Here is a 52,201-nt window from a genome sequence, read left to right on the forward strand (position 1 = left end):
CAGATAGAGCATTCCGCTCCTTACAGCTTGCCAAGTATTTACCGTCGCGCAGAGCCATCACCGCTACCAAATCTCTCGAAAATAGCCTTATCTTACCCTGTCAACACGGCAGTCAAGCAGCGCTTACTAAGCTGCCAGCTGAGCGGCAGAAGCGAAGGCTTTGTGGGCAACTTCGGTCAGGAGTCTGGCGGCGGTCCTGACGCCAACTCCCGGCATGCTGGTCAGGAGTTGGGTTAAAAGGACTTTGCAAGAAGCCGGTTGGCTCTACCGAAGGGGGCGGGTCAATTGATCGATAAGCGACATAGAGGCGAAACAATGGACATACACTCAGTCTGTTGCTGGGCGAGCTTCGCAAACCAAACAGGCTCGTGGGCACCAGCGCCACAATATAGCGCGGCTCAGAATTGCTTGCCGAGTGAGACTCCCACTATGTCTTTGGAAAGATGCACATTCGCGTTCCCTCCTCCGAAGGCGGCTGGAATCGAATTCTCCCCCCTCAGCGCCTTCTTAAACGCATGTCCATAGAAGAAACCGAATGATGTCTTCGTATCGGCCTTCCACGTTGCGCCGAGAGTTATCTGATCTTGGACAACGCCCGGTGCGAGGATGTTCAGGAATGTTTCCGTGCTTGCCACCATTTGGCTTGAATGACTATAACCGGCGCGGAGCGTCAGATGGCTCGTCACATCGAAGCTGCTGCCGATCTTGATTACATTGACATTGCGCCAGCCAAAACCAGGGCCATCAGAAGATCCGAGCGCGTTACCTGCAAGCAGATTAGCGAGGGGACTCGCGATCGACTTCACGTTGCCGTATAGAATGCGCTGAAAGTCTGCCGCTACCGTCCATGCTGGCGTGATCTTCCAGGAGAACCCGACACCGAAGTTCTCCGGAAAGTCGAATGAACCGCCGTCGGCGAAAAGGCCCTTGTATTTGTCAAAGCGGCCGTGAATCTTCGACGCCCATGTCGCGCCGACGGTCAGTGTTGGGGTGATCGCACCGGTGTAGCCGAGGTGGACGCCCGCCCCCACCGTGGTGTCTGCGCCCTGGTCGGTCCCGCTACGAGGTGCGGCCGAGAAATTCGTGAAGGGCTGCAGCCCGCTTGCAGTGACGCGTTGAAATGCGATGTTCAGGCCTATACCGAATGCATGTCGGTCGAAAAATTTATATGCAATTGTCGGCGTGAGGAACACCTGCTGAAGGTCCACTCCCGCTGACCCCGTAGCACCGAACGCTTGATAGGGATTATGCGCGTAGCCGCTATCGGACCCATTCGTATACAGTGCAAGTCCAGCATACCAGTTCGGAAGAAACTGATAAGAAATGCCAAATTCTGGAAGCAAAAAGATCGAACGATTATTGCCGATATAATTGCCGTCGACGCCATTGTTGTTGCCGGCCACGTTGGCACCACGTTTTGGCAGGAGGATACTAACTCCACCATCGATGCGGTTTCCAACAAAGGCAATGCCTGCGGGATTGGCTGCACCGGCCAGAGCATCCAGAGGCAAGCCGATTCCAACGCCGGCCATGCCCTGGGACGTAACTCCGTAGCCGTCAGGAAAATAGCCGTTTGCGGCGCATGCAATGGATGGCCCTGCCGCGACGACGGCAATAAATATGCGTGTGGTTCCCTGTAGCTTCATGCGTTAACCCGAACATATGGTTGTGCGCGATAAGGCGCGTGAGTCAGATACCACCAAAAAACCAGTGGCTTGAATTTGTGAGCATCTCAAAGGCGTTGTTGAATTAAATATCGATCAAGTAACACTGCAGTTATTGAGAACCGGTTCTGCAGGGTAGATGCGCAGGAAACTCGTCTGCGGATGGCAATTTGATGTACGCGATGTTGGTTCTGCCAGCGGGGACTACGACGACTTCGTGTGCAAGAGTCGAGGTGGGAATTTCCGCATTGAGCCGTAGCCGTAGAGTCGTTCCAATTTGTGGCTGAGGTGGCGACCGACATCCCAGCGGCCGGCCTTGAGGATCCCGTTGGGATCGAGGTTGACCGCCACGACGGAGTTGGTCAACCAGGCTTGGTGGTCCTCCGCCGATCGCCAGCTCGCGCGGTAGACCTCGTTAAGGTAGCCTTGCACATCGATCTCGCATACCCATTCGAAGTAAAGTGCCCGCGGCGCTTCACCAAGACTGCACTCAAGTCCAGCCATCAAGGACGACTGTTCAGTTTTCGGTGGGGTCTGTATCCCGAACTGACCGAGCACAGAGTCGGGCCAATGCGCGGGGAAAATGGTCGAGTACTCATCAGATGGCGGACGGAAAGTGTCAGGGCATGACCGGCGCTGCATAGCAATACTCCTCGGCTCTATTACTGCGTTTCAGAAGCGTGCGCACAATTTCACGTCACGCGTCCGCGGTTATGGCGCGCGATCTACAGGCCATTGTAGGAACTAGCCGTGATTGAAGCTTTGCCAGGACAATCCTAAAACTTGAATGGCAGTTGCATGCCAGATGCAGGCTTATCGCGAAGGGGATCTACTTCCGTTTAGCTACTCGAAGCGGCCGGCCGAGACGAGCGTGAGCTAGCGCAGCTAGAGCGCACCGGCCAGCGCGCCGAAGCGCTCTACCAGGACTAAGTTGCGAACATCGCTGGTCGATCTCAATCGTCGCGACGCAGGTATGCTCGTCCATCGGTTGGAAATTATTATTTAGTCGGAGTACGAAAGTTATGGGCCATGGTGATCGAGCTAAGCTGGTGCGATCAGCTCATCGGAACGGTCCACCACGAGTGTGAAAAATACGAGAAATGAGGCCCATCATCGGGACAAGCTCGCCAGAATTGGCGATGCTTCATTTCGACATCCGGAAATTTCGCGCCAGCGCCACCCGAAACCGCGCGCGATCGCATATTAGCCAGCGATTCCCTAACGCCGGAGATTTGCGAGCATGGCGATACTCTCGCTGCAGGCCGCGGTCAGGATGCCAAATGGGCCGCCTTAGCCGCACGCCAATCCCTCGGGGTCACCCCCACGTGCTCACGAAAGAAGCGGCTGAAATGGGTGACGTCGCTAAAGCCCCACGAGTACGCAATATCGCTTACGCTGCGCTCCGCTTGCCGCGGATCGGCTAGGTCGCGCTGGCAGCCCTCTAGGCGCCATTGCCACATCAGCTTGGCAACAGAGAGCGGTTCGTCCCGGAACAGCCTGTTCAGATGCGCTGGCGAGATGGAAAGAGCTTGCGCGATGCTACTTACTGTCATGCCGGACTCACGCAAATGTTCGCGGAGATACGCCTTGATGCGCGCGAGGTGGTAGGTCTGCAAATTTGAGGCCTTACGCAGATTGGCTCCCGGCAGTCCGTGCATTCCCGCTGCTATGATGCTAACGAGTCCCGCCGACACATTGTCGGCCGATGATGGGTGAAGATTGTCGAGCTCGACATGCAAGGTTTCCAGCATCGTGATTAGCAGGTTCGCGGCCACGCTCTGACGTGGGACTGTGACAGCTGTGAGTTCGTCCAGGCCGCTTACCATCGTTTCGAGGCATTTGCGTGGTAGGCGCAGCACGGTGACATCGTGATGGTCACCGTCGAAATGCAGCGCATAAGGGCGGGTACAGTCATACACTGCAAAGTCGCCGACACTGAGGATGGCCTGGCGGTCATCTTGGCAGACGACGCTATGCCCCGTGCGCTGCACATGAGCGAGATAATAGTCCTCCGTTTCTTTGCGAATGCAGGCGGGGGTCCTCAATACATGCTTAGCGTTCGAGGAGAGGCGAGTGAATCTCAATGGGCCGAGGGCGCTGAATTCGACGTCCCCAAAAAAGGGGATTTCCTCCGAAGATGCACTATCGAGATGCACGTAGGTCGTGCAGATCATGTCCAACCAGTACTCGAAGCGCTGACTAGCGGGCACTGCTGCGGTGGAAAGCCGTTGTCGAGTGCTTCCCCCGGCGCTTGAACCCAGTAAAGAATCTCGCGATGCATCGTGTTGTCTCATGTGCGACTCTTGGCTAAAGCATTCCAGATGCGAAGGGATATGCAATTTCCATGCCATGGCGGCTCTCGGAGCCCCGGAAGAATCCATTTGCGAAGCTAGGGGGCCGCTCACTTTCTCGCGAGCGGTCCAAAGGCACCGGCAAGGGAAGGGGAGATAGTTCCCTGCAAGTTCGTCATAGCGGTGGCGACACGACGAAAATGTTTGATACGACTGAAAAGGCGTTCGGCGATGTTCCGGGTCTGATACAGCACGCGACCGTAGAGACGCTTGATCTTCCGGCTCAAGTGCGACCGAATCACCGCCTCCGCACGCGCAGAGGTGACAAGGTAAGCGCTTGTACTAAACCGCTGACGCGGTATTTGGAGGGAAGCAGAGGTCCGTGGCTGACGTTCCATGAGGACGGTTCTCTGGCGCCGGGAGCCACTGCGAGGTGGTGAGGAGGCCACCCGGAGCAGTATGTGGATGCCCGACCGGGTATTCCACCCGCTGTTTCCAGGAGGCTCGCCATGACGCCACTGCGCCAACGCATGCATGCATGACATGCAGATCCGCAACCTCGCCGAGAACACCCAGAAGTCCTATCTGCTGCAGGTTTCGAGTTTCGCCCGGCACTTCGGCCGCTCGCCCGAACTGCTGGGCCCCGAGGAGATCCGGGCCTGGCTCGTCTATCTTCGCGAAGGACGCAAGCTCGCGCCCAGCAGCCTTTGTCCAGCCATCGGCGCACTGCGCTTCCTCTACCGCATCACGCTCAGGCGACCCTGGAGCGACGAGGACTTCCCGTTGCCGAAGAAGCCGGTCCGACTGCCGGTCGTCCTCAGCCTGGAAGAGATCACCACCTTCTTCGAGTCGATCGCCAGCCTTAAGCAGCGCACCATCCTGATGACCGCGTACGCGGCCGGTCTGCGTGTGTCGGAGGCCGTGCACCTGAAGGTCACCGATATCGACAGCCAGCGCATGGTCATCCGTGTGAACCAGGGCAAGAATCGCAAGGACCGCTACGTGATGCTCTCACCGCGACTGCTCGAGATTCTGAGACTCTACTGGCACGAGGCCCATCCCAGGGAGTGGCTGTTCCCGGGTGATATCCCGGGGCACCCCATCAGCCGGTCGGCAGTTGGGTTGGCATGTCGGATCGCGCGCCAGCGCAGCGGTATCCAGAAACCGATCACGCCACACTCGCTGCGCCACGCCTTCGCCACTCACCTGCTCGAGGCCGGCACCGACGTGCGCAGGATCCAGTTGCTGATGGGGCATCGCAGTCGCCACCACCTCGCGGTACCTGAAAGTGGCGACCAGCACGGTATGCGCCACCGTCAGTCCCTTCGACTTGCTGCCGCACCCCGAACCCATCGCGCCGGAGCCCACACCGCCCGCATACTTCTGAACGCGGCGATGCGCCCGGCGCTCGAAGTGGCGGACATCTTCCGCCGCTGCGGCCCGAAGTATCGGCAAACCCATGCCGAGGGGCTCACTCGTGTCCAGCGGCGCGTGATGAGCGCCATTGAGCTGTGTCGTACCTCTGCGCTCGGCGCCCATCTCGAGCAGTGCGACGCATGTGGGCATCAGCGCATTGCCTACGACTCGTGTCGCAATCGCCATTGCCCGAAGTGCCAGTCGCTCGCTCGTGCACACTGGCTCGAGCGCCGGCAGGCCGAACTCCTTCCCGACGTCGAGTACTTCCACGTGGTCTTCACGCTTCCCGAGCCCATTGCCGCGCTCGCGTACCAGAACAAGAAGACCCTCTACGATCTGCTGTTTCGCACGAGCGCGGAGACGCTGCGCACGATCGCCGCCGACCCGAAACACCTGGGCGCGGAGATCGGCTTCCTCTCGGTCCTGCACACGTGGGGGCAGAATCTGCTGCACCATCCGCACGTGCATTGCGTCGTACCGGGCGGTGGCATCGCCCCGGATGGTGAGCGCTGGATCGCTTGCCGGCCGGGCTTCTTCCTGCCGGTGCGGGTGCTCTCGCGCCTGTTTCGCCGCCTGTTCCTCGAGCAGCTGCGCCGCGCGTTCGACGCCGGCGCACTGCGCTTCCATGGCCAGCTCGAGCCGTTGCGTGATGCCCGCGCATTCGCCGCCTGGCTCGCGCCTGCCGCTCTCACGGAGTGGGTCGTCTACGCGAAGCCACCGTTTGGCTGCGCCGCACAGGTGCGCGATTGCCTGGGCCGCTACACGCATCGCGTCGCCATCTCCAATAACCGGCTGCTGCGCTTCGATGGCGATTCCGTGCTGTTCCGGTGGAAGGACTACCGGCACGAAGCCCGCCACAGGACCATGACGCTCACGGTCGACGAGTTCATCCGCCGCTTCCTCCTGCACGTGCTGCCCGACGGCTTCAAGCGCATCCGCAGCTACGGTTGGCTCGCCAACCGTCACCGGGCAGCGCGACTGGCCACCTGCCGGCAGCTGCTCGGCGTCGAGCCGCCCGCCGCTGCATCACCGGTCGCGGGCGAGGACTACCGTGACCGTTACCTCCGGCTCACAGGCAGGTCACTGCGCGACTGCCCCGTGTGCGGCAAGGGCCACATGGTCCGCATCGACAGCCCGCTGCATGACGACAGGCCGGGCATCCTGCCGCGGCCGCCACCTACACCTGAACCCCACCATGGACACTGACCGGCATCACACACCCCAAGCACGTTGGTCCCCCTCCATGCGGCCAACGCGAACCGATTCGTGCCCTGGCGTCTTTGCACCATCGCAATACCGCACAAGTGCGCATTGCCTGCCCGTTGACCAGCGTACTGCTGATGTCTTCGCGCGACCGGCTCCCTCGGATCGCCCGGTTCTGTCATGCAATGGCCAAGCGCCGAATCTCGCGACTCATCGCGGCGTGCATTCAATGCCCATAAAAGCGAGCACCTGCGGAGCGGTTTAGCACAAACGTTTTTTTAGTCACCGATCGCGGACCGGTCTCGGTCGGCCTGTTCATGCGTCCGTGGCCGCGATCGCCAACCAAAAAAACCTCTGCCTTACGGCGTGTGATAGACCGATGAAGCCGCTCGGTGAAGACATTTCCGAGCAACTCAAAGACGTCCCGGCCAGCTTCTGTGTGATCCGCCATGTGCACCCGAAACTGGTATGCACATCCTCAGACCGCATCGCACAAGCGGCCTTACCGAGTCGTCCCATCGAGCTTGGTCTGGTCGGCCCGCGCTTGTGGTCCCATGTACTGGCCGCGAAGTTCGCGGATCACGGACCGATCTACCGCCATTCGACAATTTACACGCGCGAAGTCGTTGAGTGGGATTGCTCACTGCTGGCGAAAGGGGGTAGGCACGCAGCAAACTCGCTGCAACCGCTAGTCGATGCCCTTCGCCGGCACGTCACTGCGGTTACGAAACTGCATGCCGACGATACCCGGTGCCGGTGCTTTTGCCGGGCAAGGGCAAGACGAAAACCGGACGGCTTTGGGTCTATGTGCGCTACGACCGGAAGTCGGGCGACGGAATCGATTCCTTAGTTCCGCATCGCTGGGCGCTGGCCACAACTTGATTGGCGGCAACTCACGATCTTGGGTGTCATAGGGGAAGTCCGGATCGGTGATTGTTGCGTGTAGGACAAACTCTATAATCCTATCCAAATACACTTAAAGTAAGAGAAAACAAGCGCGGATGGCGAATCTGATTGGTGTTGCAAACCGCGATGGTAGGTACATTTAGATGATTTGGTGGGTACGCTAATTTTTTGTTATGGTTATTTTAATGGGGAGAGGTCGCATCATTGATCAAGTTAATATTTTATCCATTTGCAGATCTGTATTTTAAGTTTCCAGTGCTTGCAATGCGCGCTGCGCGAGGGGGCGGCATCTCGATTTCCTGCGTCTATAAGCAAAATTCAACCTAGCAAGTTAATGCGTGCCACGGTATTCCGAAGGTTGGCTGCATCGTCAATCCGCTTAACTGATGCTGTCAGGCCAGGAGGATTCGCTTGCTATCTCAAATTGAAAAATGTCGGTTGTTTTTGGGGTGCCTGATCGGCCATGTGAAATTACGGTTCTACTCGGTCACTTCGGCTGATGAAGGCGGCGAGTCGGCGATCAATGGTTCATTAACAACTGGCCGGTGACTTGAACTGTGCCAGAGGTCACGAAATGGCATTCGACAGATACAGGTTTTTACACCCGGGAAACTTCGCTTACATGGATGGCGAGGGTTTCATCTTTTTTGTCGGACGCCTGGTGGACAGGATTATTGGGCGGGCATTGCTGTCCAGCCGTCCGGCAGGTTATTTCATCTACCGGTGAAGCCCTGGTGAAAGTGGAAGTGTGTAAATCGAAGGCATTATGTGCCTGATTTGGTCGAGAAAAGTAAATTATCAAAATCACGCTTAATTTGGAGACAAATGAAGATGGCCGGTAAATTGAAAAACTGCGCATTCACGTTGGGGATTGCCACACTTGGAGGCGCGATGTCGCAGGCTCACGCGCAGAACAACGTAACGCTCTACGGGATTGTCGACAGCGGTATCCTGTACACGAGCAAGACGCTCAACGTCGCGACCGGCGAAAACGCTGGCCATCAGTTCTCGCTGATTAGCGGCGGGATGACGCCGTCGCTGTTCGGGTTGAAAGGTGCCGAAGACTTGGGCGGGGGCGCGAAGGCAATCTTTGCGCTGGAGAGCGGTATAGACATAACAAAGGGGAGTTTCTCTGTTTCGAATGGAAATATGTTTGGCCGCCAAGCTTGGGTTGGGATTCAAAGCGACCTCGGTACGGTCAAGGCTGGTGTGCAATTTTCACCGTTCGCGCTTTCGCTGATTTCGACCGATGCCCGTTCCGCGTCGTATTTTGGCAGCGGCGTCCCGATTTATCTCGATAATGTTCTCATCACGGGCGTTTTCACAGCGAACGCTGTGTCGTATACTAGTCCGACAATCGCAGGCTTCCAGGGGAGTGCGATGCTCGCACTTGGCGGCATCGCTGGCAATTTCCAAGCGGGCCGCCAGTATTCGGCGGGCTTGAACTACACGAATGGCTCCCTCTTCATTAGCGCAGCAATGTTCAGTGGGAATGCGGGCGGCACAGCTGCGACCACACCCGTGCCGAGCACCGTCGCATTCTCAGGGCGAACGGTTGGCGCGAGCTACGGGTTCAGCGACCTGACCGTCAAGGCTTCGTTCACCAATTACAAGGTTGCCGGTGCGTTTGACAGCCGCGTGTACAGCGGCGGCGTGAACTACCGATTTACGCCTGCTATCAACGCTGACGCTGGCATCTGGTACACGAGCGATGGCAACGATACGCGGAACCATTCGATTCTTGCCGCGGCAGGGGTGACATACAGTCTGTCCAAGGCTACCTTGCTTTATGGCCAGTTTGGCTTCGTCAACAACCATGGAACGATGAACACCGGCCTGTCAGCCAACGGCGCGCTCTACGGTGGGGCGGGATCGACGTTCGGCACGGCGGTAGGCATTCGCCACCTTTTCTAGTGCGTAAGTTGGTCGGCCCTGAACAATCCTGGAAGGCTTATGCAGAAAGGCTGCGAGGCTGAAACGAGGTTCTGGGATTTGCAAGGTGCAGGCATATTGGCGCGAGAATCCTGCAAATCCTGACGAGGTGAGGATGGGTCCAAAGACGCCGGTGCCAGAGGGAGATTTCTTCCGCCAACCGCTGCGCGAGCAGATCAATTTGAAGCATCCGTTGATTCGCCTGGCCGATCTAATCGACTGGGAACGGTTGAGCACGGCGATGAGCGTGAGTTTTGTGTCGCAGCGGGGCCGACCGGCAACGTCGCCGCGTTTGATCGCAGGACTGCTGTACTTGCAGCACGCGTTCGACCTGTCGGACGAGGACGTCGTCTGGCAGTGGCTCGAGAACCCATATTGGCAGGTGTTCACGGGCGAGACGTACTTGCAGACGAAGCCTCCGATCGATCCGTCGAGCTTGACGCACTGGCGCAAGCGGCTGGGCGAAGCCGGCGTCGAAGAGCTGCTGGCCGAGACGATCGAAGCGGCCAAACGGGCCCAAGTCATCAAGAGCTCTAGCCTGAAGCGGGTGATCGTCGACACGACAGTGATGGAGAAGGCGATCGCCCATCCGACCGATTCGCGTCTGCTTGAGCGCTGCCGGGAGCATCTGGTGAAGACTTCAAAACCGCTACGCTGTCGCCGGGGTGAGCCAATCTGCACGACAAAACGAATTGTTCAGGGCCGACTAAGTTAGATGGCGGTTGAGATGATTATTTTCCGTGGCGACACCTGACAATTTACTAAATATAACAAAGTAAAATATGCGCGTTGTCTACGGTGTAGATCATGTTGTTGAGGGCGATAAGGCGCGTGGTACAGGGAAAAGCGGAAGAGGGTGCAACCGCGAAGCGAGGATAAGCCGACCGCATGCTGAGGAAAACATGGAAATCAAGGCTGCGGTCGCCAATGAGAAGTCAGGAGTCGACGTCGCCTTGAAGCTTGGCGCAACGCGCGCGATCAATGCGAAAGCCGGTAGCCCCGTCGACCATGTGAAGTCGTTAACTTGCGGCCGTGGCGTTGACTATTCACTGGAAACTACCGCAATCCCCCGCGCTCTCCGTCAGGCCGTCGAATGTCTTCACGCGCGGGCGGATTCAACCGGTCGATGCAACAGCTTGATGGAATCGTTCAGCTGCATGTCTTCACTTTTGAAGTGTGATCATGGCTATAGCCCGATGAGTGCGGTCTGACTAAATCTCGCGAGGGACTCCGACGAACTGGAGAGTAAGGAACACTGCGCCGGGTGATTCGCTATATTACCAAGGACGTCGGTTATTAACATCGTTACGACTCGATGGCCTTTGCCCCTCATGCAATGCAGGACAAAGTTAGTTGCTGACACCTGTAGTCGCCGGTGGACCAATATTTGATGCTAACCCATTTACCGAAACGTCTGTTTCATGGCGCCCAGGTGCGTGGGGCGCCACTACGCCACCTTGAATTTCTAACACGAGACGACTGTCAGTTGTGAGCTTTGCGATCATAGCCTCGGGTCGCGTTCAAACTGGTCGGCGCAGGATACCGTGGAGCCTAGATTGCAAAGTCGTCACGGAAGGAGTCACACACTTGCTTTGCCGTGTCGAGGCCTGAACCTCAGCCGATACGCGTTTGGCGATTCACCGGTCCAGTGCCGGAATGCGCGGGCGAACGTCTTTTCGCTCGAGAAACCGATAGACAGTGCAATTTGCTTGATTGCGTGAGAGGTCCGGCACAGCTGCTCGATGGCCCGCTCATATCGCACCGAATCCTTCAGCGCTTGCAGTGACGTCCCCTCTTCTTCTAGTTGACGATGAAGGGTGCGTACGGAGACGTTCAAGGCGTTGGCCAGCGCGGCAGCAGTGTGTTGCTCGCCCGGACGGGCCGTCATCAGCGAACGTGCGCGGCTGGTCAGCAGGCGATCGCGACGGTACTGCAGCACGGTCAGCGTCAGTGCGTGCTGCAGCATCGTACGGAGCGCCCGTTCGTCTCGACGGGGCGCCAGCGCAAGGTACTGGGCCGCGAAGCGCATATATGCTCGGTCCTGTGCGAAGTGCACCGGGCCCGGGAAGAGCAGCGAATGAACGTTACCATGCGGTGGCCGCTGAAACGGGAAGCCCGTTTCGATCAGTGGAATGCGGGAGTCGATAAGCCAGCACGCGTACCCATGCACGTTACGCAAGCTGGTCACAAGACAGAACTCGCGCAGCGCACCAAGACGGCGTTTTTCTTCTATCTCCAGCGTAGCGATGTCATCCGCGATCGTCAGTTTCATGAGGATGTCGTCGGTCAGTAACCGATGGTGCCGGCACCAACGTTTTAGGGCGACGTTGAGGTTCGGTGACGTCAGCGATGCTCGGCCCAGAAGCCCATAGCTGCCCCATGGCAGCCTGCGTGAGAACCAGCCGAGCGCCTCGTCGTCGAGTTGCTGCATCGCGACACGGCACAGCGCTTCGAATTGCGATGCGGTGACGCAGGCATTGGGTTTTTCTAACAGCGGGGGCGCAATTTGCGCCGCGCGTAGCGCATCGGACGGATCGACACCATATTTCTTGTAGCCAAGAAGCACCGCATTGACAAAGGCCATCGGAGTCGCGGCGCGATCGATCCGCGGGGAGCGTCGGGAAGGGGCGGCTGGCATGGCGAGGCGTGTCTTGCGCGGATTGGCACATTAGGCTACCACAACACCATCAGGGATGTGCCTGGCGATGACATTCAATATTTCTTGAAATTTTGAAACGCGCGCGAAGTGATTGTATCGATCTGGCCCCGCGGTACTTGTGACGTCGGACGGGATCGGCATGCAATGGGCGGTCGGAGCTCGCTACCCGGTGCCTCGGTGCAGGCGATCATCTGGTGAATGTGCTACGACTTAAATGGCGATGGATGCAACATCGAACCGGGCGATCGCGAAGCTTGATCGGTTCAGCAAGGACAGAACCGATGTCGGGAGTGTGTGGAAGCACTGGCGTAATCGGCGCCTCGCTGCGCGCGTGACTAATCAGCGTTGAGTCGGGCATGCTCGCAAACTCTTTCATTAGACAAGGCTATCAGCGATTGCGTTTCGCCACGATCCACGGACGATGTTCGGCGGAAGTAAGCGGAGGGTGAAAAGCGACAGGAATTCAATAGGCATGGTTTGCAACCATCGCGGCAACATATGTGCCGCACAGTCACCTATGCTGACGCCTTGGGTCACTCGAATTGAAAGTGACATTCAGGAGACAAGCCATGAACCAATTACGCGATTCGCCGGCGGGCATCAAGCCACGAGACGAGCTAGCATCCAGGAATACATCACTTTCTGGTCGACTATTTGCGCGAGTACTTCGGAGTCTCGGTGTCGAGGGGTACGCATGTCGAAATGCCCGCCCCGGGAAAGTGGCCGACGACTCGTATTGGTGGGAGCCGTGCGGAATGAAGAAAAAGGGCGAACTTGCGTTTCGTCGTGTCGGCAATCCAACCTGCTGAAGGTAGCCCCTAAGCACTTGTTTCGCTCAGGCGTGCTGGCTTCGCACCTGACGTCCGCGCGCATGCCGTGCCTCAATTTTCAGAAATAGGAAACTCTCATGGTTCATCGCGACAATCTGTTTCTGGCCGGCCTCCGGAAGCAATTAGTCAACCGGGGGATGCACAGCATGTCGGTCGGCGACGAGTACTGCAGTTGCGATCTCCGTTACCTCGGGCCCCTGGCAGTGGTCGCGGATGTGTCGCGGGCATCCGCGTGCGGCACACACTCGGCCTTTTGTGGCAATCAGTTGCATCGCAATGGCAGACCGGCGGAGAAGCAAAAGTACCTATCGAAGCAGGTGGTACACCTGGGCGAGATGGTGGTGCGCAAGCTCACCGCGGGATCCGTGGTCGGCATGGAGTTGAGCACAGACAAGCTCGGCTACCGCTATTTGATCGGGAGCGAGCCGTATGCCGAGACCATGTGAGGCACGCGATGTGCACGCTCGATACGTTGTTCGCGAAAAACCGCGCGTGGGCGAACCAGCGCGTGGCCGAAGACGTCGATTTCTTTACCCGGCTCGCGCGTCAGCAATCGCCGCGCTACCTATGGATCGGGTGTTCCGACAGTCGAATGCCGGCCAACGAGATCGTCGGACTTGCGCCAGGCGAGGTGTTTGTGCATCGGAACATCGCTAACCTAGTCGTGCATTCGCACCTGAACTGCCTGTCGGTGCTGCAATACGCGGTCGAAACGTTGAAGGTCGAGCACATCATGGTCGTCGGCCATTACGGCTGCGGCGGCGTGCAGGCGGTCGCCGAGCGCCGCTCAACTGGACTCGCCGATAACTGGTTGCGCCACATCGAGGACATCGCGAACAAGCACGACGTGCGGCTCGAGGGGCACGGCGACGAGGACCGTGGACGGCGGCTGGTCGAACTTAACGTGGTGGAGCAGGTTGCGAACGTTTGCCGCACGACGATCCTGCGGCGTGCGTGGTACCGCGGTCAGCGCGTCGAAGTGCACGGGCTGGTCTACGGCCTCGCCGACGGACTGCTACGACGGGTCGGGGTAAGCGTTAGCGGCGGGCAGCCGTGGGACGAGCGCTATTACGCCTCTCTACAGACGCTGAGTTGAAACTTCTATCGAAGGACCCAAGGAGCGAGACATGCAGGTTCTGAATACACAGGTCAACCCGCGATCGACCGAGTTCCGGGCCAATGCCGAAGCGATGCGCACATTGGTCGCGGATCTCCGAGCAAAGGTATCTGATGCGGAGCTGGGCGGTGGCTCTGCTGCCCGCGACAAGCACATCGCGAGAGGTAAGCTGCTGCCGCGCGATCGCGTCGCACAGCTGCTCGATCCGGGCACCCCATTCCTCGAGATCGGCCAACTCGCGGCGCACGCTATGTACGACGGTGATGCGCCGAGCGCCGGCGTGATCGCGGGCATCGGCCGCGTGCAGGGCGTCGATTGCGTGATCATTGCGAACGACGCAACGGTGAAGGGTGGCACCTACTATCCGATGACGGTCAAGAAGCATCTGCGGGCGCAGGAAATCGCGCAGCAGAACCATCTGCCGTGCATCTACCTCGTCGACTCGGGCGGCGCGTTCCTGCCGAAACAGGACGAAGTATTTCCGGACCGTGACCACTTCGGGCGGATCTTCTACAACCAGGCGAATCTGAGCGCGATGGGCATACCGCAGATCGCGGTAGTGATGGGCTCGTGTACCGCGGGCGGCGCGTACGTGCCGGCGATGAGCGACGAGACGGTGATCGTGCGCAACCAAGGCACGATCTTTCTCGGCGGCCCGCCGCTCGTGAAGGCGGCGACGGGTGAAATCGTTAGCGCCGAGGATCTTGGCGGTGGCGACGTGCATGCGCGCGCTTCCGGCGTGGCCGACCATCTGGCCGAGAACGACGCGCACGCGCTGTTCATCGCGCGCCGCATCGTCGCGAACTTCAACCGCAGCAAACCCTCGACGGTTGCGCTCGAAGCTAGCGAGGAGCCGTTATACGATCCAGAAGACATCTACGGCATCGTTCCGCAGGACACGCGCAAACCTTACGACGTGCGCGAGATCATCGCACGCGTCGTCGACGGCTCCCGTTTCGACGAGTTCAAGGCGCGCTACGGCACAACGCTGGTCACCGGCTTTGCGCGGCTTTACGGGATGCCGGTCGGGATCGTCGCGAACAATGGGATCCTGTTCGGCGAATCGGCGATCAAGGGCGCGCATTTCATCGAGCTCTGCTCGCAGCGCGGCATACCGCTCATGTTCCTGCAGAACATTACTGGCTTCATGGTCGGCCGCAAGTACGAGAACGAGGGCATCGCGAAGCACGGTGCGAAGATGGTGACAGCGGTCGCGACCACGCAGGTGCCGAAGATCACGATGCTGATCGGAGGCAGCTTCGGCGCGGGCAACTATGGGATGTGCGGGCGCGCGTACTCGCCGCGTTTTCTGTGGATGTGGCCGAACGCACGGATCAGCGTGATGGGCGGCGAGCAGGCCGCTGGCGTGCTCGCGACGGTGCGGCGGGAAGGCATCGAGGCGAAGGGTGCGCAGTGGAGTGCGGACGGCGAGGAAGCGTTCAAGGCGCCGATCCGCGCGCAATACGAAACGCAGGGCCACCCGTACTATGCGACCGCGCGGCTGTGGGACGACGGCGTGATCGACCCTGCGCAAGCCCGCCGCGTGTTGGGCCTCTCACTTTCAACGACACTGAATGCCCCGATTTTGCCGACAAAATTCGGCATCTTCCGGATGTGAAGCCGCAATGAGCTACGAGACTTTGAGGATTGAGCACTGCGGCGCTAGTGCGTGGTTATGGATGAGCCGCCCCGATCTCCATAACGCGCTCAACGAGACGCTGATCGCCGAACTGACCGATGCGTTCGTCGCGTTGGACCGCGACCCGGCGGTCAGCGTGATCGTGATAGCTGGCGTTGGTGAGAGTTTTTCAGTCGGTGTGGATCTCAATTGGGTGAAGCGCCAGGATGCCGCACCGCCGGAGGCGAACCTGTTAGATGCGCGTAAGCTCGCAACGCTGTTCAGCGCGGTCTCGATGTGCTCGACGCCGACTCTGGCTCGCGTGCAGGGCGCGACACTCGGTGTAGGCATCGGGCTGGCGTTGGCGTGCGATATCTGTATCGCGTCGACGAACGCGCAGTTCGAACGCATCGGCGCCGAGCGCGCGAGAGAGATCGGGCTGATACACGAAGTTACGGAGCCGGACGCGCTGGACGCGAAAGTTTGGGAAGTTATTGACGGGCTGTTCCGCATTGCTATGCAGTGCGCGACGCCTGAGGGCAGCGAGTGGTCGAGGACATTTCTCGATAAGGGTCAAGCATCGTGAGTGCTCGCGAATGCGGCTGACAACGCCTGAAGGAGACGATACATGTTCAACAAGATTCTGATTGCTAACCGTGGCGAGATCGCGTGCCGCGTGATCGAGACCGCACGCAGCATGGGCATCGCCACGGTGGCGGTGTACTCGGAGGCAGATGCGAACGCGCGGCACGTACGCATGGCCGATGAAGCCGTGTTGATCGGGCCGCCAGCGGCCGGGGAGTCCTATCTTGTCGTCGACCGCATCTTGGCTGCCGCGAAGCAAACCAGCGCCGAAGCCATCCATCCCGGCTATGGCTTTTTGTCGGAAAACGAGGATTTTGCCGAGGCCTGCGAGCGTGAAGGCATCGTCTTCATCGGACCGCCAGCGTCGGCTATACGCGCGATGGGATTGAAGGCGGCGTCAAAGGCGCTGATGGAGAAGGCCAACGTGCCGCTGACCCCCGGCTACCACGGTGACAATCAGGATCCGGCTTTTCTTGCCGAGCAGGCCGAGACGATCGGCTACCCGGTGCTGATAAAAGCCAGTGCGGGTGGTGGCGGCAAGGGGATGCGGCGCGTCGACGCTGCGGCCGATTTCGAGGTGGCGCTGGCGTCATGCAAGCGCGAGGCGCGCAGCGCGTTCGGTGACGATGACGTGCTCGTCGAAAAGTACATTCTACAGCCGCGCCATATCGAGATTCAGGTCTTCGGCGACACACACGGCAACTGCGTCTACTTGTTCGAGCGAGACTGCTCAGTACAGCGCCGTCACCAAAAAGTGCTTGAAGAGGCGCCCGCGCCTGGCATGACACCTGAGCGACGCGCAGCGATGGGCAGGGCTGCAGTCGATGCGGCGAAGGCGGTCGGTTATGTCGGTGCTGGGACGGTTGAGTTCATCGCGACGCAGGACGGTAATTTCTACTTCATGGAGATGAATACGCGGCTGCAGGTTGAGCATCCGGTGACCGAGATGATCACCGGGCTCGATCTCGTCGAATGGCAGTTGCGGGTGGCGAGTGGAGAGCCGCTCCCGCTTAGCCAGGAGCAATTGGAGATCACTGGACATGCAATGGAGGCCCGAATCTATGCGGAAGATCCGGATCGCGGCTTCCTGCCTTCCACAGGTCGGCTGGTGTATTTGTCGCCGCCGCCGGAGACTGATTTCGTGCGCGTGGACACTGGCGTCGAGCAGGGTGACGAGATATCGCCACACTACGACCCAATGATCGCGAAGTTGATCGTCCGCGGTGAGGATAGGCGGCAGGCACTCGACCGGATGCGGCAAGCGCTCGCGCAGTACCGAATCGTCGGTGTGTCGAACAACGTCGACTTCCTTGCGCGGCTTGTTGCAGTGCCGTCGTTCGCGAATGCGCAGCTTGACACCGGCCTGATCGAGCGCGAGCAGACGTTGCTGTTCCCGTCGGCCGCCGACGTGCCGACGGAGGTCTGGTTGCTCGCCGCAATCGCCGAGCTGCTGCGTGAGCAGCATCTGGTAGAGAAGACGGCCATGCGATCGGCCGATCCGGATTCGCCGTGGCGCACACTCGACGGCTGGCGCCTGAACGGTCGCGCCGGGCGCCGATTGGTCTTCCGTGCCGGCGAAACGATGCAGGAAGTTGGCATCGAGATCGTGTCCGGCGGCTATCGGTTGACGGTCGGTGCACAGCCGATTGTCGTGCGAGGTGCACTCGGCCCTGACAGCGAATTGCAGGCGCAGCTTGGCGAGCGCAGGGTGCGCGCAACGGTCGTCGTCAGCAGCGAACGTCGACACGTGTTTTTCGAAGGGCGTGCGTGGCCGCTGGCGGTCGTCGATACGCTGCACGTCGGCGGCGCTGGGGAGGAAGTCGCAGGCGGACTGCGCGCGCCGATGCCGGGCAAGGTCATCGCGCTGTCAGTCGAACCCGGCACGCACGTGGAGAAGGGCGCTCCGCTGCTCGTGCTCGAAGCGATGAAGATGGAACACACGATCCATGCACCGCGCAAGGGCATCGTCAATGCATTCCGGTTTGCACCCGGCGATCAGGTCGCCGACGGAGCCGAGCTGCTGGACTTCGAGGGGAGTGAGTGATGGAACAGGTACGCATCGTCGAAGTCGGGCCGCGCGACGGACTGCAGAACGAGAAACAGAACGTTCCGACCGCGATCAAGCTGGAACTGATTAAACGTCTGGCCGTGGCGGGGTTGCGGGATATCGAGATCACGTCGTTCGTATCGCCGAAGTGGGTTCCGCAAATGGCGGATCAGGACGAGGTTATGCGGGGGCTGCGCCGTCGAGCGGACGTGAACTATACGGTGCTGGCGCCGAACCTGAAGGGGTTCGAGGCAGCGGTGGCGAAGGGGGCGACCGAGGTCGCCGTGTTCGCAGCAGCGTCGGAAGGGTTCTCGCAGAAGAACATCAATTGCTCAATCGACGAATCGATCGATCGTTTCGCTCCCGTGCTAGATACGGCCAAGCGTCAGGGAATCAAGGTTCGGGGCTACGTGTCATGCGTGGTGGGCTGTCCGTACGACGGTGCGATCACGCCGCAGCAGGTTGCGCACGTGGCCTCGCGCCTTGACGAGCTCGGCTGCTACGAGGTGTCGCTCGGTGACACAATCGGCGTCGGCACGCCACGCTCGGTGCTGACCATGCTCGAAGCGGTCGCAACAAGGGTGCCAATCGACCGGTTGGCGGGGCATTACCACGATACCTACGGAATGGCGGTGGCTAACGTTCACGCGTCGTATGACTTCGGCCTTCGGGTGTTCGACAGCTCGGTTGCCGGGTTGGGAGGCTGCCCATACGCGAAGGGTGCGACCGGCAACGTCGCGACCGAAGACGTTGTGTATCTGCTGCACGGACTGGGCGTTAGCACTGGCGTCGATCTGGATGCACTGGTGGATTGCGGCGCATGGATCTCAGCTCAGCTCGGCCGCGACAACGGGTCGCGAGTGGGGCGAGCCAGCCTCGCCAAGCGTGCGTAAATCGAACTGCTGTTCAATCCCGTCGTTCGTGCCTGACGGTTGAGCATCGGTCTGGTTGGCCGAGCGCCTAGGAGTCACGCTGAACGTAGCGATTGAAACGGAACATTTTGATGCTGATCGATCACTTGAACCGACAATTGTGTGAGCGCGCCGCGCAGTCGCTGACGCGGCAACGGCGCACGGTCGTGTCGCCGTGCGGCCCTTACACACAGTTGATACAAGATGGCGAGCAGCGATCTGTGCTCGCGTTCTGCAGCAACGATTACCTCGGCTTGGCGAATCACCCGGCGCTGGTCGCTGCATTTGCCGAAGGGGCCTGTCGTTGGGGCGTCGGCAGTGGCGCGTCGCATCTGGTCAGCGGGCACAGCGAGATTCACGATGCGCTGGAGTCGGATCTTGCCGATTGGCTGTCTCCGTGCATTCCAGGTGCGACGGCACTTTTCTTCGGTACCGGGTACCTGGCCAACCTCGCGCTGCTGACGGCACTTGGCGATGCACAGGCCACATTGTTTGCCGACAAGCTCAATCACGCGTCGCTAATCGACGGAGGATTGCTCGCGCGCGCCGACATGCAGCGCTATCCGCATCGCCGGCTGGACGTGCTGGAAAGCCAGCTCGAGCGCTGCACGACCTCGGTCCGGCTGATTGTCACGGACGCCGTGTTCAGCATGGACGGCGATCTGGCCGACCTGCCGGCGCTCCTTGACCTGGCAGAGCGCTTCGATGCGTGGCTGATCGTCGACGATGCGCATGGCTTTGGCGTCCTCGGTCCGAAGGGCCGCGGCTCGCTCGCGCACTTTGGCGTGAGCAGCGAACGCTTAATTTACATGGGCACGCTCGGCAAGGCGGCAGGTGTGGCTGGCGCGTTCGTGGCCGCGCATCCGACGATCGCGGAGTGGTTGCGGCAGGTCGCGCGCAGCTACATCTACACAACGGCCGCGCCCGCCGCGATCGCCCATGCGTTGCGGGTGAGCCTCGAACTCATCGCCGGCGACGACGGTGCGCAGCGGCGCATGGAGCTGCAGCAGCGCCTCCGTCAACTGCGTGACGGACTGGCCGCGATGATTGCCCGACGTCCGTCGCTCGGGTGGCGCCTGACCGAGTCCGCGACCGCGATCCAGCCGTTGATTGTCGGTGACAACGCGCGCGCGATGTCGTTGTCCGCTGCGCTAGAAGCTCAAGGTCTGTGGGTGCCAGCGATTCGCCCGCCGACGGTCCCGCTTGGGACCGCGCGCTTGCGCATCACGCTCAGCGCGGCCCATTCTGCGGACGATGTCGAGCGCCTGCTCGCCGCGCTTCAGGCTGCGTCATGAGCCGCGCGTCCATCATTCTTGCTACGTGTGCCGCACACCTTGATGCCGTCGCATTGTTCGTCATTCCTTGCTGGCATTTCTTTACTGGAGTTGCATCATGATTGCCGTCGCGACCATTCCTTTGTCGACCTTGAAGAAGCCGGCTGCTCAATCGAATGCGCGATGGCGCGTCGAAGATGTCGAGTCGTTGTTGGCGTTGCCGCTGATGGATCTGCTTCATCGTGCGCATCAGGTGCACGTCGAGCATTTCGATCCGAATGAAATTCAGCTGTCGACGCTGTTGTCGATCAAGACGGGCGGTTGCGCGGAGGACTGCGGCTATTGCCCGCAGTCGGCGCATTTCGACACCGACGTGAAAGCCAATAAGATTTTGCCAGTGGCGGAGGTCGTCGAGGCCGCGCGTAGCGCGAAGGAACAGGGCGCGACGCGCTTCTGCATGGGAGCCGCGTGGCGCAGCCCAAAACCGCGGGACATGGCGACCGTGACCGAGATGGTCAGACAAGTAAAGGCGCTGGGACTGGAAACATGCATGACGCTAGGCATGCTCGATGCTAAGCAGGCCAATTCGTTGAAGGACGCAGGCCTCGACTACTACAACCACAATCTCGACACAGCACCTGAATACTACGGCCGCATAGTCAGTACCCGGACCTACCAGGATCGGCTGGATACGCTGACTCACGTGCGCGATGCGGGCATCCACGTGTGCTGCGGCGGTATCGTCGGGATGGGAGAGGGGCGTGTGCATCGGGCGGGCCTGATCGCGGAGCTCGCCAATCTCGACCCGTATCCGGAGTCAGTGCCGATCAATAATCTGGTGCAGGTCGAAGGAACGCCGCTAGCGGGTAGCGAGTCACTCGATCCGTTCGAGTTCGTGCGGACCGTCGCAGTGGCACGCATCACGATGCCGCGCGCAATAGTACGACTGTCAGCTGGGCGCGAGCAGATGGACGATGCGCTGCAGGCACTGTGCTTTCTGGCCGGTGCGAACTCTATCTTTTATGGCGATAGGCTGTTGACCACGCACAATCCGCAGGTGGTGCGAGATCGCGCGCTGTTAGCCCGACTGGGGCTGCGTGTTCAGGCGGGGGGGGCGATATGAGTGCGCTGCCGATGTCTACCGTGAGCGCGTTTCCGCTTGGACGACCGATGATCGACGAAGGTTTTCTGGATAATCCCTATCCGACGTATCAGGAGTTGCGAGAAGCCGGGCCGATTCACTGGAGCAGTGAGTTCTTCGACGGCGCATGGCTGCTCACCCAGCACGAGGACGTTGAGGCGATGTTGCGCGACCCGCGCTTCTCGGCGCGCCGCACTGGCGGCTGGGTAATGAACAGTGACGCAGGCGCGCGCAGCGAGTTGAAGGGATTCCAGCAACTATTTGGTCGAGCGATGCTGTTTCTAGATGCGCCGGATCACACGCGCATACGCGATGTTATGCAGGCAGGCTTTCGGCCTGACGCGCTGCTGGCGTTGCGGCCGTATATCGAAGCACTCGTCGACGAACTGTTAGACGGGGTGGACGCCACACGCGGCTTCGACTTCATGCAACAGCTCGCCCGGCCATTGCCAGCGCGGGTGATCGCGAAGCTGATGGGCGTGACTGTCGATCACGACAGCCGTTTCGTCGAATGGTCGGACGACCTCGCCGCGTTCATCGGCGCGCCACGGCCAACGCTGGAACAGGCGCGGCGTGCGCAGGAAAGTCTGCTCGGGATGAGTCGCTACTTCGAGAATTTCCTCGCGAACGGTGATGCACAAGACGGCCTGGTGGGCCGTCTGGCACGCGCCTCGCGCGACGGAACGATCGCCGTCGGCGCCGAGTTGCTTGTGCAGTGCGCGATGCTGTTTTTCGCCGGCCACGAAACGACACGGAATCTACTCGGCAATGGGCTGTATCACCTGCTGGCATGGCCGGAGCTCTGGCGCGAGATTCAGCACGACCCACACCGGCTGAAGAGTGCGGTGCGCGAACTGCTGCGCTTTGACAGCCCGGTTCAGTACACTGGGCGGCGCGTAGCGACCGATCTGATTCTGCACGGACAACCGCTGCGCAGAGGGGAACTGGTGCTTGGACTCATCGGCGCCGCCAATCGCGATCCACGGCGCTACGAACGCCCCGATGAGCTCGACATAGGGCGCCGTGCGTTTGCGCCGCTGTCGTTCGGCAGTGGTCCGCATGTTTGCATTGGTGCCGTGTTGACAATGATGGAAGCCGAGATCGTCTTCAGTGAGCTGATCCGTCGCTGGCCTGAATTGCAGCTTTCTCAGCTCCGTCCGCGATGGAACCGGAACCCGCTCTATCGCGGGCTGGAGATGCTCGAAGTCCACATCCCTACGCCTGCCTCGAAGCGGGCCGCTACGTGAGGCCGCTCCTTACTGAGAGAATCGAGAAGTAGTTCCTGATTCAGTGAGCTTTTTTATTTGTCAGTCACGCGGGCTGTCGAAGGAGCGTTGTTGCATAAATCTGGCCGCCGTGCGACGGCCAGATTTATGCAACAACGTCGATCAAGACCCGTTCGAGTTACACCGTACGAGACCATTCGCCAATTTCGGCACCGTGATTTAGTGCTGTCAGCACCAAATCTGTGAATTATTGCACCACGTTGCGTTAGCCCCCGATCTGACAGTCGCGGCGCTTGGAATTAGGTATTTTCTGGAAATGGCTCACGAATTGCTTGTATTAATTGTGGCGGATCATCGTCGATTCGGTCTGGATGCAACAAACGTCAGCTCCTCGTCAGCGAATTCTTTTGGGATAACGGCATCCCGTGAATCCGTTTTTTTTGACCTGATCCAGAGGGCGATTTTTTTACCTCGCAGCAATGATGTCGCGAACCGCACCCAAAACGCATGTCAAAATCTCGGCCGTTAGCCGTGGGCATCTTGGAAAAATGCGTCAATTAACTCATCGAATCTTTAGTGAAGATTGAAAAGTGGAAAAAAAGACATTCGGCGGAACACCGCGAACTCTCGCCCTCCACGGCTGCGTGACCGAAGGGGACGTGTGAAATTGCTGCGTCGGAGACATGATACTAATGAGCCTGCTGAACGCGGCGAGAAAGCATGTCGTCCGACTCCGTGTTTGAAGGTGTAAGTTTTCCTCACAGCAAGAACAACAAAGCTCTCTTGTGCGACTGCTCAAAAATGACAAGAACCATTTCGGAACCGAATGCGCTGGAAGACATCGATCGACCAGTGTGTCCGCGCGCCAACTTGTCGACGCGAGCTTTCCGCGGCAGGTGTCAGAGATACTGAATGCGACCGGTCTGGCCGCCGAGCGCTGCGTCTCGAAGTTACCGAAAGCACATTGATGCATCAGAACGTGGTTTTCGTGCTTGAACAGATTCGCGAACTCGGCATTGGTTTGTCGATTGATGATTTCGGCACCGGCTATTCTTCCCTCGCCTATCTGAAGCGTTTGCAACGACACGAACGACACGAACGACACGAACGACACCGCCATCGCCGGTGCCGTCATCGCGCTCGGACGCAATCTCAAACTGGCCGCTGTGGCCTTGGGAGTTGAGCAGGAAGAGCAATGCGAGTACCTGCGCGAGTTCGGTCGTGATGCTGTACAGGGTTATCTGATCAGCCTGCCGATGCCGGCGAACGAAGTAACGCAATGGCTGTCCATAGCGGAGGCCGCATGTCCGCAGTAGGCCACGTTCTGCGCGACGTCGTCTCCGATGAGCGATGGGCACCGCCTTGTCATGAGATCCATCGATCATCGGCGGGACGTGGATCGCGGGTGCGGCTGCATGCGCATGATAATAGGCCGCGATTGCAGAATAAATAATTTAATTAGAATCTAAATATTATGCTGAAAAAGTTTAAAAATTCAAAGATCGGTCTGCGCCTGAGCGCAAGCTTCGGGCTTGTCTTGATGATCATGATAATGTTGATTGTAGTCAGCATGAATCGAATGAACGGCATAGGCGAGATCAACGAAAGCATCATTCACAAAGAGTGGGTGAAGGCGGACGCAGCGCAGACTATCAATGCGATGACACGGGCCAATGCGCGCCGGACTATGGAGCTATTCATCACAAGCGACAAGGACAACGCGGCCACGATTTATCAGAATATCGAGGAGAACAAGAAGACCATCGGCAACGCGCTTGAAACGCTCGACCAACTGGTCGACCAACCCGAGGGGCGGGCGATGCTGGTTCAGATCAAGGAATCCCGCGCCGCGTACGTCGCGTCATTCAGCAAGGTTGCGCAGTTGCTGCGTGACGATAAGCGTGACGAGGCTGTCAGCACGACGCGCAGCGAAACGCTCCCCTTGTTGGACGTCCTCCAGGAACACATCAAGGCACTGGTGGAGTTCCAGAAAAAACGGGTGGACGAAGGCGGTATGCAAGCCAGACAAGACATCGAATCTGCACGTGACCTGATGGTCGGACTAGGTTTCGCCGCTCTCGTAAGCGGGATCAGCTTGGCGTACGCCGTCACGCGCTCGATAATCCGTCCATTGCGTGCCGCGGTGCGAGTCGCCCAGGCAGTTGCCTCTGGCGATTTGACGAGCCGTATTCTGATACGTTCCAATGACGAGACTGGCCAACTGCTGGAATCTCTTAAGGACATGAATGGACACCTGAAGCAGATTGTCGGGGAAGTGCGCCTGGGTACTGACACCATCGCCACGGCATCCAGCCAGATTGACCTGCCCCCGTCAGTAGGGCCAATGGGCTTCTAGCAAAGTCCCGTTAAACCAGCTCCTGGAAAGCGGCAGGAGCATCCGCTGTTGCCCGATGTTTCGCCGCAAACTCTGATGGCGAAAGGTAGTTCAGCGCGCTGTGAGGTCTTTGTTCGTTGTAGTCCTGGCGCCAGCCCGCGATGACCGCCCGAGCGTGGGCCAACGTCGTGAACCAGTGCTCGTTAAGGCATTCGTCGCGGAACTTGCCGTTGAACGATTCAATGTACGCATTCTGCGTTGGCTTTCCCGCCTGAATCAACTTCAAGGTGACGCCATTCGCATACGCCCATTGGTCGAGCGCGCGGCTCGTGAATTCGGGGCCCTGGTCGGTGCGCACCGCCTTGGGATAGCCACGGAAGCGAGCGGCACGGTCCAATGCCCGAGCGACGTACAAGCCGGAGATGCCTTGGTCGACGACGATGTCGACCGCCTCTTTCGTGAAATCATCGACGACGGTCAGGCACTTCAAGCGCCGGCCGTTGACAAGCGTATCCATCACGAAGTCGATTGACCAGACTTCGTTGGGTGCGCCGGGCAACGCCAGTTGCTCGCGCTCAATCATTACGCCGTGGCGTCTGCGGCGGCGCCGCACAGCCAGTCCTGCCTCACGGTACAGGCGATAGACGCGTTTGTGATTGGCGTATGTGCCTTCGCGCTCCACCAGGGCGTGCAACCGGCGGTAGCCGAACCGACGACGTTCGTGCGCCAGTTCCACCAGACGCGCCGCTAGCACCTCGTTCTCGTGGTCCGGCTTCGCGTCGTAATGCAACACGCTGCGAGAAAGCCCGACAAGCCGGCAGGCGCGGCGTTCAGAGATGTTGACCTTCTCCCGAATCGCCGCCACCGCTTCGCGCTTGGCTTGTGGGCTCAGGGCTTTCCCTTGACGACGACCTTCAACGCTTCCATATCGAGCATTGCTTCGGCCAGCAGTTTCTTCAGCCGGGCATTCTCCGCCTCGAGGTCCTTCAGCCGGCGGGCTTCCGACACGTCCATGCCGCCGAACTTCGCACGCCAGGTGTAGAACGACGCGTCACTGAACCCGTGCTTCCTGCACAGTTCCTTGACCGGCATACCGGCCTCGGCTTCCTTCAGAAATCCGATGATTTGCTGTTCCGTAAAGCGCTTCTTCATGTTCGCCTTCTTCTCCGAAAACGAACTTTACTAGACTCCGGCTGGCCCTGTTTGCAGGGGGCAGGAGACGTCATTCGAGGCGTATCTGGAACATTTGTGTGAAGCGCTTGGGCATAGCGACCGCGAGTCAGGATTGAGAGGCTATTGCCAAGGGCTGATGCTGCCAATTCGGCGCAAGAGCGTCGAGCCGCTGGCGGCACATCTGGAACCGGAGCATGTGAGCGCGCGGCACCAGTCACTGCATCATTTCGTGGCGAAGTCGGAATGGTCCGATACGGCGCTGCTCGAGCAGGTGCGGCGCTGGGTGCTGCCGCACATGGACCCGGCTGGCGGGTTGTACTGGATCATTGACGACACGGGATTTCCCAAGAAGGGTGAGCATTCGGTCGGCGTGGCACGGCAATACTGCGGTCAACTGGGCAAGCAGGACAACTGCCAGGTTGCGGTGAGCCTGTCGGTGGCGACGGAAGACGCGAGCCTACCGGTGTCGTATCGACTGTATCTGCCGCGTGAATGGAGCGACGATCCCGTGCGACGACAGAAAGCCGGCGTGCCCGAGGAAATCGAGTTTGCAACCAAACCAGAGATTGCGACCGGGCAGTTGCGCGAAGCACGGCAAAGCGGCGCGCCCGACGGTATCGTGTTGGCCGATGCGGGCTATGGAGACGACACCTCGTTTCGGGAGACCGTCAGCGAGCTCGGGCTGCAGTATGCGGTGGGCATTCGCTCGAACACGCGCGTATGGGCGCCGGGCACGGCTCCTCTACCGCCCGAGCCCGCCGCGGGGAAATCGGGCCGGCCACGCAGCTTGTTACGGCGCGCACCGGGACATGAGCCGATCGGAGTCAAGGATCTGGCCTCTACGCTCGATGCCTCGCGCTATCGCAACGTGATATGGCGCGAAGGTACGTGCGCCGCGCTCAGTTCGCGCTTTGCTGCCGTGCGCGTGCGTGCTTCACACCGAGATTACTGGCGCTCCACACTGCGCGATGAGGAATGGCTGCTGATCGAATGGCCCGAAGGTGATGCGGAGCCACTCAAGTACTGGCTTTCGACTTTGCCCCCAGACACGACGCTCGAACGACTGGTTCATGTCGCCAAGATGCGCTGGCGTATCGAGCGGGACTATCAGGATCTCAAGCAGGAGTTCGGCCTGGGACACTTCGAAGGACGTGGCTGGCGTGGATTCCATCACCATGCATCGTTGTGTATTGCTGCCTAAGGATTTCTTGTTGCTCAACGCCTCATTCAAGGTGACAGTAAAAAAAACTCCGCGATCCGCGACCCATTTGCCTTACCCTCGGATTACGTGCCACGCGGGTCCCCGGCGCGCACAGCGCCACGTGGCTGATTCCATCACCACGCTGCGCTGGCGTATCGCTGCATGCATCGCGCGCCGGCTCGAGCGATGTCCGTTTTGTTCAGCATCCAATGCTGATTTATTGACACAGTAAGATTAGTCAAAAACACAGTCTTATGATCGGGTAAGGCCACGGCGTTGCCGCCGCAGCCTCCCCTAAGAACCGTACGTGCAAGTTTCCCTGCATACGGCTCAAGCATCCCGAAATCGCTTCTATAAGTGACCGGCGTCGATTTACCGACGCCTGCACATTGCAGTGCCGAGGTTCTCCCGCCGAGACGGAGGGCGCAGACACCGCGAGCGGTGCTCTCTCATGCTTCCCTCTATGGAGTCTTTCGACCGGTTCGTGCCGGAACACCGAGCGGAAGTCTGCTTGTTTTCGCGCTCGATGATATTGCAACCGCTATCTGGACGATTACAGCCCAGCATTCGCTTTTTTCGCCTTCTCATACCGCACGGTCAACAACTTGCCTTACGGCCTGTTTGCCACGTGGGCAACCATGCGGGCTTCCCACGTTCCCGTTTCATCACACGACTGGGGAAGGGTTCGCCTCTCCGCCGGTGGTACTAATAGCGACGTGTCGTTTGGTAGGAGAACGACAACCGACCACACCCCGTTTTGGGGTGATGTCTGGCAGCAGCTTTGGCACCTCACTAATCCATTGAATCAGAAGAATTGGCGGTGATTCGGCGAGTGGGATCGTTGTAGGTCCACTGCAATGGTTTCGGATCCTTGTAGTGGGTAGCCCCGCTGCCTTACGGCAGCGGGGCCCCCGAAGAACGCAGCATGCGACTTTCACCGCACTGCGCTCGAGCACAGCATTAAGCGTCGCGCTGACGCCGGTCTCGCCAACTGCACGAGCCCTTCGCAAGCATCACATCGTTGATTCGCCTCGTCGCTGAGACGAAGGGCGCTGAACCGTAGTGATACCGGTCTCTCACAAGCTGACCGCTTATCCCGATGGCTCCAAGAAGTTCAGGGAAGGCTCGGTTGGCAAAAAGCCCTCGTGGCCCTCGCCAACAAACACGCACGCATTATCTGGGCCCTACTGACGCGAGACGAGTCGTTCAGGCCCGACCACGTGCCGGCATGCTTTACTCCTATGCAACCGCAAGAACAGTAAGCAGCAACAGCAGCGCCTTTCTCTGACAGATTGCAACGGACGAATCGACGACAGGTTGGACCGGCAGCAGGACAGCTCGATGAAACGCTCGGCATGCACAGCGCAATGCCGCTGTCCGGATGGAGCCCTGCTGAGCGGTTAGTATTCTGGCCCGAGCCGAGCGCGCTCGCAGGCCGATTGTAGGTGCGCAGTCCATCTCGTCGCCATCGTGCCGCAATGCAGAGATGTCAGAACGATATTGCTCGAACCCGAAGGTCCTTGTAGGTGTTTCAGGGGGCTACTCCAGTCGCCAGATTCGGGGGGGCGTTGGTGAGGCTCGGCAATGCTGCAGCAACGTCTCGATATAGGTTTGATCTATATCGGGAAGACCAAATCCATATTTCCTCCCGTGCTTCTTCGAGGCGTACATTCAGCCCAACTATTTGGAAAAGCTGTCGGGCGTGCGCGACACCAGATTGTGGCGCCCGCCTGGCATTAACGGAGACATGCAATGGGCACAATTTTCATCAACGGAAAGTGGGCCGATGCGGCGTCGGGTGAAACCATCGATGTGGTCAACCCGTCGAACGGTGTGAAATTTACCACCATCAGCCGCGGCAAAGCCGAAGATATCGACCGTGCAGTTCTGGCAGCCAACGAGGCACTCGAAGGCGAATGGGGACGGTTGACCGCGACAGAGCGAGGCAGACTCCTCTGCAAGCTCAGCCAGCTAATTCTCGACAACGCAGAAGACCTCGCCCAAATCGAAGCGAGCGACACAGGCAAGCCCCTGACCGTTGCTCGCAATGACGTAAGAGTTGTCGCTCGGTACTTTGAATTCTACGGTACCGCAGCAGACAAGATTCACGGCCAGACCATCCCGTATCTCGACGGTTTCAACGTCAGTGTTGTACGAGTTCCGCACGGCGTCACCGCTCACATCATTCCGTGGAATTACCCGGCTCAGATGCTCGGCCGCACGATTGCGCCGGCCCTCGCGATGGGCAATGCCGCAGTCCTCAAACCTTCGGAAGACGCATGCCTAAGCAGCATCCGCCTCGTGGAACTGGTAGAGCAGGCTGGTTTCCCGGCGGGTGCACTCAGCCTCGTGACGGGCTATGGCTACGAAGCTGGTGCCGCGCTGACCGCCCATCCGAAGATCAATTTCGCAACTTTCACTGGCTCTCCAGAAGTCGGCGTGATGGTGCAGGAAGCGACGGCACGTAATCACGTTCCCTGTGTGCTCGAACTGGGCGGCAAGTCTCCGCAGATCGTCTTCGAAGACGCGGACCTCGACAAGTCGGCGCCGCAAATCGTGCGCGCTATCGTCCAGAACGCCGGGCAAACGTGTTCGGCGGGCAGCCGACTCCTGATCCAGGAAAGCATCTATGACAAGTTTATCGCGAAGGTTGCTCGCCTCTTCGCAGAAGTCCGCGTCGGCACGCCAGAGATGGACCTTGACTGCGGCCCGATTGTGAGCGCAAAGCAGCTCGCGCGTGTCCAAGGCTTCATCGACGAGGCTAGGGCCTCTGGGGTGCCGGTCCTGTCCGAAGGCGCGATTGCGAGCGACGTTCCCTTGGGCGGTTTCTTCGTGGCTCCAATCCTTTTTGGACAGGTGCCGCGCGACCATCGGCTTGCATGCGAGGAGGTGTTCGGCCCGGTCCTTTCGGCAATGTCGTTCAAGGATGAAGCGGACGCGGTCGCGCTTGCAAACGGCACCGAGTTTGGCCTCGCGGCGGGCGTTTGGACAGAAAACGGAAGCCGACAGGCACGTATGGCTCGCAAGATCGTCGCTGGTCAGGTGTTCATCAACTGCTACGGTGCCGGTGGCGGTGTCGAGCTTCCGTTCGGCGGCATGAAGAAGAGTGGCCACGGTCGTGAAAAGGGCTTTCTCGCCCTTGAAGAAATGAGCACGACCAAGACGGTTGTGCAGAACTTCAACTAAACAGATCTAGGAGACATAACATGGGAGCCCTCCAAGGGAAAGTCGCAATCGTCACCGGAGCAGCAAGCGGCTTCGGCGCGGAAATCGCTCGCCACTACGTCGAAGCTGGCGCGAAGGTCATCATCGCAGACCTGAACGTCTCAGCGGGCGAGAAGGTCGCTGGGGAGCTTGGCGAGAACGCGATTGCCGTCGCGTGCGATGTGACGAAGGGCGCAGATGTGCGGAATGCCGTCCGCACTTGTGTTGAGAAATTCGGCGTGCCAGACATCGTTGTCAACAATGCTGGAACGACGCACAAGAATCAGCCGATGCTCAACGTAGACGAGGAAACGTTCGACCGCGTGTACGCGGTGAACATCAAGTCCATTTATCACATGGCCCACGCCGTCGTTCCTCTCATGCGTGAGCGCAAGAGCGGCGTCATTCTGAACGTCGGTTCGGTCGCTGGTATCCGTCCGCGGCCTGGCCTGACTTGGTACAACGGCTCAAAGGGCGCGGTGAACATGCTGTCGAAGTCGATGGCGGTCGAGCTCGCCCCGGACAACATCCGAGTCAACGCCATCTGTCCGGTCATGGGGGCGACGGCTCTTCTCGAGAACTTCATGGGAGTGCCCGACACCCCTGAGAATCGCGCTCGTTTCATCTCGACGATCCCTCTGGGGCGTCTGTGCGAGCCGGAGGATGTCGCGCATGTAGCGGTGTTCCTTGCCACCGACGGCGCTGAGTACCTGACGGGTCTCGAAGTTCCGGTGGATGGGGGCCGCACTGTTTAAACCTGCACATTCATAGTTCCTACCGCTTCGCCAAACGCAGCCCAATACGGGCATTGGCGAGCGGCCGCATCAAAAGCTGCAGTTTGGAGCGACGTCTTCTCGCTTGCTCCGGCATCAGCGGACGTGTGTGTCGTGCGCTACAGGATAGGCCTATAGCTGGCAAAGTTAGTCCAAATTTCCCCGACTTCGGCGAAAGCGTTAGATTGGGGGGGGCTCTGTTTAACGTCGTCATGATGCAAAACGCTCTTGCTCGCATCTTGCCCGAATTCATTCGGGGTTACGGCGCCGTCACGCCCTTCGCCGGGAAGCGTGGTGTCTTGCCAGTGTTTGAACGCGCCGTAGTCCGCATGACACCTGTACCGCCGGCAACGGAAAAACTGCTACCCGACGTCGAAATGGCGCTTGTCGAATGTGGAGTTCGAGACGGTGCGACGCTGTCTTTCCACCATCATCTGCACAATGGGGACCATGTTCTAAACGTGGTTCTCGCCGTTGCGGCAAGGATGGACCTCATTTCGAACCGACCTTTTATTTATCCTGGCCATGGGCCCAGCCTCCATGAGGCATTTGTCGCAACGTGAAGCAGCGTATCTGGCGCCCACTGGGCCGGTTATAGGATTCCGCTATATCGGCTAGGTCTATCTCGTCTTTCCTCTACTCGCCACTTAGCAGGTACCTTGTCTCTACTGAAGTTGCCAGAGCACACCTACAACCTCTCTACGGCTTGCGAAGCTGTAGCCGGCAAGTGCCAGCGCATTTCCTATCCGAAGATTCAGACAAAGTGGAGACACGTCATGCATTCGCGAACGATTGACGTCCAGGAGTTTCTGGACAACCGGCGCTTTTCGGCGTTCCAGTGGGCTATCCTTTTCCTCTGTTTTTGTGTTGTGGCCGTCGACGGTTTGGACACAGCGGCAATGGGTTTCATTGCGCCGGCGCTTGTCTCCGAATGGGGGGTTACCAAGGCGGCCCTCGCGCCAGTAATGAGCGCAGCGCTCTTCGGGCTCGCGGTTGGTGCGCTCACAGCTGGTCCGCTTGCCGACAAATACGGCCGGAAGAATGTCGTCGTGACGTCGGTGATGATTTTCGGTCTCGCAAGCCTCTTCAGTGCCGCCGCTTGGTCACTTTGGTCGCTGACGACGTTCCGCTTCCTCACCGGCCTTGGGCTTGGAGCTGCGATGCCGAACGCAGTGACTCTCATGAGTGAATACGCTCCGCGCAGAACTCGCTCCCTGCTCTCGAACCTGATGTTTGCCGGCTTCTCGCTCGGATCTGCGTCATCGGGTTTCGTCGCATCGCAAATCATCCCCTTATTCGGTTGGCGCAGCCTTCTGGTTGTCGGCGGTATATTGCCGCTGATTCTCGGTGTCCTGCTCATCGTCGTCCTTCCTGAATCGGTTCGCTTCCTTGTCTGTCGCAACGCCCCAGCCGCGCGTATTGCCAAAATCCTGCGCTGCATTTCGTCCGACACGGATTTTTCGAATGCCCGGTTCACAGTGCCGGAAGCCACGCTCGGGACCTCCGAATCGTCGATCAAGTCGCTGTTTCGACACGACAATGGGACCGGCACGATGCTGCTGTGGACCACCTACTTCATGGGCCTCGTCGTCGTGTACATGCTGACCGGCTGGTTGCCGACTCTAATGAAAGATGCGGGCGTCTCCATGGCCCAAGCCGCAGTCGTCACCGGTATGTTCCAGTTCGGCAGCATGTTCGGCTCGGTGATGATGGGCTGGCTCATGGACCGATTCAGTCATCACCTGGTGATGGGCGTTTCCTACGCGATTGCCTCCGTGATGGTCGTGCTCATCGGCATGCACCCGGGCGATGTCGCCGTGCTTCGTATGCTCGTGTTCGGTGCCGGTTTCGCGATGGGTGCGCAGGTTTCGATGGTGATCCTCGCTGCCCACTTTTACCAGACCCAATGCCGTGCGACTGGCGTGAGCTGGATGCTGGGCATCGGGCGATTCGGGGGAATCCTTGGCGCATCGATGGGAGGTGTGCTGATTACAATGGGCTGGGATTTCCGCACCATTTTCTTCGGGCTGGCCATCCCTGCAGCACTCGCTGCCGTCGCAGTCGGCACGAAAGGTCTCTATTACGCTCGACGCCGCGACTCAGTCCCAATTGGGTTTCCGGCGCCCGACATTGACGCGCATTGATGTTCATTTTTCCACTTCAACGAGAAGCGGGATTGATTGCGACGGCGGGTGGTCGCACTCGTCGTATGACCTATGTCTGATAAGGGGGAAACCTTGCGACCACTGGATGGAGTCAAAGTCGTTACGCTGGAGCACGCGATCGCGGCGCCGTTTTGCACACGCCAGCTCGCCGACCTCGGCGCACGCGTCATCAAGATTGAACGTCCGGGTTCAGGCGACTTTGCACGCGGCTATGACAATCGCGTCAACGGCATGTCGTCGCACTTCGTGTGGACGAACCGCTCGAAAGAAAGCCTCGCGCTCGACTTGAAGGCAGAGGGTGCATTGGACATCGTCAAAGCGCTGCTCGCAGATGCGGACGTCCTTGTGCAAAATCTTGCCCCGGGCGCGACGGACCGCCTCGGCCTGAGCTATGAAGCCTTGCGTGAACGCTTCCCGTGGCTGATCGTCTGCAATATCAGTGGCTACGGCCCCGACGGGCCATATCGCGACAAGAAGGCGTATGACCTGCTCATCCAGAGCGAGGCTGGCTTCCTGTCCGTAACCGGCTCCCCTGAGGAATCGGCCAAAGCCGGCTGTTCGGTGGCAGATATCTCCGCTGGCATGTACGCGTACACCAACATTCTCGCAGCACTCCTGCAGCGGCATCACACTGGCGAAGGCTGTCGAATTGACGTCTCCATGCTCGAATCCATGGTCGAATGGATGGGCTTCCCTCTCTACTACGCGTTCGAAGGTCAAACACCTCCTCCACGCGCGGGCGCCGCGCACGCAACAATCTTCCCGTACGGCCCGTTCGAAGTTGGCAGTAGCGACACTGTGATGCTCGGCTTGCAGAATGAGCGCGAATGGGCGCTCTTCTGTGAAAAGGTACTCGAACAGCCCGAATTGGCAATTGACGCGCGTTTCGATGCCAATCCGAAACGGGTGAGTAACAAGGTCGAACTGCGCTCCATCATTACATCAATATTCTCGAAGTTGTCCGCGACGGAAGTTTTGGCGCGCCTAGATGAAGCAGGTATCGCAAATGCGAAGGTCAACGACATGAGCGCAGTGTGGCGGCATCCGCAGCTCTTGGCACGTAACCGCTGGACGACTATCGAAACTCCGACTGGCATGATTCCCGCGTTGCTCCCGCCAGGCGTACCGGCATCATTCCATGCGCGCATGGACGCCGTTCCCTCTGTTGGGCAGCATACAGATGCAATCCTTCGCGAACTCGGCTTCTCGAGTACCACTGGTAGTGGTTACAAGGCTGTCGCTGAAGTATCGGCCGACTGAGGAGGATCGCATTCATGTTAGCAAAATCGTATTTGTTCGTTCCGGGCAATCGTCCCGAACGCTTTGAGAAAGCATGCACGTCGGGTGCTGGCGCCGTTATCCTCGACCTCGAGGATGCAGTCGCGGCATACGAGAAGGTAGTGGCTCGCCAGTCGGTGGTCGCATGGCTCTGCGCGGGCGGACGCGCATTCGTGCGCATCAATGCTGCAGATACCGCTTGGTATGCAGAAGATGTATCGAGCCTCGTGGGCTGCGCCGGCCTTCTTGGCATCGTCGTTCCCAAAGCTGAAGATGAAGCCGCGCTTCGGACAGTGGCGATGTCGTTGCCCGAGAGCGGAGCTCTCCTGCCGCTCATTGAAACCGCTGCGGCCTTCGACCAACTCGGCGCAATTGCGCGTGTCCCGCGCGTGCAGCGTCTACTCTTCGGCACAATAGATTTCCAGGTTGACACTGGAATCCGCGGCAATGGCGACGAACTGCTCTACTTCCGCTCACAGCTCACGCTCGTGTCGCGGATTGCAAAAATTGGTGCGCCGGTCGATGGCGTGACGGTTGCGATCGACAATGCCGAGCTATTGCACGACGAAACGTTGCGCGCGAGAAATCTCGGCTTTAGCGGCAAGCTTTGCATCCACCCGAAGCAAATACCTTATGTGCACGCGGCCTTCGCACCTTCGGCCGAGGAAATTGATTGGGCCCGACGCGTGATAGAAGCTGTGAACGCGAGCAGGGGCTCCGCCACGATCGTCGATGGGAAGATGGTCGACCTGCCAGTTATCGCGCAGGCACATAACGTCCTGGAGATTGCTGGCATTGAGGCTCTGTAAACGTTAGCCGCACCGCCAGGAACGCGGAGTCATCTATCATCGAAGTCGGGCACGTGACGGAAAAGTGGAAATTGCCCGATGCAGGGCGCCGCCGCTCTGAACTTCGACTATCGCGTCCATAGGCGTTCAACCTGACGCAGTATGTCAATGACGGAGCCATCCCGATATTGCTGGGCAGCAAGAACGCGACGATCGTCGTTATTCCCGGCCATCGGACGTGCACGAGGTGCCGCGCCGTCGTTTGCGAGGTCGAAGAGTCGCTGGATTGATACGATGCTCAGGCTGGCGGTCACGAACTGGTCGGGAAGGTCAGGGCGTTCGGGGTTCACGGCGACTCCGGCCTCTGTAACAACTACGTCGATCGATGCGCCCGGCGTCGTCGCAGTGGTCACTTTCCCGACGATTTTCGGGTGTACGCCCGCCTTGAGCTTCGTGGTCACAAGCGCGAGCTTTGCGCCGCCGGCAGTGTCGCTGTGGCTGCCCGAGCCGCCGAGGAGACTGCCGTCGGACCGGGTCGACACGTTGACATTGAAGTCCAGGTCAATCTCCGCGGCACCTAGAATCATCGAATCGAGGCGGTTAACTACTGGCCCACGATTGCATGGGTTCGCATAGAGAGATGCGGACATCGCCTGATGTCGTGGATTCTCACGGTAGGAGCGCGCCGCGTCGAGATCGAAGCACTGCACGTCGAAGATGGGGCGGAACAGGCGTGCTTCGAACATCGAGACGATCGACCCGGTAACGCCGCCAGCCGCGAAGCTTCCCTCGACTTTGCGCTCCCTCATCTGCTCCCGGACATATCTCGCCACGACGAGTGACACACCGCCTGCCCCCGTTTGGAAGGAGGATCCATCCTGGATGAGCCGACCCGCGTCGAGCGCCTTCGGTACGGTCAAAGCGATATCCTGGCCCACGGCGTCCTGCGTCATGCGGGTAGCGCCCGACTCTATTTGCGATGCGTTGCCGATGCTCGGCACCGTAACCACGTAGTCAACCAGCTCTTGCGTGATATCTGCGGGGCGCGCGGGATAAGGCACCAGGTTGTCCGTAATAGCCACGACGCGGCGCGCGGAAGCTGCGTCGACCTGAGCGTTGCCTAATGTGCCGCACGCTGAAGGCCCGTCTACGTCGTTTATGTTACCGTAATCGTCAGCTGTCGGCGCGGCGATAAACGCGACATCGATGGCGCGGACCCGGCCACTATGGGTCTGGAGCACAGCGACGCTCCTGAGCTTGCCCGGGCTGATGGCGTCGGCAACCGGACCCGCCACATACGAGGTGCAGATGCTTTCCACGGCACCAGAAGCGAAGTGCTCAACCAGCGGCGCATGCACCGGAAAAATTGAACTGGCGACAATACGCAAGCCGCGAATACTTACCCGAAACTGAGGCAGCGCTGGTCCGGATCGGTAATCAAAATTTTCGCAGGTAACGTAATAGCGGGTTGGTCTCTTAGAGGCGCTAACAGAATGACTTTTGGTGGTGCCGCCAGCAGATGATGCAAGCGGTGATTTTCATGGACGCTTCGTGTATGGCCGCGAGGCGTTCGAACCGGATGCACAAGCGCCTGAAGTCGTGCAGCCATGCAAAGGTGCGCTCGACGACCCAGCGGGTTTTTCCGAGGCCACTGCAGTGCGGCTCACCTCGACGGGCGATCGGCGTGGCGATGCCGGCAGAAAGAGCGGCGTGCGATACTTGTCGTGATGGTAGCCGCGATCGGCCTGGAAGACGGCAGGCTTTGACAGTGGTCGGCCACGCTTGCCGAGAATGTGCGGTATGGCCTCGACGAGGGGTAGCAGTTGCGTGACGTCGTTGCGGTTGGCGCCCGTAAGGATCAGCGTGAGCGGGATGCCCTGCGCTTCGGTCACGAGGTGGTGCTTGGAACCGGGTCGTGCCCGGTCGGTGGGATTCGGTCCTGTTTTTTCACCTGATCCCACTGCACGGATGGAGGACGATTCGATGACCACATGAGGCCAGTCGATGCCACGCGACGGGATAACAGCCCCCGCAACTCATTTTGTTAGAGCTTCTTAGTGCGCGCGATGCAGGGCAGCGCGCAACGCGTGACCCAACTGCTGCTGTGCAAGACGAGCTGCCGGTACCGCGCCGCCCATGCTGATGAACCCGTGTGGGAGGCCATGATATTCAACCACTACTACATCGTTGCCGGCTTCAAGCAGGCGGTCTCCGTAGGCCAGCGCCTCGTCCCGCAATGGATCATGAGTGGCGATCTGGAGCAGTACCGGCGGCAGGTTTGCCAAGTTGTCCGCCAGCAACGGCGCGGCAAGTTCGTCTTTCGGCGGCCCTCCGGCACCGAAATATAGACGATCGAAGTAGTCCATCATACGGGCTGTCAACGTGGGGCCGTCCTCATACTGAATGTGTGATGGAAAATCTCTACGCGAGCCAGCGGCCACAGGCGGATAAACGAGGCCCTGAAACACGATGGCGGGACCGCCGCGATCTCGCGCGACAATACACATCACTGTTGCGAGCGACGCGCCCGCGCTGTCTCCAGTTACTGCAATAGGGGCACCGGATATTGCGAGTTCTCCCGTGTTGGCTGCGACCCATTCGAGTGCCGCCCACGCGTCGTCGACGGCTGCTGGGAATGGGTGTTCGGGTGCAAGCCGGTAGTCCACCGACACGACTGTTGCGCCGCTGTCATCACATAGTGTGCGGCACACGTTGTCGTATCCGTCCAAGTCGCCGAGCACGAATCCCCCGCCATGGTAGTAGACAATGATTCCTTGGGTTGATTCGCGCGTTGGTCGGTAAATGCGCAATCTCAGGGCGCCGTCAGAGCCATCGATCAAATGATTTGCTACGTCGACATCCACAGGCCCTACATCAGCACTCGCGAGAATTTGGCGATATACAGCCCGGGCGGTGACCGGTGGCAGGCTGGCGAGATCCGGTGCGCCGGATGCTTTGGACTGGGCCAGAATGGTTTGCACGATTCTGTCGAGTGGCATGTCTAATTCCTTTATTTGGTTTAGAAAAATAATAATGTTGTATATGCATTTTAAGAGGGAGGCCGCGACTGCCCGTCACAGGAGAAGCGCTCTTTTCATACGCGCCGAGCGCCCACAGTGTTACCTGCGATTCTCTCCGCCTTCGACCTCAGTGTCGCGTTCAGATCTGTAGCGGTTTTTTTGCGGATTCGCATGCAGCGTTGATGGAATCAGTTCCGATGTCGGCAAGTAATTGCACGAGTTCGGCGGGTTGCGAATAGAACGGCGAGTGACTGGACGCCAAGGTGTGCCGGATGGTCTCATTGCCCATGGCACGGTCCATGGCAGCAATCATATGATCCTGGCCGACGATAGGGATCGCGCGGTCCTCAGTGCAACGAATGTAGTGGCGCTTGACAGTCCCAAACCGACCGGCAGTCACTGCTGACGGTCGTAGCACGGTTGCGACAGGTTCGTCACAATGCAGGCGTGCAGCGACACCAACCAGATCGGCGTCAGCTACGTCGGCGTAAAATGCCGCCTTAAGCATCGCCCGATAGGTTGGGTCTTCGGAGAACGGGTCGAGCCTCAGCGCTCCCACTTGGACAGGATCGGCCAGGAACAGGGAAGGTACCATGGCATCGACCATTGTCTCGTGCTCGATCATGGCGATGGGTGGCATACCCGGCGGTAAAAGGAACGCCGTGAGATAGACAACAGCCTCTAGCAATTCAGGCACGGTCTCTGCCACGTCTGAAATCGTTGCGCCCCCCAACGAATGTCCAATAAGGATCACCGGTCGATCCGCAGACTTGATGACCGCAATCACGGCGCGCGTGCGTTCCTCCTGCGTTACGCCCGCATTGGGTGACGGTTCGACAGCAAAGGCGGCGCGATCAAGCGGTCGCCAGGAATACGACGCAGGCATTCTGGCATTCGCGCCGGCGCCGGGCAGGTCAATGGCGTGGGCAGTATGTCCCTTGGCTTCGAGGCCTGGTAACACGTGGTCCCAGGTCCCCATGTCGTGCCAGAAGCCGTGAACGAAGACGAAGGTGCAATGGTCGGCGCGCATAGGCGTTGTCTCCGATGATGGAAGTGGCATTTCGCCGTAGTTTAGGAAGACCGGTGCTCCCACTGAAGTGACCAAGGACGAAAATCAATGACCCATAGCGAAATGCAAGTGTTTAATGCATCTACCGTCGGAATTTCCGCATCCGAGCAGTTTGACTATTGGCGAGAGGCGATCTGTCCGGTTTATACCGGGATCGACCCCGAACCACCGGGACAAGTGGGGTTCGACGCATGTTTCGAGGCCATCATCTGCGGTACCGTCAAAATTGCTCGGATCAACGCACCTGGCCACAGTGCGCGAAGGAACGAGGTTGCCATGCACCGTATTCCAGACAATAGTGTGTTCGTCAACTATTGTGAGAGCAGCGATTACGGAGCTGAGGATTCTCTTGGAGAACCTCTCGTGTCCCGAGGGACACTGAGGTTGCTCGACAATGCTGCAGGCTTCGTTGTGCGTTTTCCTGAACATCGATGCATGACTTTGCATTCGCTACGCTTGCCCCGACAATTGTTTGGCACAGATCCACCTTTCGCGACCATGAATGCCGCGTTCACATGCACGGCCTTAGGGCGGCTGGCCGGCGAACAATTTAGGCTTTTGTGTCAGTCCATGGACTTGCAGCAACACCGAGCAGTGGTTGCCATTGGGCGCTCTTTGGAAACCCTGATTCTCGCCGTGGCGGAGGAGAGTAGTCGAGTCAATGCAAGTGTGCAGAAATTCGAAGCCAACGTCGTCCATCTTAAGGACTACGCGCGGGCGCGCCTCGTAGCGCCCGATTTGACGGTCGCCACGATTGCCGACGCATTCCATTGCACCACTCGCACTATCCAGAACCGGTTTGCTGGCGTTGGCGAAACATTTTCGTCTTGGCTATTGGAAGAACGATTGCGAAAGGCGCTTTCGATGCTGCGCGAGCCGCAGCATTCCGTGCGCAGTGTGGAGTGGATCGGCTATCGCTGCGGCTTTGCCTCGGCGGCGCATTTTCATCGCGCATTCAAATTTCGCTTCGGCGTTACGCCGGGATCCGCGCGAACACAAACGTCTATCGCGCGCGATAGTAAAGTCTGAGGTGACAATCCACCATCACCGCGATGCTCGCGCCAAGCGGCGCGCTGTCACCACATGCGGTATTTCGGATGCAAATACACGACGTTACCAGTCGCGGTTCCTGAAGACATCGGACTGCGCGACTGCCCTTATTCTTCCTACGTTAGCGCGTTCTCGGCGCTGCCAACGCGGTAGAGCCGGATTGAACATCGCTGGGAGGAGGGTTGAATCGGCACTCGGGCAAATTTGGATCCGAGATTGTTTCGTACGAGACAATCTCGCAGAGCCCCTCGACATAGACTTGCTCCAACATCATGTAGGCGCCGCAGGACTGCTGTCTGGCAGGCGCATGGCGATGGGGGAAACACATGAAGGTTTCGATGGAGGCGTTCACTCCGGGTTTGGTCACTGGAAAGACTGCATCGCCTCGTGTGTTTGGTACAGAACGTCAATCCCCTTACGGAACATCAGCTTTATGCACCGGGCTATACGTATTTTCGTGACGCGAAGCGACGGATATGGATACTGAGAAGACATCCTTGCGTTCTCTCGTGGAGAAATGGTTTGCGCCGACATCCGAGAGACCGCTACGTGTCACTCGATTCGGTCGTATGCCCAGCGGCGTCCGTTTTGCTTGCATTGAGGCACGACGGAATGCTGGCCCGATGACCATTGTGTTCTTCTACCACGGTGACGGTGCTTGGCGTGTATTCCCGCCCAGAGCTGACCCGCTTCGTATGAAAAGAGCGCATTCGCCAGTGGTTGAGCTTTCGTGGGCCATATGAAAACGCTTTTCTTCGATCGCATTCGCTCCTCGTGGCGCCCGCTCGTCGGAGACATCGCCGAGCAAGCTGGGAAGCTCGGTATCGAGATCTGCGACGTGTCCGGTCATGTCGACGAAGTCGCTGCGCGCGTTGGCCAGCAAACCCAGGTCTGCCACACGCTGCGCAAGTCCGCCGCCGTCACGATGCTCGGAAACCACCGTATTGCCGAGGCTGCTCAGCAGGTACGCACCGTCAGCGCTAGCGCTTCGGTCGCTGTCGAACAGTCGCGACAGACGCTCGAGGAATCGCTCGCGGACATCCACGGCCTCGTCGAGGGCGTCACAGCCATCGAAAGCCAAATCGGTGCCCTGCGCGATGCGCTCTGCCATGTCAGTAGAGTTTCCGAGGAAATTTCCATTATCGCTCGCCAGACTCACCTGCTCGCACTCAACGCAGCCATCGAAGCAGCCCGCGCCGGTGAGTCCGGTCGCAGCTTCGCGGTTGTCGCAGCCGAGGTCAAGAACCTTTCAGCTAAGACTGAGCAGGCCACGTCCCAGATCGAAGCGACGCTGACACGCCTTACCGAACAGACCGAGAGACTGATCGCCGAAGGCACTGAGAACACCGCACGCGCCCATCGGGTGCGTGAGGGTACTAGGATGATCGGCGAAGTCGTGCACGCCACTGGCCGTGCCATCACCGAGCTCGCCGGCGAGGCCGAGCAGATTGCAGTACTGACTGGCGAAATCGAGATTCAGTGCCATCGGCTCGAAGAGCAGGTCGTCGAAATGGCCTCGGGTGTTGAGGATTCCAGCAAGAACTTTTCCAACGCCAAGGATCGGCTCGGTACGCTGCTGTCGGTTTCAGAAACACTTATCGAACTCACCGCAGCAACAGGCATCGAGACGCCCGACACGCGTCTCATCGAAACCGCGCAGTTCGTCGCGGTCCAGATCAGCCAGCTTTTCGAGCGCGCCGTCGCGCGCGGCGAGATATCGCTAGAGGATTTGTTCGACGACGATTACGCGGCCATTCCCGGCACTGACCCACAGCAGTTCATGACGCGTTTCACGGCCTTCACTGATCGGGTGTTGCCCGCGGTCCTTGATCGCGTGCTCGAGCACGAAGAGCGTCTCGCCTATTGCACCTGCACGGACAGGAATGGCTATTTGCCGACTCACAATCGGAAGTTCTCGCAGCCACAGGGGAACGACCCGATGTGGAACGCGGCCAACTGTCGAAACCGTCGGATATACAAGGATCGCACGGCGCTTGCTAGTGTTTCTCGCGCGAAGCCGTTTCTTCTGCAGACCTATCGTCGCGACATGGGAAACGGTGATTTCATGTTGATGAAGGACGTTTCGGTCCGTGTCTTCGTGAGCGGGCGGTATTGGGGTGTCGTGCGAATCGGCTACAGCGCTTGACCGAACTCTCACCGCAATTTAGGGCGTTGAATCGAATCTTTGGCGCTGATTGCGGAAGCGCTTCCGCACTCGAATCAACTCCCTAGTCTTAGTGCGCGGTGAGGATGCGTATCGTTGTTAATGTTTTGAGATCGTTGGACGCAGAGTATGGAACGGTTAAAAACACGTATAGTGTTGCTGTTTTTTAGGCTTGGCGCATTCTGCGCCATCTTTGCAGTGGTTATCACGTGAGTGGAAGTGGCGCAAATAGACGGGATCGCGCGATATATTAACAGGTCACGGTTCCAATGGAATATCTCGAAGGTGCGTACCGCCCAACTACTTAAGGCCATCATGTCACTGAACGCCATACCAGTGATGATTCCGCGGCGCGGCAGAGCAATGCAGCCAAAAGCAGAAAGATTGCATCAGGCGACCGACAAGCGATTCGAACTATTTCACCAAAGTGTAAAATAGGATAGCGTCGCTGATCTTGGAAAAAGTCCGTGATCGCGAAATTTCAATGGCTGAAATAAATATTTGTGCGCTTTATAAGTGATTTAAATTTAAAATCGGATTTTGGTGTATTGAGTAATAAATTCGCACCCCCGTGTTGGAAGTTGGTGATGATATAGAAGGCCTGATTCCATTGCTTCGAGACAACGCTGAGCGAGTCTGTCCTGACGGAGTTGTTGAGTTAAAATTAATCGGGTTTATAATCGGATTGGGTTTTGTTGTTGGAGAGGTGCTGATTTGTTTTCTTGTATGGGCTCAAATGTGCTCCTTGGTATCGGGTTTCAATGATGTCGAAGAAGCACGTGGAAGTGGCGAGTCGGGTGCTCGATCAGGCGCGCCCCGCGTTTCGTCGGCGATATAATGAAATTGATCAGTTCTCGCCCACCCGATACCGCAAGCGTATCCTTAGATTTGGTCCTCTTTTATCTTCGGCTATTCCTCCCAGTAGAGTCCCCAAAACATCAAGCCGCAAATGAGGAGCGACTTCCCGCCGTCACTCGGACGCCTCAGCAAAGCGGCGCAAGCCCTCCACATCCGTTACTTCAACGCGCCCATAGCTAACGCTTACCAGTCCCAGTTCCTGAAGGCGTCCGACTGCGCGATTGACCTTTTGGCGCGTGATGCCAGACAAATACCCAATTTCCTCCTGAGTCAACGCAATCTCAGCGCTGCTAATGGGGTAGAGCTTCGGATTGAACATCGCGAGAAGGCAGTTCGATACTCGTAGAGACGGTTCTGAGAGGCGATCGTTCTGAACCGTCGCCATAAGCTGCCCCAGCCGCTCGTTGATGTGCTCGAGTAGGAATCGGTTGAAAAAGAGGCTCTCATTGAGGATTCGAAAGAAGACTTCCGCCGGTAGCAATGCAACGAGTGACGGCCGCAAAGCAATTGCATCGTAGTGCCATTGTTCAGACTTCAAGACGGTTCCTTCTCCAAACCAGGCGCCAGGTGGAATACCTGCAAACGTCATTAAACGTCCTGTCTGTGACGAATTACAGACCTTGACCAAGCCATCGACCACGCCGACCCAGTGGCGGCAATGCTCTCCACGTCGGCAGACGTAACCGTCCGGCTCGACTACGCGCGATACGATGCCGTTGCGCACGGCTTGCTGCAAGTGGGCTGGAAGGCCCAAAAACCAAGGTGACCGGGATAGTTGATCGTCGACTTTTTTCATAAGAGGGACACTACAGGCATTGAAATACCACGTGCATCGGGGAAATCCGGATCTCAGATTGTTTCATGTGAGACAAACTTGCAAGTCCCTTGGACATAGACTTGCTCCAACAACATGCAAGCGCCGCTGGACTTCTATCTGGCGTGCGTGCGACTACGGCGCGGAGACACATGAAGGCTTCGAAAGAGATGTTCATTTCGGGTTCGGCCTCTTGGAACGAGGAGAAATCCGTATTAGCCGGCTTTGAGCAATCCTATCCCTTCGCGCGACCTGGACTCAATTCCTCAGCGTTGGCCACGAAGCGGCGCGAGATGGGGATCGGTTGCAGTTTGGTTGTCTCCGTTCAAGGGTGTGGGGCAGTTGAACTTTTCCGTCATAGCCCGCCGTCACCTAGGCGATGCGTGAGTCGCCCTACCGGGAATAGTCGGCAGCGGGCGCGTGCTGATTGTTTCCCGTTTCCTGACACAGAGCGAATGGAACAGCATTGCTCCTCGCTCCGCCGTGTAGGACGCGCAGCGTTTCTCACAACGGATAGCGCGGAGGATGCGGCTGCCCGCGCAAACAACGACATCGTTTGCGTTGTTCATTTTCGTGAAGCGGAATTGCCCGGTATTCAGTCCGACCTCCAGGTCAGGGCGGGGAGGGGTAAGCGGGTCCTGGGTCTAGCTTGTTCAATCAGCCTCTCGGCGCAGGGTTGTCTATCCGCATTCATACTTAAGGCTGTCAAACGTTCTTCAACGACTCGGCAACACGGCCGATGTCGGCATCGAGATTTGACGGTTGATCCCGAGGGCCGTGGATTGCGACGTGGTTCCGCATACGGCGATCGGTTACCCCATGGGCCTGAGCGGAGTTTACCCTACCATTTTATCGACGCTTTGGACGAGTAAACCATCACTCTCTGATCGCTACGGTGCTACTGAAGACTGATGAACGCGAACGACGATTGAGCGGCCCTGCTTGGGAATATGCGGTAGATGTTGGGGCCATTCGTTGTGACGCGCGCGAAGCCGTGGCATGGAGCGAATGGCGATCCGTAGTGGGCGCGCTTTGCCCGAGATATTTAACACGCACAACTCGCAGGCTTCGCCTGCCGCACAGTGGGAGACAATCGTGACACGAATGAATGCAGCAGTAGTCAGGGAAAAAGGAGGCGCGTTCAGTATTGAGCCGATTGAGCTCGATGATCCGCGTGACAATGAGGTCCTGGTGCGTATTAAAGGCGTGGGGATGTGCCACACTGACTTAGTGGTACGTGATCAGTATTTTCCCACGCCACTACCGGCGGTACTTGGACACGAGGGCGCGGGAGTGGTCGAGAAAGTCGGCAGCGCCGTGACCAAGGTGAAGCCGGGCGACCACGTGGTGCTCAGCTACGGCAGTTGTGGGGTCTGCGCAAATTGTCAGAGTGGGCAGTACGGCTATTGCGTGGATCTGTACGGTCGCAACTTCAGCGGCGCTCGGCCAGACGGCTCGCGTCCGTGCTGCGATGCGCACGGCCAGCGGATCAGCGGCTATTTCTTCTCGCAGTCATCGTTCGGCGAGTATGCGCTTGCGACGGAGCGCAACGTGGTGAAGATCCCAGGCGATGTTCCCGTGGAGATCATGGGGCCGTTGGGTTGCGGTATCCAGACCGGCGCTGGTGCAGTGATTAATGCATTGAAGCCCGGTGCCGGCTCATCGATCGCAATCTTTGGGGCTGGGTCGGTCGGCTTGGCTGCCGTGATGGCAGCCAAGGTGGTCGGTTGCGCGACCATCATTGCGGTGGATCTTAACGAAAAGCGCTTGGAATTGGCCAAAGAGTTAGGGGCCACTCACACAATCAACGGTGGCAAACAGGATGCTGTCGCGGAGATCCAGGCAATCACTGGCGAAGGAGTGCAGTACTCACTCGAGTGCACAGGTCTGCCCAAGGTGTTGCGACAAGCGGTCGATGCCCTGCGGCTGACCGGTGTGTGCGGGATCATCGGTGTTGCCCCGTTGGGTACGGAAGTTTCGCTCGATATGAGCGGCCTCCTATTCGGCCGTACTGTGCGTGGGATCATCGAGGGCGACAGCGTGCCTGATATCTTCATTCCGCAGATGGTCGAGCTATGGAAGCAGGGGCGCTTCCCGTTCGACCGGCTGATCCGTAAGTATCCGCTGTCGCAAATCGAAGATGCGGCGCATGCGTCCGAGTCCGGAGAGGTACTCAAGGCGGTTCTGATTCCCAGCGGCTTAGAGGGCTGAGCGATGCGTGCAGCCACTATGACTCATTTGGTTCGCCACGCTGCCGAGCGTTTCGGCGAGCGGATCGCGCTGATGGTGCCGAGCGAAGGCGAATACACCTATCGCCAACTCGATGAACTGGCGGGGCGCTTCGCTGGCGGGCTTGCTGCGCTGGGCGTCGAGCCTGGCGACAGGGTAGTGCTATATCTGCCCAACGGCTGGCAATGGATCGTCGCTTATCACGCAATCGCACGGCTCGGCGCGGTCGTGGTGCCGGCCAACGGCCTGCTCAGTGCACAAGAGGTTGCGTACATTGCTTCCGACTCGCAGGCTGTCGTGGCCATCCTGCCTGCCGAGCGCAGCGCCTTGGTGCCGTTGGACCGGGAGGTCCGCCGTATTACGCTGGGAAATGCGGCGGACGCGCTGGCGTTCGACGCGCTGCTGCAGAGCGACTACCGCGAACCGGTCGAGCGCCGACCTGACGACCTGTTCACGATCGCCTACACATCAGGCACTACCGGCAAGCCGAAGGGCGCGATGCTGACTCACCGCTCTCTGTGGGAGAGCTTGGTCGGCACGGCGACTGCGCACGTGCGCCATGCCGGTGACGTGGTCCTGTCGTCGTTACCGTTCGCACACGTCTACGGCAATATAGTGATGAACGCGATGTTCGTGGCTGGTACCCGGCTGGTTGCGACGCCTAAGTTTGATGCAGGCATCGCCTTCGAATTGATCGCAACGGAGCGCGTCTCGCTATTCGAGGGCGTTCCGACGATGTACTACCAGATGTTGGCGCACCCGCAGATCGCGGATGCCGACTTGTCTAGTTTGCAGCGTTGTACGGTCGGGGGGCAGACCATGCCCGTTGCCAAGCTCGAAGCAGTGGTCAACCGCTTTGGTTGTCCGCTGTTGGAGCTGTGGGGAATGACCGAGGTGGCGGGGCCTGCGATTACACACTCGCCATACTGGGTGCCGCGGCCCGGCTCGATCGGGTTGCCGTTTGCAGGCATGCAGGTGCGCATTGCGGACCTGAACGATACATCTCGTGACGCTCCGTGTGGCACGCCAGGCGAACTCCTGGTGCGAGGACCGCAAGTGACTGTCGGTTATTACAACAATCCCACCGCGACTGCGCAGGCGCTTGACGCGCAGGGCTGGCTAGCGACGGGTGACATTGCTTATGCCGACGCTGATGGCTTCTTGTACGTCGTAGACCGCAAGAAGGACATGATCATTACAGCAGGCTACAACGTGTATCCGGCCGAGTTGGAGCAGGTGGTTGCGATGCACCCTGATGTAGTGATGGCCGCGGTGGCTGGCATCCCTGACGAGGAGAAGGGCGAAATCGCAGTCGCCTTCGTCGTACTGCGCGAAGGGTCGCAGCTCGACGAGGCGACGCTATTGGCACACTGTCGTCAGCACCTGGCCGCCTACAAGGTGCCTCGTGCAGTGCGCTTTGTGCCTGAATTGCCGAAAACGAGCACGGGCAAGATCATGCGACGTTTACTTGCCAATATCGCGTGAAATCCAACACGCAATCTACAAACAAAGGTGTTTCGCTATGACGATCGACTTCTTCTCCAACTACACGATGACCATCGACGGTGAGTCCGTCGCAGCCGCCAACAGCATCGTGGTGATTAATCCGGCCAACGAGCAGGTAATCACCCACGTGCCTGACGCTAGCCGTGAGCAGTTGGAGGGTGCTGTAGCCGCGGCCAAGCGGGCATTCCCCGCTTGGAGCGCACTTCCGTGGGCGAAGCGGCAGGAATATGTGGCCGCGATCGGTGACCTGTTCGAAAAACACGCCGAGGAATTCATGCGTCTGCTCACTCTGGAACAGGGGAAGGCGCGAAAGGGGGCCGAATGGGAAATCGGGGGGGCGTCAATCTGGTGTCGCGAGATCGCCAAGCAGCAACTGCCGGCTCACGTAGTCGAGGACACAGGAACGCGTCGTGTCGTAACGCGACGAGTGCCGCTCGGAGTGGTCGGCGGGATTACGCCGTGGAATTTCCCAGTGTTGCTGGCGGTATGGAAGATCGCCCCCGCGCTGGTGGCTGGTAATACTATGGTGATCAAGCCCTCGCCCTTTACGCCTCTGTGCACGCTCAAGCTGGGTGAACTGCTGCGCGATGTGCTGCCTCCGGGCGTGCTGAACATCGTCTCCGGTGGAAATGAGCTTGGCGCATGGATGACCGCACACCGAGATATCTCCAAGATCAGCTTTACTGGCTCTACCGCGACCGGCAGGAAGATCATGGAATCGGCCTCCGGCAATCTAAAGCGGATTACGCTCGAACTCGGCGGCAACGATCCCGCGATCGTGCTGCCGGACGTGGACATCAAGGAGACTGCGGAGAAGCTGTTTTGGGCCTGCTTCCAGAATAGCGCGCAGTTCTGCGTGGCGGCCAAGCGGCTCTACATCCATGAGGAGATCTATGACGAGCTGGCGCAGGCGCTGGTGGAGTACGCAAAGACCGTCAAAGTGGGTGACGGATCGCACCCTGATACGGACCTGGGACCGATCCAGAACCGCATGCAGTTCGACAAGCTCAAGAACCTTTTGGCCGATGCCAAAGAGCGAGGGCTGCGGTTCCTGCTTGGCGGTGAGATTCCCGACCAGCAGGGTTTCCACGTCCCGGTGACACTGATCGACAATCCTCCCGAGGACAGCCGCGTGGTGGTGGAAGAGGCATTCGGACCAGTGCTTCCGCTGCTGAAGTTCAAGGACATCGACAACGTTATTGCGCGCGCGAACGACAGCGAATATGGGCTGGCGGCTTCGGTGTGGTCGAACGATCTTGACTTGGCGCAACGTATCGCTGAGCGTATTGAGGCAGGCACAGTGTGGATTAACGAAATCCACACCTTCTCGCCGCATGTCGCCTTTGGTGGCCGCAAGCAGTCCGGCATCGGCATCGAAAATGCACTCGAGGGGTTGTCCGAATACACTAGCGTACAGACGGTGGTGACAAACGGCGAAGCGGCGGTCGGGGCGCTTCGGAACGGAGCTTAAGCCCGTATCCTGGCCTCACGGGATTGGGGCCAGGGTTGACTGGCTGGGCGCATACTTGGACGTCACTGAACCGACGCGCGATGTGTCAGGCGGGTTCGTTGACCGCGGTTGGCTACTGCTCGTGCCAAGCAATGAAGTTGCCGCGATTCGTGGCGAGGCGATTTGCCGGCAGGTACTTCGCTTCGCACTCCGGCCGCGCGACGGCCTCTCTCGCATGCGCGCGTCGCACTCCGAATTGCTCGATGTAGTAATCGGGTGGAAGCGGTTGTTCCCAGTTGGTGTGAATATGTCGCGCGACGTGGCTTGCTAATCTATCAGGCATTGCGGTCGATTGCCCATCATGAAGTCGGCCAACCGAACGGATGTCGTTGATTGCCGCGCGATCCGACACGCGCGTGCGACCTCGGGCCACTTTTTCCCCGCGACTTCGGCAGTGGCAGCAATGGTTCGATCCGCACCCACATGTCGACGTCAATGACCGGCGCTTCCATCCTTGGGTTTTCACTATCCGGGGCCCCAAGGGTGGCTGCTAAGAAAGTTAACGTCCCCCCGCCAACGCCTTTTTAAATGGTTTATAAAATTTTAAAGCGAAGAAATTCGTAAATTCGAAATCAATAATTTGAATGATATAGAGTACGAAAAGATGGATGCACAAGTCAATTACACGGTTGGAATGCCAGTTGGCTTGCGCGATGGACTATCCCCGCCGATCGATGCTACTGAGTCGCCCATTGACATACCGAATGAAGTGCTGGAACAGGGCGCGTCTCAATAAGAGTCTGCTGACCAACATCCTCCTTAAGGGCTTCTGAACGGAGCTCTTAGTGGGCCGCTTGAGATTTCTAGATCGGATCTCGAGCGAGTTTCCCGGCGTTTCGGGTCCAGTCGGACCCATCGAAAGCATCAGCTGATGGGCGGACTCAACTGATTTCAACTCTTTGAGAGCACAGTGAGGCCGCCTCTCGTTGCAATCCCGGTGCCACGCCTCGACAATCGTAAGCGGCCAGCCAACCCGTCTTGAGTTTGGCCGAGGCGCTTGGGAGTATCGTGTCCACTTAACGAATAAGCGGACACGTGAACACTATCGAATCGGAATCACTCCCGGAGCGTCGTCGTCGGCAACGCTATAGCGAGGAGTTCAAGGCGCAGGTGGTAGCGGCCTGCCAGGGAATCGGCGTATCGGTTGCGGCGGTCGCGCTGGAGCACCGGCTCAACGCGAATCTGCTGCGGCGCTGGATCGATCAGGCGGAGGGTCGACTTCCCAAGAGACCGCTGGGCCGTCCGCCGGCCACGCCACCGTTACTGCCAGCCTTTGTGCCGTTGGCATTGGGAACGCCGAGTCCGCATTTGCCAGAGATCCGCATCGAGGTGCGCCGAGGAGATCAGTCGATCACGGTGAGCTGGCCGGTGTCCGAGGCAACCCAGTGCGCCGCCTGGCTGCGTGAGTGGCTGCGGTGATCCGTGTCGACGAGATCTGGCTGGCGGTCGATCCACTGGACATGCGCGCCGGTTTCGATACGGCCTTGGCGCGTGTGGTCAAGGTGTTCGGCGCCGCGCACCCACACCATGCCTATCTGTTCGCCAATCGGCGCGCCAACCGCATGAAGGTCCTGATTCACGACGGGATCGGCATCTGGCTGGCCGCGCGACGCCTGAATCAAGGGCAGTTCGCGTGGCCGCCCATCGGCAGCGAACCGAAGCAGCGTGTCTTGACGCACGAACAACTGGCCGGCCTGGTGCTGGGCTTGCCCTGGCAACGCATCGGCGAGGATGGCGTGATCCGCGTCGTCTAAATCCGGCGGGGAGGTAAACAGTCGCGCTTCCTCCGTCGGCAGGGTTCTGGCAGACTGGCCTGCATGAACCCCGCGGACCTCGACGCACTCAACCCGGAACAGTTGCGCGCCCTTGCCGCGCAACTGATTGCCGAGGTCAAGGAGAAGGAGCGGGAAGCGAGTGAACGAGACCGCGAGCTACGCTTCCGGCAGACCCGTATCGATCAACTCACCCACGAGGTCTCGATCCTCAAGCGCCAGCAGTTCGGCCGGCGCAGCGAACAGCTCAACAGCGAGCAGATGAACCTGCTCGACGAGGCGATCGATGGCGACTTGGTTGCCATCGAGATGGAACTCGAGCAACTCGAGCCGACGCGAGCTGAACGTAAGCACTCGACCAGCACCGTAGCGTAGGTCGTTGACGACGGGAGCGCGATGCTATCGAATGGGTTCGACGTGGGCAGTAGACGGAAGCGCCGACGCCACGTTCCACGGCAACAACTCGTCGATG

Annotated in this window: 33 protein-coding genes and 9 pseudogenes; 30 read left to right on the plus strand and 12 right to left on the minus strand. The window is 59.0% G+C overall.

Going from position 1 to position 52,201, the window contains the following annotated elements:
• Positions 1-129 precede the first annotated feature (129 nt).
• The 4 genes and pseudogenes from G3O06_RS22815 to G3O06_RS49140 form a co-directional block, all read right to left on the minus strand.
• A pseudogene (locus tag G3O06_RS22815) lies at positions 130-228 on the minus strand (transposase); the annotation flags it as partial.
• Between the two features lie 170 nt (positions 229-398).
• A complete protein-coding gene (locus G3O06_RS22820; RefSeq protein WP_205817564.1) occupies positions 399-1,646 on the minus strand; it encodes an outer membrane protein transport protein in 1,248 nt (415 codons plus the stop codon).
• A 1,286-nt stretch (positions 1,647-2,932) separates the two neighbouring features.
• Positions 2,933-4,015, minus strand: coding sequence for a helix-turn-helix domain-containing protein (locus G3O06_RS22825; protein ID WP_205817565.1), 1,083 nt, complete (start codon positions 4,013-4,015; stop codon positions 2,933-2,935).
• Positions 4,016-4,102: 87 nt separating this feature from the next.
• A pseudogene (locus G3O06_RS49140) lies at positions 4,103-4,209 on the minus strand (IS5/IS1182 family transposase); the annotation flags it as partial.
• A gap of 289 nt (positions 4,210-4,498) precedes the next feature.
• Between G3O06_RS49140 and G3O06_RS22830 the strand changes: the two are divergent.
• The 6 genes and pseudogenes from G3O06_RS22830 to G3O06_RS22855 form a co-directional block, all read left to right on the plus strand.
• Positions 4,499-5,167 (plus strand): annotated as a pseudogene (locus tag G3O06_RS22830) (site-specific integrase); the annotation flags it as partial.
• Between the two features lie 183 nt (positions 5,168-5,350).
• On the plus strand, positions 5,351-6,577 hold the full coding sequence (locus tag G3O06_RS22835; RefSeq protein ID WP_205817566.1) for an IS91 family transposase: 1,227 nt from the start codon (positions 5,351-5,353) through the stop codon (positions 6,575-6,577).
• A 352-nt stretch (positions 6,578-6,929) separates the two neighbouring features.
• Positions 6,930-7,402: pseudogene (locus tag G3O06_RS22840) on the plus strand (transposase); the annotation flags it as partial.
• Positions 7,403-8,371: 969 nt separating this feature from the next.
• Entirely contained in the window at positions 8,372-9,394 is a 1,023-nt protein-coding gene (locus tag G3O06_RS22845; protein WP_241020200.1) for a porin, read from the plus strand.
• Positions 9,395-9,527: 133 nt separating this feature from the next.
• Positions 9,528-10,049, plus strand: a pseudogene (locus G3O06_RS22850) (transposase); the annotation flags it as partial.
• Between the two features lie 265 nt (positions 10,050-10,314).
• The gene (locus G3O06_RS22855; RefSeq protein WP_205817567.1) at positions 10,315-10,623 is read left to right on the plus strand and encodes a zinc-binding dehydrogenase; all 309 of its coding nucleotides are present in this window, start codon (positions 10,315-10,317) and stop codon (positions 10,621-10,623) included.
• A gap of 368 nt (positions 10,624-10,991) precedes the next feature.
• On the opposite strand, the gene G3O06_RS22860 is transcribed toward G3O06_RS22855, so the two are convergent.
• The gene (locus G3O06_RS22860) at positions 10,992-11,996 is read right to left on the minus strand and encodes an AraC family transcriptional regulator (protein ID WP_205817568.1); all 1,005 of its coding nucleotides are present in this window, start codon (positions 11,994-11,996) and stop codon (positions 10,992-10,994) included.
• A 982-nt stretch (positions 11,997-12,978) separates the two neighbouring features.
• Between G3O06_RS22860 and G3O06_RS22865 the strand changes: the two genes are divergently transcribed.
• From G3O06_RS22865 to G3O06_RS22920, 10 genes are all read left to right on the plus strand, one after another.
• Complete coding sequence (locus G3O06_RS22865; protein ID WP_205817569.1) at positions 12,979-13,347, plus strand: acyl-CoA dehydrogenase family protein; 369 nt, start codon at positions 12,979-12,981, stop codon at positions 13,345-13,347.
• A gap of 8 nt (positions 13,348-13,355) precedes the next feature.
• Complete coding sequence (can, locus tag G3O06_RS22870) at positions 13,356-13,997, plus strand: carbonate dehydratase (RefSeq protein ID WP_205817570.1); 642 nt, start codon at positions 13,356-13,358, stop codon at positions 13,995-13,997.
• Between the two features lie 31 nt (positions 13,998-14,028).
• The gene (locus tag G3O06_RS22875; RefSeq protein ID WP_205817571.1) at positions 14,029-15,636 is read left to right on the plus strand and encodes a carboxyl transferase domain-containing protein; all 1,608 of its coding nucleotides are present in this window, start codon (positions 14,029-14,031) and stop codon (positions 15,634-15,636) included.
• Positions 15,637-15,643: 7 nt separating this feature from the next.
• On the plus strand, positions 15,644-16,222 hold the full coding sequence (locus G3O06_RS22880; RefSeq protein WP_205817572.1) for an enoyl-CoA hydratase-related protein: 579 nt from the start codon (positions 15,644-15,646) through the stop codon (positions 16,220-16,222).
• Positions 16,223-16,264: 42 nt separating this feature from the next.
• A complete protein-coding gene (locus tag G3O06_RS22885) occupies positions 16,265-18,265 on the plus strand; it encodes an acetyl/propionyl/methylcrotonyl-CoA carboxylase subunit alpha (RefSeq protein WP_205817573.1) in 2,001 nt (666 codons plus the stop codon).
• Complete coding sequence (locus G3O06_RS22890) at positions 18,265-19,161, plus strand: hydroxymethylglutaryl-CoA lyase (RefSeq protein WP_205817574.1); 897 nt, start codon at positions 18,265-18,267, stop codon at positions 19,159-19,161. Before G3O06_RS22885 ends, G3O06_RS22890 begins: the two co-directional genes overlap by 1 nt.
• 110 nt (positions 19,162-19,271) lie before the next feature.
• Positions 19,272-20,474, plus strand: a complete 1,203-nt coding sequence (gene bioF / locus G3O06_RS22895; protein WP_205817575.1) for an 8-amino-7-oxononanoate synthase — start codon at positions 19,272-19,274, stop codon at positions 20,472-20,474.
• A 97-nt stretch (positions 20,475-20,571) separates the two neighbouring features.
• Positions 20,572-21,576: a biotin synthase BioB gene (gene bioB / locus G3O06_RS22900; protein WP_205817576.1), complete on the plus strand. Its 1,005-nt coding sequence runs from the start codon at positions 20,572-20,574 to the stop codon at positions 21,574-21,576.
• Positions 21,577-21,623: 47 nt separating this feature from the next.
• Positions 21,624-22,841, plus strand: a complete 1,218-nt coding sequence (locus G3O06_RS22905) for a cytochrome P450 (RefSeq protein WP_241020198.1) — start codon at positions 21,624-21,626, stop codon at positions 22,839-22,841.
• A 1,453-nt stretch (positions 22,842-24,294) separates the two neighbouring features.
• The gene (locus tag G3O06_RS22920) at positions 24,295-25,176 is read left to right on the plus strand and encodes an MCP four helix bundle domain-containing protein (protein ID WP_205817579.1); all 882 of its coding nucleotides are present in this window, start codon (positions 24,295-24,297) and stop codon (positions 25,174-25,176) included.
• Between the two features lie 10 nt (positions 25,177-25,186).
• Here the strand turns inward: G3O06_RS22920 and G3O06_RS22925 are convergent.
• A protein-coding gene (locus G3O06_RS22925) for an IS3 family transposase (protein ID WP_205817580.1) occupies positions 25,187-26,307 on the minus strand; the annotation gives its coding sequence in 2 pieces (ribosomal slippage) (positions 25,187-26,049 and positions 26,049-26,307; 1,122 coding nt in all).
• A gap of 85 nt (positions 26,308-26,392) precedes the next feature.
• On the opposite strand from G3O06_RS22925, the pseudogene G3O06_RS22930 reads away from it, so the two are divergent.
• The 6 genes and pseudogenes from G3O06_RS22930 to G3O06_RS22960 all read left to right on the plus strand — a co-directional run bounded on the left by G3O06_RS22930 (position 26,393) and on the right by G3O06_RS22960 (position 35,758).
• Positions 26,393-27,658 (plus strand): annotated as a pseudogene (locus tag G3O06_RS22930) (IS701 family transposase).
• Between the two features lie 1,623 nt (positions 27,659-29,281).
• Positions 29,282-30,715: an aldehyde dehydrogenase family protein gene (locus tag G3O06_RS22935; protein WP_205817581.1), complete on the plus strand. Its 1,434-nt coding sequence runs from the start codon at positions 29,282-29,284 to the stop codon at positions 30,713-30,715.
• Between the two features lie 20 nt (positions 30,716-30,735).
• Complete coding sequence (locus G3O06_RS22940; protein WP_205817582.1) at positions 30,736-31,488, plus strand: SDR family oxidoreductase; 753 nt, start codon at positions 30,736-30,738, stop codon at positions 31,486-31,488.
• A 794-nt stretch (positions 31,489-32,282) separates the two neighbouring features.
• Positions 32,283-33,650 (plus strand): MFS transporter, encoded by a 1,368-nt coding sequence (locus G3O06_RS22950; protein WP_205817584.1) that lies wholly within the window; start codon positions 32,283-32,285, stop codon positions 33,648-33,650.
• A gap of 93 nt (positions 33,651-33,743) precedes the next feature.
• Positions 33,744-34,931, plus strand: a complete 1,188-nt coding sequence (locus G3O06_RS22955) for a CaiB/BaiF CoA-transferase family protein (RefSeq protein WP_205817597.1) — start codon at positions 33,744-33,746, stop codon at positions 34,929-34,931.
• A gap of 14 nt (positions 34,932-34,945) precedes the next feature.
• Positions 34,946-35,758, plus strand: coding sequence for a CoA ester lyase (locus tag G3O06_RS22960; protein WP_205817585.1), 813 nt, complete (start codon positions 34,946-34,948; stop codon positions 35,756-35,758).
• A gap of 107 nt (positions 35,759-35,865) precedes the next feature.
• On the opposite strand, the gene G3O06_RS22965 is transcribed toward G3O06_RS22960, so the two are convergent.
• From G3O06_RS22965 to G3O06_RS22980, 4 genes and pseudogenes are all read right to left on the minus strand, one after another.
• Positions 35,866-37,125, minus strand: a complete 1,260-nt coding sequence (locus tag G3O06_RS22965; protein ID WP_205817586.1) for a citrate lyase subunit alpha — start codon at positions 37,123-37,125, stop codon at positions 35,866-35,868.
• Positions 37,126-37,222: 97 nt separating this feature from the next.
• A pseudogene (locus tag G3O06_RS22970) lies at positions 37,223-37,722 on the minus strand (IS5 family transposase); the annotation flags it as partial.
• Positions 37,723-37,791: 69 nt separating this feature from the next.
• Complete coding sequence (locus G3O06_RS22975) at positions 37,792-38,736, minus strand: alpha/beta hydrolase (protein WP_205817587.1); 945 nt, start codon at positions 38,734-38,736, stop codon at positions 37,792-37,794.
• Positions 38,737-38,896: 160 nt separating this feature from the next.
• The gene (locus G3O06_RS22980) at positions 38,897-39,787 is read right to left on the minus strand and encodes an alpha/beta fold hydrolase (RefSeq protein WP_205817588.1); all 891 of its coding nucleotides are present in this window, start codon (positions 39,785-39,787) and stop codon (positions 38,897-38,899) included.
• An 87-nt stretch (positions 39,788-39,874) separates the two neighbouring features.
• Here G3O06_RS22980 and G3O06_RS22985 point away from each other — a divergent pair, with 87 nt between their 5' ends.
• On the plus strand, positions 39,875-40,855 hold the full coding sequence (locus G3O06_RS22985) for a helix-turn-helix domain-containing protein (RefSeq protein WP_205817589.1): 981 nt from the start codon (positions 39,875-39,877) through the stop codon (positions 40,853-40,855).
• A gap of 760 nt (positions 40,856-41,615) precedes the next feature.
• Positions 41,616-43,022 (plus strand): methyl-accepting chemotaxis protein, encoded by a 1,407-nt coding sequence (locus tag G3O06_RS22990; RefSeq protein ID WP_205817590.1) that lies wholly within the window; start codon positions 41,616-41,618, stop codon positions 43,020-43,022.
• Positions 43,023-44,010: 988 nt separating this feature from the next.
• Here the strand turns inward: G3O06_RS22990 and G3O06_RS22995 are convergent.
• On the minus strand, positions 44,011-44,694 hold the full coding sequence (locus G3O06_RS22995; protein WP_205817591.1) for a Crp/Fnr family transcriptional regulator: 684 nt from the start codon (positions 44,692-44,694) through the stop codon (positions 44,011-44,013).
• A 1,122-nt stretch (positions 44,695-45,816) separates the two neighbouring features.
• On the opposite strand from G3O06_RS22995, the gene G3O06_RS23000 reads away from it, so the two are divergent.
• The 3 genes from G3O06_RS23000 to G3O06_RS23010 are packed head-to-tail and all read left to right on the plus strand — an operon-like array spanning position 45,817 to position 49,918.
• Positions 45,817-46,923 (plus strand): NAD(P)-dependent alcohol dehydrogenase, encoded by a 1,107-nt coding sequence (locus tag G3O06_RS23000; protein ID WP_205817592.1) that lies wholly within the window; start codon positions 45,817-45,819, stop codon positions 46,921-46,923.
• Positions 46,924-46,941: 18 nt separating this feature from the next.
• Complete coding sequence (locus G3O06_RS23005) at positions 46,942-48,426, plus strand: AMP-binding protein (protein ID WP_205817593.1); 1,485 nt, start codon at positions 46,942-46,944, stop codon at positions 48,424-48,426.
• A gap of 37 nt (positions 48,427-48,463) precedes the next feature.
• A complete protein-coding gene (locus G3O06_RS23010) occupies positions 48,464-49,918 on the plus strand; it encodes an aldehyde dehydrogenase family protein (protein ID WP_205817594.1) in 1,455 nt (484 codons plus the stop codon).
• A 361-nt stretch (positions 49,919-50,279) separates the two neighbouring features.
• Here G3O06_RS23010 and G3O06_RS49150 read toward each other — a convergent pair.
• A pseudogene (locus G3O06_RS49150) lies at positions 50,280-50,409 on the minus strand (IS5/IS1182 family transposase); the annotation flags it as partial.
• 583 nt (positions 50,410-50,992) lie between these two features.
• Here G3O06_RS49150 and G3O06_RS23015 point away from each other — a divergent pair.
• The 3 genes and pseudogenes from G3O06_RS23015 to G3O06_RS23025 all read left to right on the plus strand — a co-directional run.
• Positions 50,993-51,376, plus strand: coding sequence for a transposase (locus G3O06_RS23015; RefSeq protein ID WP_346779547.1), 384 nt, complete (start codon positions 50,993-50,995; stop codon positions 51,374-51,376).
• Complete coding sequence (gene tnpB, locus G3O06_RS23020; RefSeq protein ID WP_175839453.1) at positions 51,364-51,711, plus strand: IS66 family insertion sequence element accessory protein TnpB; 348 nt, start codon at positions 51,364-51,366, stop codon at positions 51,709-51,711. Before G3O06_RS23015 ends, tnpB begins: the two co-directional genes overlap by 13 nt.
• 63 nt (positions 51,712-51,774) lie before the next feature.
• Positions 51,775-52,080 (plus strand): annotated as a pseudogene (locus G3O06_RS23025) (transposase); the annotation flags it as partial.
• Positions 52,081-52,201: the final 121 nt, after the last annotated feature.

It is taken from the genome of Burkholderia sp. Ac-20345, assembly GCF_017104825.1.
GTDB classification, from domain to species: Bacteria; Pseudomonadota; Gammaproteobacteria; order Burkholderiales; family Burkholderiaceae; genus Burkholderia; species Burkholderia lata_B.

Coding starts and splice junctions, on each gene's coding strand:
- G3O06_RS22820 (WP_205817564.1), bottom strand. CDS start 1,646: ATGAAGCTACAGGGAACCACACGCATATTTATTGCCGTCGTCGCGGCA.
- G3O06_RS22825 (WP_205817565.1), bottom strand. CDS start 4,015: ATGGCATGGAAATTGCATATCCCTTCGCATCTGGAATGCTTTAGCCAA.
- G3O06_RS22835 (WP_205817566.1), top strand. CDS start 5,351: ATGCGCCCGGCGCTCGAAGTGGCGGACATCTTCCGCCGCTGCGGCCCG.
- G3O06_RS22845 (WP_241020200.1), top strand. CDS start 8,372: ATGTCGCAGGCTCACGCGCAGAACAACGTAACGCTCTACGGGATTGTC.
- G3O06_RS22855 (WP_205817567.1), top strand. CDS start 10,315: ATGGAAATCAAGGCTGCGGTCGCCAATGAGAAGTCAGGAGTCGACGTC.
- G3O06_RS22860 (WP_205817568.1), bottom strand. CDS start 11,996: ATGGCCTTTGTCAATGCGGTGCTTCTTGGCTACAAGAAATATGGTGTC.
- G3O06_RS22865 (WP_205817569.1), top strand. CDS start 12,979: ATGGTTCATCGCGACAATCTGTTTCTGGCCGGCCTCCGGAAGCAATTA.
- can (WP_205817570.1), top strand. CDS start 13,356: ATGTGCACGCTCGATACGTTGTTCGCGAAAAACCGCGCGTGGGCGAAC.
- G3O06_RS22875 (WP_205817571.1), top strand. CDS start 14,029: ATGCAGGTTCTGAATACACAGGTCAACCCGCGATCGACCGAGTTCCGG.
- G3O06_RS22880 (WP_205817572.1), top strand. CDS start 15,644: ATGAGCTACGAGACTTTGAGGATTGAGCACTGCGGCGCTAGTGCGTGG.
- G3O06_RS22885 (WP_205817573.1), top strand. CDS start 16,265: ATGTTCAACAAGATTCTGATTGCTAACCGTGGCGAGATCGCGTGCCGC.
- G3O06_RS22890 (WP_205817574.1), top strand. CDS start 18,265: ATGGAACAGGTACGCATCGTCGAAGTCGGGCCGCGCGACGGACTGCAG.
- bioF (WP_205817575.1), top strand. CDS start 19,272: ATGCTGATCGATCACTTGAACCGACAATTGTGTGAGCGCGCCGCGCAG.
- bioB (WP_205817576.1), top strand. CDS start 20,572: ATGATTGCCGTCGCGACCATTCCTTTGTCGACCTTGAAGAAGCCGGCT.
- G3O06_RS22905 (WP_241020198.1), top strand. CDS start 21,624: ATGATCGACGAAGGTTTTCTGGATAATCCCTATCCGACGTATCAGGAG.
- G3O06_RS22920 (WP_205817579.1), top strand. CDS start 24,295: ATGCTGAAAAAGTTTAAAAATTCAAAGATCGGTCTGCGCCTGAGCGCA.
- G3O06_RS22935 (WP_205817581.1), top strand. CDS start 29,282: ATGGGCACAATTTTCATCAACGGAAAGTGGGCCGATGCGGCGTCGGGT.
- G3O06_RS22940 (WP_205817582.1), top strand. CDS start 30,736: ATGGGAGCCCTCCAAGGGAAAGTCGCAATCGTCACCGGAGCAGCAAGC.
- G3O06_RS22950 (WP_205817584.1), top strand. CDS start 32,283: ATGCATTCGCGAACGATTGACGTCCAGGAGTTTCTGGACAACCGGCGC.
- G3O06_RS22960 (WP_205817585.1), top strand. CDS start 34,946: ATGTTAGCAAAATCGTATTTGTTCGTTCCGGGCAATCGTCCCGAACGC.
- G3O06_RS22975 (WP_205817587.1), bottom strand. CDS start 38,736: ATGCCACTCGACAGAATCGTGCAAACCATTCTGGCCCAGTCCAAAGCA.
- G3O06_RS22980 (WP_205817588.1), bottom strand. CDS start 39,787: ATGCGCGCCGACCATTGCACCTTCGTCTTCGTTCACGGCTTCTGGCAC.
- G3O06_RS22985 (WP_205817589.1), top strand. CDS start 39,875: ATGACCCATAGCGAAATGCAAGTGTTTAATGCATCTACCGTCGGAATT.
- G3O06_RS22990 (WP_205817590.1), top strand. CDS start 41,616: ATGAAAACGCTTTTCTTCGATCGCATTCGCTCCTCGTGGCGCCCGCTC.
- G3O06_RS22995 (WP_205817591.1), bottom strand. CDS start 44,694: ATGAAAAAAGTCGACGATCAACTATCCCGGTCACCTTGGTTTTTGGGC.
- G3O06_RS23000 (WP_205817592.1), top strand. CDS start 45,817: ATGAATGCAGCAGTAGTCAGGGAAAAAGGAGGCGCGTTCAGTATTGAG.
- G3O06_RS23005 (WP_205817593.1), top strand. CDS start 46,942: ATGACTCATTTGGTTCGCCACGCTGCCGAGCGTTTCGGCGAGCGGATC.
- G3O06_RS23010 (WP_205817594.1), top strand. CDS start 48,464: ATGACGATCGACTTCTTCTCCAACTACACGATGACCATCGACGGTGAG.